The 56945-nt window shown below is 67.0% G+C and carries 57 protein-coding genes and 1 other RNA gene (2 of these 58 running past the window's edge); 21 read left to right on the forward strand and 37 right to left on the reverse strand.

What is annotated here, in order from left to right; genetic code table 11:
- Both mbtM and AU072_RS03920 read left to right on the forward strand, forming a co-directional pair.
- Positions 1–606, forward strand: the final stretch of a protein-coding gene (mbtM, locus tag AU072_RS03915; protein ID WP_064412562.1) for a long-chain-fatty acid--ACP ligase MbtM. It extends 915 nt beyond the left edge of the window; the window shows 606 of its 1521 coding nt (coding positions 916–1521); its start codon lies beyond the left edge, outside the window; its stop codon occupies positions 604–606.
- A gap of 30 nt (positions 607–636) precedes the next feature.
- Positions 637–1389 carry an alpha/beta hydrolase family protein gene (locus AU072_RS03920; RefSeq protein WP_064412668.1) on the forward strand — a complete coding sequence of 251 codons (753 nt, stop codon included), beginning with the start codon at positions 637–639 and terminating at the stop codon, positions 1387–1389.
- A gap of 11 nt (positions 1390–1400) precedes the next feature.
- On the opposite strand, the gene AU072_RS03925 is transcribed toward AU072_RS03920, so the two are convergent.
- Complete coding sequence (locus AU072_RS03925) at positions 1401–2372, reverse strand: NADPH:quinone oxidoreductase family protein (protein ID WP_064412563.1); 972 nt, start codon at positions 2370–2372, stop codon at positions 1401–1403.
- A 146-nt stretch (positions 2373–2518) separates the two neighbouring features.
- On the opposite strand from AU072_RS03925, the gene AU072_RS03930 reads away from it, so the two are divergent.
- A complete protein-coding gene (locus AU072_RS03930; RefSeq protein WP_064412564.1) occupies positions 2519–3487 on the forward strand; it encodes an alpha/beta fold hydrolase in 969 nt (322 codons plus the stop codon).
- On the opposite strand, the gene AU072_RS03935 is transcribed toward AU072_RS03930, so the two are convergent.
- Positions 3484–4842, reverse strand: a complete 1359-nt coding sequence (locus AU072_RS03935) for a flavin monoamine oxidase family protein (protein ID WP_064412565.1) — start codon at positions 4840–4842, stop codon at positions 3484–3486. The genes AU072_RS03930 and AU072_RS03935 overlap by 4 nt on opposite strands.
- 19 nt (positions 4843–4861) lie before the next feature.
- Here AU072_RS03935 and AU072_RS03940 point away from each other — a divergent pair, with 19 nt between their 5' ends.
- Positions 4862–5851: a TIGR03617 family F420-dependent LLM class oxidoreductase gene (locus AU072_RS03940; protein WP_064412566.1), complete on the forward strand. Its 990-nt coding sequence runs from the start codon at positions 4862–4864 to the stop codon at positions 5849–5851.
- Between the two features lie 40 nt (positions 5852–5891).
- Positions 5892–7373 (forward strand): flavin-containing monooxygenase, encoded by a 1482-nt coding sequence (locus tag AU072_RS03945; protein ID WP_064412567.1) that lies wholly within the window; start codon positions 5892–5894, stop codon positions 7371–7373.
- A gap of 24 nt (positions 7374–7397) precedes the next feature.
- Here the strand turns inward: AU072_RS03945 and AU072_RS03950 are convergent, their stop codons facing one another.
- Both AU072_RS03950 and AU072_RS03955 read right to left on the reverse strand, forming a co-directional pair.
- A complete protein-coding gene (locus AU072_RS03950) occupies positions 7398–8510 on the reverse strand; it encodes an Rv3169 family protein (protein WP_064412568.1) in 1113 nt (370 codons plus the stop codon).
- The gene (locus AU072_RS03955; protein WP_064412569.1) at positions 8510–9643 is read right to left on the reverse strand and encodes a phosphotransferase family protein; all 1134 of its coding nucleotides are present in this window, start codon (positions 9641–9643) and stop codon (positions 8510–8512) included. The genes AU072_RS03950 and AU072_RS03955 overlap by 1 nt, the downstream gene beginning before the upstream one ends.
- Before the next feature lie 43 nt (positions 9644–9686).
- Here AU072_RS03955 and AU072_RS03960 point away from each other — a divergent pair, with 43 nt between their 5' ends.
- A complete protein-coding gene (locus AU072_RS03960; RefSeq protein WP_064412570.1) occupies positions 9687–10289 on the forward strand; it encodes a TetR/AcrR family transcriptional regulator in 603 nt (200 codons plus the stop codon).
- A 5-nt stretch (positions 10290–10294) separates the two neighbouring features.
- Entirely contained in the window at positions 10295–10972 is a 678-nt protein-coding gene (locus tag AU072_RS03965; protein ID WP_064412571.1) for a PIG-L deacetylase family protein, read from the forward strand.
- A gap of 201 nt (positions 10973–11173) precedes the next feature.
- On the opposite strand, the gene AU072_RS03970 is transcribed toward AU072_RS03965, so the two are convergent.
- Complete coding sequence (locus AU072_RS03970) at positions 11174–11947, reverse strand: enoyl-CoA hydratase (protein ID WP_064412572.1); 774 nt, start codon at positions 11945–11947, stop codon at positions 11174–11176.
- A gap of 77 nt (positions 11948–12024) precedes the next feature.
- On the opposite strand from AU072_RS03970, the gene AU072_RS03975 reads away from it, so the two are divergent.
- Both AU072_RS03975 and AU072_RS03980 read left to right on the forward strand, forming a co-directional pair.
- Positions 12025–13476 carry an FAD-dependent monooxygenase gene (locus AU072_RS03975; RefSeq protein WP_064412669.1) on the forward strand — a complete coding sequence of 484 codons (1452 nt, stop codon included), beginning with the start codon at positions 12025–12027 and terminating at the stop codon, positions 13474–13476.
- Positions 13473–14078 carry a TetR/AcrR family transcriptional regulator gene (locus tag AU072_RS03980; protein WP_064412573.1) on the forward strand — a complete coding sequence of 202 codons (606 nt, stop codon included), beginning with the start codon at positions 13473–13475 and terminating at the stop codon, positions 14076–14078. The genes AU072_RS03975 and AU072_RS03980 overlap by 4 nt, the downstream gene beginning before the upstream one ends.
- Here the strand turns inward: AU072_RS03980 and nuoN are convergent.
- The 17 genes from nuoN to AU072_RS04065 form a co-directional block, all read right to left on the reverse strand.
- The gene (gene nuoN, locus AU072_RS03985) at positions 14075–15649 is read right to left on the reverse strand and encodes an NADH-quinone oxidoreductase subunit NuoN (RefSeq protein WP_064412574.1); all 1575 of its coding nucleotides are present in this window, start codon (positions 15647–15649) and stop codon (positions 14075–14077) included. The two genes, AU072_RS03980 and nuoN, sit on opposite strands and share 4 nt — an antisense overlap.
- Positions 15646–17214 carry an NADH-quinone oxidoreductase subunit M gene (locus tag AU072_RS03990; RefSeq protein WP_064412670.1) on the reverse strand — a complete coding sequence of 523 codons (1569 nt, stop codon included), beginning with the start codon at positions 17212–17214 and terminating at the stop codon, positions 15646–15648. The genes nuoN and AU072_RS03990 overlap by 4 nt, the downstream gene beginning before the upstream one ends.
- Positions 17208–19088 (reverse strand): NADH-quinone oxidoreductase subunit L, encoded by a 1881-nt coding sequence (nuoL, locus tag AU072_RS03995; protein WP_064412575.1) that lies wholly within the window; start codon positions 19086–19088, stop codon positions 17208–17210. Before nuoL ends, AU072_RS03990 begins: the two co-directional genes overlap by 7 nt.
- 7 nt (positions 19089–19095) lie before the next feature.
- The gene (gene nuoK, locus AU072_RS04000; protein WP_064402954.1) at positions 19096–19395 is read right to left on the reverse strand and encodes an NADH-quinone oxidoreductase subunit NuoK; all 300 of its coding nucleotides are present in this window, start codon (positions 19393–19395) and stop codon (positions 19096–19098) included.
- Positions 19392–20162 (reverse strand): NADH-quinone oxidoreductase subunit J, encoded by a 771-nt coding sequence (locus AU072_RS04005; RefSeq protein WP_064412576.1) that lies wholly within the window; start codon positions 20160–20162, stop codon positions 19392–19394. Before AU072_RS04005 ends, nuoK begins: the two co-directional genes overlap by 4 nt.
- Complete coding sequence (nuoI, locus tag AU072_RS04010; RefSeq protein WP_064412577.1) at positions 20159–20704, reverse strand: NADH-quinone oxidoreductase subunit NuoI; 546 nt, start codon at positions 20702–20704, stop codon at positions 20159–20161. Before nuoI ends, AU072_RS04005 begins: the two co-directional genes overlap by 4 nt.
- Positions 20697–21941 (reverse strand): NADH-quinone oxidoreductase subunit NuoH, encoded by a 1245-nt coding sequence (nuoH, locus tag AU072_RS04015; RefSeq protein WP_064412578.1) that lies wholly within the window; start codon positions 21939–21941, stop codon positions 20697–20699. The genes nuoI and nuoH overlap by 8 nt, the downstream gene beginning before the upstream one ends.
- On the reverse strand, positions 21938–24328 hold the full coding sequence (locus tag AU072_RS04020) for an NADH-quinone oxidoreductase subunit G (protein ID WP_064412579.1): 2391 nt from the start codon (positions 24326–24328) through the stop codon (positions 21938–21940). Before AU072_RS04020 ends, nuoH begins: the two co-directional genes overlap by 4 nt.
- Before the next feature lie 28 nt (positions 24329–24356).
- Positions 24357–25673 (reverse strand): NADH-quinone oxidoreductase subunit NuoF, encoded by a 1317-nt coding sequence (gene nuoF, locus AU072_RS04025; protein WP_064412580.1) that lies wholly within the window; start codon positions 25671–25673, stop codon positions 24357–24359.
- Positions 25670–26533: an NADH-quinone oxidoreductase subunit NuoE gene (nuoE, locus tag AU072_RS04030; RefSeq protein WP_064412581.1), complete on the reverse strand. Its 864-nt coding sequence runs from the start codon at positions 26531–26533 to the stop codon at positions 25670–25672. The genes nuoF and nuoE overlap by 4 nt, the downstream gene beginning before the upstream one ends.
- 28 nt (positions 26534–26561) lie before the next feature.
- Positions 26562–27920 carry an NADH dehydrogenase (quinone) subunit D gene (gene nuoD, locus AU072_RS04035; RefSeq protein WP_064412582.1) on the reverse strand — a complete coding sequence of 453 codons (1359 nt, stop codon included), beginning with the start codon at positions 27918–27920 and terminating at the stop codon, positions 26562–26564.
- Positions 27920–28612 (reverse strand): NADH-quinone oxidoreductase subunit C, encoded by a 693-nt coding sequence (locus AU072_RS04040; protein ID WP_064412671.1) that lies wholly within the window; start codon positions 28610–28612, stop codon positions 27920–27922. Before AU072_RS04040 ends, nuoD begins: the two co-directional genes overlap by 1 nt.
- A gap of 29 nt (positions 28613–28641) precedes the next feature.
- Entirely contained in the window at positions 28642–29196 is a 555-nt protein-coding gene (locus tag AU072_RS04045; protein WP_015305533.1) for a NuoB/complex I 20 kDa subunit family protein, read from the reverse strand.
- Positions 29187–29561, reverse strand: coding sequence for an NADH-quinone oxidoreductase subunit A (locus AU072_RS04050; RefSeq protein ID WP_064402946.1), 375 nt, complete (start codon positions 29559–29561; stop codon positions 29187–29189). Before AU072_RS04050 ends, AU072_RS04045 begins: the two co-directional genes overlap by 10 nt.
- Before the next feature lie 166 nt (positions 29562–29727).
- Positions 29728–30129, reverse strand: a complete 402-nt coding sequence (locus AU072_RS04055) for an Rv3143 family two-component system response regulator (RefSeq protein WP_064412583.1) — start codon at positions 30127–30129, stop codon at positions 29728–29730.
- Positions 30130–30144: 15 nt separating this feature from the next.
- Positions 30145–30678: a YceI family protein gene (locus AU072_RS04060; protein WP_064412584.1), complete on the reverse strand. Its 534-nt coding sequence runs from the start codon at positions 30676–30678 to the stop codon at positions 30145–30147.
- Between the two features lie 40 nt (positions 30679–30718).
- Positions 30719–31078, reverse strand: coding sequence for a nuclear transport factor 2 family protein (locus AU072_RS04065; protein WP_064412672.1), 360 nt, complete (start codon positions 31076–31078; stop codon positions 30719–30721).
- 77 nt (positions 31079–31155) lie between these two features.
- Here AU072_RS04065 and AU072_RS04070 point away from each other — a divergent pair, with 77 nt between their 5' ends.
- Positions 31156–31788: a class I SAM-dependent methyltransferase gene (locus AU072_RS04070; protein WP_064412585.1), complete on the forward strand. Its 633-nt coding sequence runs from the start codon at positions 31156–31158 to the stop codon at positions 31786–31788.
- 54 nt (positions 31789–31842) lie between these two features.
- Here AU072_RS04070 and AU072_RS04075 read toward each other — a convergent pair whose 3' ends face one another.
- The 11 genes from AU072_RS04075 to AU072_RS04125 form a co-directional block, all read right to left on the reverse strand.
- Complete coding sequence (locus tag AU072_RS04075) at positions 31843–32184, reverse strand: DUF6285 domain-containing protein (protein WP_064412586.1); 342 nt, start codon at positions 32182–32184, stop codon at positions 31843–31845.
- Positions 32181–33152 (reverse strand): phosphotransferase family protein, encoded by a 972-nt coding sequence (locus AU072_RS04080; RefSeq protein ID WP_064412587.1) that lies wholly within the window; start codon positions 33150–33152, stop codon positions 32181–32183. The genes AU072_RS04075 and AU072_RS04080 overlap by 4 nt, the downstream gene beginning before the upstream one ends.
- Complete coding sequence (locus AU072_RS04085; protein WP_064412588.1) at positions 33149–34387, reverse strand: acyl-CoA dehydrogenase family protein; 1239 nt, start codon at positions 34385–34387, stop codon at positions 33149–33151. The genes AU072_RS04080 and AU072_RS04085 overlap by 4 nt, the downstream gene beginning before the upstream one ends.
- Positions 34388–34407: 20 nt before the next feature.
- Entirely contained in the window at positions 34408–35028 is a 621-nt protein-coding gene (locus AU072_RS04090; RefSeq protein ID WP_064412589.1) for a TetR/AcrR family transcriptional regulator, read from the reverse strand.
- A gap of 6 nt (positions 35029–35034) precedes the next feature.
- Complete coding sequence (locus AU072_RS04095) at positions 35035–35949, reverse strand: hydroxymethylglutaryl-CoA lyase (protein ID WP_064412590.1); 915 nt, start codon at positions 35947–35949, stop codon at positions 35035–35037.
- Positions 35946–37151: a CaiB/BaiF CoA transferase family protein gene (locus AU072_RS04100; protein WP_064412591.1), complete on the reverse strand. Its 1206-nt coding sequence runs from the start codon at positions 37149–37151 to the stop codon at positions 35946–35948. The genes AU072_RS04095 and AU072_RS04100 overlap by 4 nt, the downstream gene beginning before the upstream one ends.
- The gene (locus tag AU072_RS04105) at positions 37148–38317 is read right to left on the reverse strand and encodes an alpha/beta hydrolase family protein (protein ID WP_174523831.1); all 1170 of its coding nucleotides are present in this window, start codon (positions 38315–38317) and stop codon (positions 37148–37150) included. Before AU072_RS04105 ends, AU072_RS04100 begins: the two co-directional genes overlap by 4 nt.
- Before the next feature lie 8 nt (positions 38318–38325).
- The gene (locus AU072_RS04110) at positions 38326–39420 is read right to left on the reverse strand and encodes a homogentisate 1,2-dioxygenase (RefSeq protein ID WP_064412673.1); all 1095 of its coding nucleotides are present in this window, start codon (positions 39418–39420) and stop codon (positions 38326–38328) included.
- 87 nt (positions 39421–39507) lie between these two features.
- Positions 39508–39897 (reverse strand): nitroreductase/quinone reductase family protein, encoded by a 390-nt coding sequence (locus AU072_RS04115; RefSeq protein ID WP_064345935.1) that lies wholly within the window; start codon positions 39895–39897, stop codon positions 39508–39510.
- 15 nt (positions 39898–39912) lie between these two features.
- On the reverse strand, positions 39913–41076 hold the full coding sequence (locus tag AU072_RS04120) for an acyl-CoA dehydrogenase family protein (RefSeq protein ID WP_064412593.1): 1164 nt from the start codon (positions 41074–41076) through the stop codon (positions 39913–39915).
- Between the two features lie 139 nt (positions 41077–41215).
- Positions 41216–41773 carry a TetR/AcrR family transcriptional regulator gene (locus AU072_RS04125; protein WP_064412594.1) on the reverse strand — a complete coding sequence of 186 codons (558 nt, stop codon included), beginning with the start codon at positions 41771–41773 and terminating at the stop codon, positions 41216–41218.
- Between the two features lie 311 nt (positions 41774–42084).
- On the opposite strand from AU072_RS04125, the gene AU072_RS04130 reads away from it, so the two are divergent.
- On the forward strand, positions 42085–43062 hold the full coding sequence (locus tag AU072_RS04130; RefSeq protein ID WP_064412595.1) for an esterase family protein: 978 nt from the start codon (positions 42085–42087) through the stop codon (positions 43060–43062).
- 307 nt (positions 43063–43369) lie between these two features.
- Here AU072_RS04130 and AU072_RS04135 read toward each other — a convergent pair whose 3' ends face one another.
- From AU072_RS04135 to hisN, 3 genes are all read right to left on the reverse strand, one after another.
- Entirely contained in the window at positions 43370–44584 is a 1215-nt protein-coding gene (locus AU072_RS04135; protein ID WP_064412596.1) for an acyl-CoA dehydrogenase family protein, read from the reverse strand.
- Between the two features lie 14 nt (positions 44585–44598).
- The gene (locus AU072_RS04140) at positions 44599–46002 is read right to left on the reverse strand and encodes an acyl-CoA dehydrogenase family protein (RefSeq protein ID WP_064412597.1); all 1404 of its coding nucleotides are present in this window, start codon (positions 46000–46002) and stop codon (positions 44599–44601) included.
- A gap of 96 nt (positions 46003–46098) precedes the next feature.
- Positions 46099–46893, reverse strand: a complete 795-nt coding sequence (gene hisN / locus AU072_RS04145) for a histidinol-phosphatase (RefSeq protein ID WP_064412598.1) — start codon at positions 46891–46893, stop codon at positions 46099–46101.
- A 23-nt stretch (positions 46894–46916) separates the two neighbouring features.
- Between hisN and AU072_RS04150 the strand changes: the two genes are divergently transcribed.
- Positions 46917–47285: a hypothetical protein gene (locus AU072_RS04150; protein ID WP_064412599.1), complete on the forward strand. Its 369-nt coding sequence runs from the start codon at positions 46917–46919 to the stop codon at positions 47283–47285.
- Between the two features lie 64 nt (positions 47286–47349).
- On the opposite strand, the gene AU072_RS04155 is transcribed toward AU072_RS04150, so the two are convergent.
- Entirely contained in the window at positions 47350–48726 is a 1377-nt protein-coding gene (locus tag AU072_RS04155; protein ID WP_064412600.1) for an FAD-dependent oxidoreductase, read from the reverse strand.
- A gap of 163 nt (positions 48727–48889) precedes the next feature.
- Between AU072_RS04155 and prfB the strand changes: the two genes are divergently transcribed.
- The 9 genes from prfB to ssrA form a co-directional block, all read left to right on the forward strand.
- Complete coding sequence (gene prfB / locus AU072_RS04160; RefSeq protein ID WP_064412601.1) at positions 48890–49996, forward strand: peptide chain release factor 2; 1107 nt, start codon at positions 48890–48892, stop codon at positions 49994–49996.
- Positions 49989–50957 carry a mechanosensitive ion channel family protein gene (locus tag AU072_RS04165; protein ID WP_407937584.1) on the forward strand — a complete coding sequence of 323 codons (969 nt, stop codon included), beginning with the start codon at positions 49989–49991 and terminating at the stop codon, positions 50955–50957. Before prfB ends, AU072_RS04165 begins: the two co-directional genes overlap by 8 nt.
- Positions 50954–51403, forward strand: a complete 450-nt coding sequence (locus tag AU072_RS04170; protein ID WP_064412603.1) for an Rv3103c family proline-rich protein — start codon at positions 50954–50956, stop codon at positions 51401–51403. Before AU072_RS04165 ends, AU072_RS04170 begins: the two co-directional genes overlap by 4 nt.
- 36 nt (positions 51404–51439) lie before the next feature.
- Positions 51440–52129 carry a cell division ATP-binding protein FtsE gene (gene ftsE, locus AU072_RS04175; RefSeq protein WP_064346044.1) on the forward strand — a complete coding sequence of 230 codons (690 nt, stop codon included), beginning with the start codon at positions 51440–51442 and terminating at the stop codon, positions 52127–52129.
- On the forward strand, positions 52129–53025 hold the full coding sequence (ftsX, locus tag AU072_RS04180; protein ID WP_064394402.1) for a permease-like cell division protein FtsX: 897 nt from the start codon (positions 52129–52131) through the stop codon (positions 53023–53025). The genes ftsE and ftsX overlap by 1 nt, the downstream gene beginning before the upstream one ends.
- Before the next feature lie 2 nt (positions 53026–53027).
- The gene (gene smpB, locus AU072_RS04185; RefSeq protein ID WP_064345948.1) at positions 53028–53534 is read left to right on the forward strand and encodes an SsrA-binding protein SmpB; all 507 of its coding nucleotides are present in this window, start codon (positions 53028–53030) and stop codon (positions 53532–53534) included.
- A gap of 133 nt (positions 53535–53667) precedes the next feature.
- On the forward strand, positions 53668–55920 hold the full coding sequence (locus tag AU072_RS04190; protein WP_235629975.1) for a putative bifunctional diguanylate cyclase/phosphodiesterase: 2253 nt from the start codon (positions 53668–53670) through the stop codon (positions 55918–55920).
- 50 nt (positions 55921–55970) lie between these two features.
- The gene (locus AU072_RS04195) at positions 55971–56810 is read left to right on the forward strand and encodes a maleylpyruvate isomerase family mycothiol-dependent enzyme (protein WP_064412605.1); all 840 of its coding nucleotides are present in this window, start codon (positions 55971–55973) and stop codon (positions 56808–56810) included.
- Positions 56811–56922: 112 nt separating this feature from the next.
- Positions 56923–56945, forward strand: a transfer-messenger RNA (tmRNA) gene (ssrA, locus tag AU072_RS27470) (it continues 346 nt past the right edge of the window).

Consider the following 56945-nt stretch of genomic DNA (forward strand, 5'->3'; position numbering starts at 1 on the left):
TCTTACGGCTTGGCCGAATCCACTTGTGCGGTAACGGTTCCCGAGCCAGGACGAGGCCTGATCGTCGACGACGACGGCCAAGCACTGCTCGGCGAACCCATACCCGGAATGTCGGTGCGCATAGAACCGCGCGACGACGACGAGGTCGGCGAGATACACATCCGCGGGACCTCGATGATGTCGGGATACCGCGGCGACGCACCGTTGAATCCCGACGATTGGTTCGCCACAGGCGATCTCGGCTACTTCGTCGACGGCAGCCTCGTGGTGTGCGGTCGCGCCAAGGAACTGATCACCGTCGCCGGCCGCAACATTTTTCCCGCGGAGGTCGAGCGGGTGGCCGCGGGCGCAGCCGGTGTGCGCGAAGGCGCCGTGGTGGCCGTCGGCGTGGGGGAGCGGTCGATCCGTCCGGGTGTCGCGATCGTCGCCGAGTTCCGCGGCCCCGACGAGGCGCGGTCCCGCGCCGACCTCATCGAGCGCGTCGCATCCGAATGCGGTGTGGTACCCAGCGAGGTGGTCTTCGTCCGGCCGGGCGCGTTGCCGCGTACCTCGTCGGGCAAGCTGCGCAGGCTCGAGGTGAAACGCGACCTGCTGCAACAGCAGTGAGCCCGTCGGCCGCGTGACAGGATGACGCGCGTGGGTGAACGCGTCAGATTCCCGAGCACCAGTGGACCCGCGCTCGCGGGCGTGATCGACCTTCCCGACGGCGACGTGCGCGGTTGGGGTGTGTTCGCACACGGGTTCACGCTCGGCAAGGACTCGCCGGCGGCCAGCCGGATCTGCAAGCAACTCGCCGCCGAGGGCATCGGCATGCTGCGGTTCGACAACCTCGGGCTTGGCGACTCGGAGGGCGACTGGAGTGACGGGTCGTTCTCGCACAAGGTCGCCGATACCGTGCGCGCCGTGGAGTTCATGAACTCCGAAGGCCGCGAGGTGTGCCTGCTGGTCGGGCATTCCTTCGGCGGCTCGGCCGTCATCGCCGCCGCCCACGACTGCCCGACCGTGAAGGCGGTCGCGACCGTCGCGGCCCCCTACGAGCCCGCGCACGTGGAGCGGATCTACGACGCGGTCGTCGAGCGCATCGAGGAAGAGGGGGAGGCGCAGTTTCGCATCGGCGGCAAGGCGCTGACGCTCAAGCGACACTTCCTCGAAGACGTCCGCGACGCGGACCTGCGCGAGCGCATCCACACCCTGCGCCGCGCGCTGCTGGTGATGCATTCGCCGACCGACAACACCGTCGGCATCGCCAACGCCAGCGAGATCTTCCAGGCCGCGCGTCACCCGCGCAGCTTCGTCTCACTCGAAGGCGCCGATCACCTGCTGACCGAAAAAGACCAGGCGGCGCGGGCGGCGCGCATCGTCAGCGCCTGGGCCGACCCGTACCTCTAGTCGGCGAGGGCCTACCGTACAGCGACGACGACCTTGCCCTTCGCCGAGCGATCCTCCAGCGCGGCAATCGCGTCCGCGGCCCGCTCGAACGCAAACACCTGCGGTTGCGGCGCGGACACCTTGCCCGAGGCCAGCAGCGGCTCGAGTTCGGCCCACTGCTCGGCGAGGTAATTGGGATGAACGAAAGTCCAAGCGCCCCAACCCACTCCGACCGCGTCGACATTGTTGAGCAGCAGCCGGTTCACCTTCACAGTGGGAATCTCGCCGCCGGTGAACCCGACCACGAGCAGCCGTCCCCCCGGCGCCAGCGAACGCAGCGAGTCGGTGAACCGATCCCCGCCGACCGGGTCGACGACGATGTCCACACCGCGTCCCTCGGTCAACTCCTTCACCTTGTCCTTGAACCCGTCGACCGGTACGACGTCCGTCGCGCCCGCTGCCCTGGCCACCGCGGCCTTCTCCTCGGTGCTCACCACCGCGATCACCCGGGAGGCGCCCCATGCCGGGGCCAACCGCAGCGTCGACGTTCCGATGCCGCCCGCCGCCCCGTGCACCAGCACCGTCTCACCCTCGGCCAGCCGCCCCCGGGTGCGCAGCGCGTGGTGCATCGTGAGGTCGTTGAAGAGCAGCCCGGCACCGGCCTCGAAGGAGACGTTGTCGGGCAGCTTGAAGACGCGTTCGGCTGGCAGGGCGACGACCTCGGCCATCGCGCCGCACAACATCGTCAGCGCCGCGACGCGATCGCCCGCCTGCACATGTGCGCCGTCGGGCGCACTGCGCACCACACCGGCGACCTCACCGCCGGGCGTATAGGGCATCTCGGGCTTGTACTGATAGAGCCCGCGCGACTGCAACACATCGGGAAACGCGACCCCGGCCGCGTGCACATCGATGACGACGGCGCCGTCGCCGTCGGGCTCGTCGACCTCGACGATCTTGGCGGCTTGCGGTCCGTCGAGGCTGGCAATCTGAATCGCGCGCATTCCGCCATTTAACTCGACTCGAACGCCGGAGCCTCCGCCGCTGCACCGATACTCACCAAAACCCGGCGGGGGTGCCGCCAAAAGCGCACCCTGTTAGATAAGCTCACTTATCCGGCAACGCCGCCGAGTCCGAACGGAGCGCACTCATGGCCAGTGGTCCCCGGAGCCGATCGAGGGTTTCGGCCTTCGCTCCGGCTCAGTCCCTCCCGTCGGGACGCGCCGTCGAGGTGCGCTCGAGGGACGGCATTCGCCTGCACGCCGAGGTCTTCGGCCGCGAGGACGGTTATCCGATCGTGCTGGCACACGGCATCACGTGCGCGCTGCGGGTGTGGGCGCATCAGATCGCCGACCTGTCGCGGGACTACCGCGTGATCGCATTCGACCACCGCGGCCACGGCCGCAGCGCGGTCCCGGCCCGCCGCGGCGCCTACAGCCTCGATCATCTGGCCGCCGACCTCGACTCCGTGCTGGAAACGACGTTGGCACCCGGTGAACGGGCGGTCATCGCCGGCCATTCGATGGGTGGCATCGCGATCACCTCCTGGGCCGAGCGCTACTCCGAGCGGGTGACCGAACGCGCCGACGGCGTCGCGCTCATCAACACCACCACCGGCGACCTGTTGCGCAACGTCAAGTTGCTACCCGTGCCCGCGCCGTTGGCCAATGTCCGCGTCCGCACCGCGGGGACCTTTCTGAAGACGTTCGGCGCGGCGCCCCTGCCGCGCGCCATCCACGGCCCGAATCAGCGCTTCGTGTCGATGCTGGCGGTGGGCCGCGACGCCGATCCGGCGATCGCCTCGTTCGTGCACGAACTGTTCGCCGCGACCTCGCCGGTTGGTCGCGGCGGCTGGGCCCGTACGCTCGTCGACCATCTCGGTCCCCGGCACATCGAGCTGCACAACCTGGTCGTGCCGACGCTGGTGATCGGCAGCCAGAAGGACCGGCTGCTGCCGTTGACGTCGTCTCGCCGGATCGCCGAGGCGGCGCCCAACCTGCGCGATTTCGTGGAATTGGCCGGCGGTCACTGCGCCATCCTGGAACGCCCCGACGAGGTGAACAGGCACCTGCGTGGGCTGATCGAGTCGGTGACCGCCGAGCGCCGCATCAGCTCCTAGTCACCCGCGAGCGCGCGGTGCACCTCGTCGGCCGCGCGCCGACCGGACCGGACCGCGCCGTCGAGGAAACCCGTCCACGCGTCAGCGGTTTCGGTTCCCGCCCAATAGATGCCGTCGATCGGCTTGCGCAGCCACGGACCATACGTCGTCCACGAGCCGGGTGGCACGGCCGCCGTCGGCCCTCCCGGCGCGAAATCCTCTGCGCCCCAGCAATGGTCGAGATAGTCGATCGGGCTGAGTGCGGCGTCGCCGAACAGCCCCGCGAACCCCGAAAGCGCCCGCTCCCGGCGCTGCGCTGCCGGTAGCGCGTCGAACGAGCGGGCGTCGACAAAGCCGAGCAGGATGCCGGGGCCGGCCGAGTCCGACGGGCTGACGTCGAACGTGATGAACACCGGGCCCTCGTCGGAAAGCGCCTCTCCGGAAAGCCCTTTGGCGCGCCAGAACGGCTTGTCGTAGGCGGCGTAAGCCTTGCTCAGGTTGCCTTGGGGCCAGTGCTGCGCGAGCTTGCCGTACTCGGCGGGCAGCTCGGGTGAGAAATCGATCGCCTGGCGGTGTTCGGGAGGGATGGCGACGACGACGGCCTTGGCGCGCACCGCACCTCGATCGGATGTCACGGTGAGCGTGCCGTCGCTGTGGCGTTCGATGCTGCGCACCGCGGCGTCGAGCACGACGCGCGAACCCAGCGCCTCGGCCATCCGGATCGCGATCTGCTGGGTGCCGCCCGGGAATCGGCTCTGCTGTGCACCGCCTTCGACGTCGAGCATGCGGTCCAGCCCGCCTGCGGCCCGCACATAGCGCACGGCGTGCAGCATCGACACCGCGTCGGGCTCACAACCCCAGGTCACCCGCGACATGATCGCCATCAGGTCCCGTGTGCCGGCGCTGGCGTGCACCGACTTCAACCAGCCGTCGAGCGACAGGGAGTCCAGGGCGTGGGCGTGCGGGGCGGTCCAGGGCGCTTCGACGGCGACCCGCCGACACGCCCGCTCGAAGCGCCACTGGATGCGCGACACGTCGAGCAGTTCGATGATCGACAACCGGGGAATCGTGCTGCGGTACGAGCGGACCCGGCCCCGCCACCGGATCAGGTTCTTACCGCCGCTGAACGTGGGCACTGTCGCACAGTCCAATTCGGCTGCCAGTTCCTCGACGGCGTCCTGCGTCGGTCCGATGAAGGTGCCGCCGAGGTCGACGGGGACACCGGCGATCGTCGCCGTCGACGACCGTCCGCCGACCCGGTGGCGACCTTCGAGGACGACGACGTCATAACCGAGCCGATCCAACTCGCGCGCCGCCGCCAACCCGGCGAACCCGGCGCCCACCACCACCGCGTCGGCACTGCCTTGCAACCCCACGCGATTAGGCTCTCACGCCGTGAAGGTCATGACAGCGTTGTTCGGCCCAACCGATGCGATCGAGCGGGCGCGACTGCTGCGCGACGCGGGCGCCAGCGGGGTGTTCACCTTCGAAGGACCGCACGATGTGTTCGCGCCGCTGACGCTGGCGTCGACGGTGGGCGGTCTGGACCTGATGACCAACGTCGCCATTGCGTTTCCGCGCAACCCTGTTCAGCTTGCCCACCAGGCCTATGACCATCAGGTGCTCGCCGAGGGCCGCTTCACCCTCGGACTGGGAACGCAGGTGCGCGCGCAGGTCGAGAAGCGATACGGCGCGGCGTTCGACCGTCCCGTCGCCCGCATGACGGAGATGGTCGCGGCGTTGCGGGCGGTGTTCACCGCGTGGGAGACCGGCGAACGTCTCGACTTCCGCGGCGAGTACTTCCGCCACACGCTGATGACCCCGACGTTCAACCCCGGCCCCAACCCGTTCGGCCCACCGCCGATCTATCTCGGCGCGCTCGGCCCGAGGCTGACGCGTGCGACCGCAGCCGTCGCCGACGGCCTGCTGGTCATGCCGTTCGGCTCGAAGCGATTTCTGCACGAGGCGACGATGCCGCAGGTGCGCGCCGGCCTGTCGGAGTCGGGGCGGTCCCTCGACGACTTCGCCCTGGTGCCCGAGATCATCGTGTCGGTCGGTACGCGCGACGCGGCCCACGACGCCACCCGCCGGCTGCTGGCGTTCTACGGCTCCACCCCGGCCTACCGCCCGGTGCTCGACGTGCACGGCTGGGGCGAGCTGCAGCCAGAACTCAACGCACTGTCCAAACAGGGCCGCTGGCAGGAGATGGGCACCCTGATCGACGACGAGGTTCTGCACACCATCGCCGCGTGCGGCACTCCGGCCGAGATCGCCGCCCACATCCGCGACCGCGTGGCCGGGGTGTCCGACCGCGTCTGCCTTTACCAGCCCGGACCCATCGCCATCGACGCGTTGGCCGAGATCGTCGACGCACTGGCAGCTTGACTCCTATGGTGGTACTCAGCGGGACCAAGGGAGGTTGCGGATGAGTGGCAATGAGCAGTACGGCGACTACACCGATGTGCTGATCATCGGGGCGGGGATCTCGGGGATCGGCGCGGCATACCGACTGCAGGAGAAGAATCCGCACACGTCCTACACGCTGCTCGAGCGGCGGGCCCGCATCGGCGGCACCTGGGATCTGCACCGCTATCCGGGCATCCGCTCCGACAGCGACATCTTCACGCTGAGCTACCCGTTCGAGCCCTGGACGCGGCCGGAGAACGTGGCCGACGGCCCCGACATCCGCGACTACCTGGTTCAGACCGCCCGCAAGCACGACATCGACGAACACATCCGGTTCAACACCCGCGTGCTCTCGGCCGACTGGGACTCGTCCACCGACACGTGGACGGTGCACACCGAACAGGACGGGGCACCCAAGACGTACCGCAGTCGCTTCCTGTTCTTCGGGACCGGCTATTACAACTACGACGAGCCCTACCGTCCGGAATTCCCCGGCCTCGACGAGTTCAGCGGCGAGGTCGTACACCCGCAGCATTGGCCGGAGTCCCTGGACTACACCGGCAAACGCATGGTGGTCATCGGCAGCGGCGCGACGGCGGTGAGCATGATCCCGTCGCTGACCGAGAAGGCCGGCCACGTGACGATGCTGCAGCGCTCGCCCACGTACATGCTGTCGGGGCCGCGGATCAATCCCATCGTGCAGGCGCTGCGCAAGGTGCTGCCCGGCCGGGCCGGTTACTGGGGTGCACGCATCTACAACACCATCTTCACGGTGTTCATCTACGCGTTCGCCAAGGCGGCGCCCAAACTCAGCAGGCGCTACATCCGCAATTACGCCAAACGCAATCTGCCCAAGGGCTATCCGGTCGACGTGCACTTCAAGCCGCGTTACGACCCGTGGGACCAACGGTTGTGCGCGATGCTCGACAACGACTTCTACGACGCGATCAACACGGGCCGCCTCGACGTGGTGACCGACCGGATCGACCACATCGATGCGTCCGGTGTGGTGCTGCAGTCCGGTCAGCGCATCGACGCCGACGTGATCATCACCGCGACGGGCATCCAATTGCAGGCACTGGGCGGGGTTTTGATCAGCATCGACGGCGAGGAGGTCAAACCGCAGGACCGGTTCGTCTACAAGGAGCACATGCTCGAGGACGTGCCCAACCTCGCCTGGTGCGTCGGCTACATCAACGCGTCGTGGACGTTGCGCGCCGATCTGACCGCTCGGGCGTTCGCAAAGCTGATCTCCTACATGGACTCTCACGGCTATACGCACGCATATCCGCACCTCGGGGACAAGCCGATGGCGGAGAAGCCGGCGTGGAACATCAACGCCGGCTACGTACAACGCGCGGGGCATGTGCTGCCGAAGTCGGGCACGCACCGGCCGTGGAACGTCCGGCACAACTATGTGCTCGACGCGATCGACCACCGCCTCGACCGGATCGAGGAGTCGATGGTGTTCGGGCGGGCACCGGTGCGGGTGACCGCCTGACGGCGCGTAATCCGCTCAGCCGCCTCAATCGGCGACGGTCAACCAGTCCTTGAAGCCCGACGGGTCATGGCGGCCGAGCGCACCGTGTTCGAACAGGCCCCAACCCTCGCTGGTCTTGCCGCCTTCCTTGCATTCGGCGCGGCCGACGTGGTCGATGACACCGAACATGGCGCGGCCGTTGACCGCAGGATCGGTCATGTCGTAACTGAGGCGTTCGCTGAACTTGTCGCCCTTCCACACGCCGTGCAGCCAGTCCGAGTCGCCGCCGTATCCGCCGCCGATGTGGATCGGCACGCCCAGCTTCGACTCGACCTCGAACACCACCGGTGAGCCGTCCGGGGTGGTGGCTTCGATGGTGGCGCCGTAGGGAATTCGGGTGCCCGAGGTGTAGTGGATCTTCACGCGCGGCCAGCCCAGTTGTTCGACGCGGCCGTCGCGCCAGATCCGGGTGCAGTCGTTGAGGCTGCGGAACCCGGTCGGATCCTCCTGGATGATCAGGCAGATCCCGAAGTCGTCGAACGCCATCGGCACGTACAGCCACCACATGCCCTCGAACGGGGGATCGGCGGGTCGGCCGGCGGGCTCGGCCTCGCCGATCGGGCGAATGCCCCACGACCGGTCGCGGCTGCCGATCCACACGTCCGGGTCCACCGTGATCTCTTCACCGTCGATCGCGATCGTGCCGCTCCAGGACCCGACCTGCGCAAACCGCTGGGCGTCCAGCGTGATTCGGGTGCCGGTGCGTAGTACGTGGCGCTGCTCCTGGATGGGGTCGAACAGGCCGTTCCAGGTCAGGTCGACGGCGATGCCCTCGGTCTCCTCGAGCACGATGCGCAGCTTGTGCAGCGGTTCGGTGACCTCGACGCGGTAGCCGAGCACGTGCTGGTTGAGCCGGTCGGAGTCGATGCCGTCGGACAGATGCACCGCGGTCTGGGTGTCGCCCCTCCTGACCAACACGAACGCGTCCTTCACGCCCAGGTTCGGGTAGTAGCCGATCCCGGTGATCACGAAGATGTCGCCGGTGCGGTCGTGGGCGTTGAAGTAGGACCGGTCGTAGAAGTTGCGGTCGGACGATCCCGGCCACGCGGTCGGTTGGGGGATCTGGTGAATCGGGAATTCATCTGTGGGACCGAGCATCAGGAGTCATCTCCAATGAGTCGTTTCAGCAGTGCACCGTGATAGAACAGCGATTCGACGTCCTCGGGCTGTTCGATCTCACCGAAGCGCACCCGCCGCGCGCTGGTGCGCATGAACACACACGCCCAGATCACGCCGGAATAGACGTAGAACCAGTGCAGGTCACCGAGTTCGACCCCGGTCAGCGCCGCATAGGTGGTCTTGACGTCCTCCTCGCGCATGAAGTCGGGCAGCCCCGGCAATCCCGCGAGGCCGGCCAACTCCTGGAAGACATTGTGCGCGAAGATCATCCACGCCGCATCCATCTCGCGCGGCCCGAGTGTGGCCATCTCCCAATCCAACACGGCCACCGGCTGGTAGCCGGAGTACAGCACGTTGCCGACGCGTGAGTCCCCCCAGATCAGGACGGGGTCATTGCCCGCGGCGTCGGCGGGCCAGTTGGCCTCCAGCCAGTCGAGTGCACGTTCGACCAGCGACGACCGCCCGATGTCGGGGACGGCGAACTGATACCAGTCCTGTAGCCAATTGAGGTTGCGCCGCAACGCATTGCGATCGGATCCGTCGTCGAGAAATCCGAACACCTTCTCGGGTTCGGGAATCGAATGCAGCTTGGCGATCACGCCGACGGTGGCATCCTGCAGTTCGCGCCGCTGTTCGGCGGGGGAGTCGGCGAACCAGTTCCCGCCGAACGTGTACGGCATGACATCGGGCGGCACCCGGCCTTCGACGTAGTCCATCAGGAAGAACGGCGTACCGAGCACGTCGCCGCTGTTCTCCAGCCACCGCACCTGCGGCACCGGCACGTCGGTCTTCTCCTGCACCAACCGGATCACGTCGAACTGGTGGTCCATGCGGTAGGACGAGAAGACCGGAACGTCCTCGGTGGTGGGCGCCACCCGGGCCACCCACTTCTGGGCCTGCGGCTGCCCGTCGGCGGACCATCGTCCCGTCAGAATGATCGTCTCCGAGGACATCCCGTTGGCGTCGACGCCACTTTCCACGGTGATCTCCGGCGCCGCCGCGCCCGGCAGGACGGTCGACAGCCACCGAGACATGACACCGGGGAGGGTGGACAGGTCGCGACTTGAATGTTCGAGGCGGCTGACGTCTTCGACAGCCGGTTCGTTGGCCACAGTCTCTTCTTTCGCCGATAATTACGATACGGTGGGTAGCGTTATGAAACCAGACGCGTCATCGGTTGACAAGACCCCGGGCGCCGGGCGGCCCCGGGATCCACGCATCGACGCTGCCATATTGCGCGCGACGGCGGATCTCCTTGCAGAGATCGGATATTCGAATCTGACGATCGCCGCGGTGGCCGAGCGAGCGGGCACCACCAAGACCGCGCTCTACCGCCGGTGGTCGAGTAAGGCCGAACTGGTCCACGAGGCGGCGTTCCCCGCCGCCCCGACCGCTATCGCCACCCCACCGGGGGATATCGCCGCCGATATCCGCGCCATGCTCACCGCCAGCCGAGACGTGTTCGCCTCTGCAGTCGTGCGGGCGGCGTTGCCCGGTCTGATCGCCGACATGGTCGCCGACGACGAGCTCAACGTCCGCGTCATGGACCGGTTCACCGGTGTGTTCGCGGCGGTGCGCAACCGGGTGGCCGACGCGGTTCGGCGGGGCGAGGTCTATCCCGATGTCGACCCGGACCGGCTGGTGGAGGTGATCGGCGGTGCCACCCTGCTGCGGATGCTGCTGTCGCCGGGCGAGCCGCTCGGGGACGACTGGGTTGAGCAGACCACCGCCATCGTGGTGCACGGTGTGGTGGCATAGAGGGCGTGTTTGACACGTTCCCCTCCGACTGGCGTTCAGCGCTCGTATTGGTGCCGCATCCCGACGACCCCGAATACGGGTGCGCCGCGGCGGTGGCGAAATGGACGTCTCAGGGCAGGAGGGTCCATTACGCGCTGGCCAGTCGGGGTGAAGCCGGCATCGCGGGTATGGCGCTCGAACAGGCCGGCCCGCTGCGGGAGCACGAGCAGTTGCGGTCGGCCGCCGTCGTCGGCGTGGCCGGCGTGCGGTTCTGGGAGTTTCCGGACGGCGAGATCCGCAACAGCCCGGAACTGCGGGCCAGGATCGTCGAGACGATCAGCGAACTGGAGCCCGATGTGGTGATTAGCATCTACGGCGGCCGCGAATGGTCGCCCGGCGCACCCAACCAGCGCGACCACATGGAGTTCGCCGCGGCCGTCGTCGAGGCCTACGACAGCCTGCCCCATCCGCCGCGCTGGCTGTTTCAGAACGGGCCGGAGGCAACACACGTCGAGGTGATCGACGACGGCAGCTTCGAGCGCGCGGTCACGTCACTGGCCGAGCACCGGGTTTATCTGTCGGTGCTCGATCCGCACACCCCCATCACGGTGCATGCGCGCAAGCAGGTGGAGATGACGACGACCCCGCGGCCCGAGTTCGGCGGAAGTCGCACAGTCGAATTCATTCTGCTGCGCCAGCGCTAGCACTTTCGTCCGCCAGCGCTAGCCCTTTCGTCCGCCAGCGCTATCCCTTGCTGCGCCAGCGTGCGTGTCTGCACACGACACGCCGCGAAAAGTCGACACTTTGCGCACGGTCGACGCCCGCGAGCGTGCGCACACCGCCGCAGAACGCCCGCGTGTCGTCAGCAGACGCGCACCGTCGCGGCATAGGGGGAGGCCGGCCCGTCAGCTGTCGATCTGGCGCTTGTTGCGCGCCGAGACCGCCTGGAACCGGTCGTCGAGGCCGGCGAAATCGCGGTGTTGGGCGAACGCGATCTTCTCCTCGGCGGCCAGCGCGGGATCGATCACCGCGGCCGCGCCCGTCGTGTAGATCTCCTTCAGGCCGAGCATGACCGACGCAGGCACCTCGGCGATCTGCGCGGCCAGCTCGACGGCGCGCTCGACCAGCCGGTCGTGGGCGACGACCTCGGTGACCAGGCCAATGCGCTCGGCGCGCGCCGCGTCGACGACCTCACCGGTCATCGACAGCCGCCGGGCCATGGCCAGCCCGACCACCTGTGGGAGGCGGGCGGTCATACCGCCTCCCGGCAGGATGCCGACCCGGGCGTGCGTGTCGGCGAACACGGCACGTTCGGAGGCAATCAGGAAATCGCAGCCGAGCGCCATCTCCAGCCCACCAGTGAAGGTCGCGCCGTTGATGGCGCCGACGATCGGGGTGCGCATGTTGCCCGTCGCGGCGATGCAACTCTGCGACCGGAACTCCTCGAAATAGCTCAGTCCGTCGCGTTGCGCCTCCTTGAGGTCGACCCCCGCGCAGAACGCGGGGTCTGTTCCGGTCAGCACGACGGCGTTGACGGACTCGTCGGCGTCGGCCGCGGTGAGCGCGCTGTAGGTGGCCTTGATCAGTCCGCGACTCAAGGCGTTTCGCGCCTCGGGCCGGTTGAGGGTGAGCACCCGCACGGGACCACGGTCGTCGACGAGCACCAGCGGTTCGGTCATGACAACTGAATCTAGCCTGTGGCCGGCTTACCGCCTACAGTATTTACGAAACGGTGCCGTAACGGAAAGAGGTGGCGATGAATACCGACGTTCTCGTGGTTGGGGCGGGGCCGACGGGTTTGGCGGCCGCCTGCGGCCTGTTGATGCAGGGTATCCCCGTCCGGGTCATCGACGCGGCGGCCGCGCCGGCCACCACGTCGCGCGCCAATTTTCTGCATGCCCGCGGCTCCGAGGTGCTCGACCGTCTCGGTGCGCTCGGTGACCTTCCCGACCGATCGGTGCGGGCGATGAGCATCCTGACCTACCTGGGCGGCAAGCCGATCATGCGCATCCGCTTCGGCGACCCCGGTATGGACACCGCCGCGCCGCCGATGGTGATCTCCCAAGCGGCGGTCGAGGGGGCACTTCGAGACCGGCTCACCGAACTCGGTGGTGAGATCAGTTGGGGCGCGAAACTTACCGATGTCCACCAGGACGGCGGGACGGTCAGCGCCGTCCTCGCCGGTGGGGACGACCTCACCGCCGGCTGGCTGATCGGTTGCGACGGGGCCGGTAGCGCCACCCGCCGCGCCACAGGCATCGACTTCCCCGGGGTTCGGCTCACCGAGCGCTTCCTGCTCGCCGACCTCCGCATCGACTGGGATCTCGACCGCTCCGGCACAACCGGCTGGCTACATCAGGACGGCATGCTCGGGGCGATGCCGATGCCCGACGGTCTGTGGCGCATCATCGCCTACGATCCGCATTCGGGGCCACAAAAGCCCACGGACGAAGAGATTCTCGCGCGATTGAATCGGATCATTCCGCAGCGAACGGGCCGTTCGGCACCGATCGAGCACGCGGAGTGGCTGTCGTTGTTCAGCGTGCACCGCCGATTGGCGACGACATACCGGCGTGGCCGGGTGCTTATCGCAGGCGATGCGGCGCACACCCACGCGCCGTTCGGCGGGCAGGGAATGCTGACCGGCCTCGGGGACGCCGAGAACCTGGCCTGGAAGCTGGCACTGGTCACAGCAGGCATCGCCGACGAGAGACTGCTCGACACATACGAGGCTGAACGACGACCGCTGGCCACCGAGGTCCTGCGCAACACGAGCGCAGTCACCAAAGTCAATGTGGCGCAGAGCAGAATCGGTCGCTTCGTACGCGACCGCGTCGTCGTCCCGGTGATGAACCTGCCCGCGGTGCAGCGGTGGGTGACCTACCGGACATCGCAGTTGTGGGTGTCGTACCGCCGGGGTCCGCTGGCGGATCGATCGTTGCGGTTGTCGGGGCTGCGTCCGGGGGATCGGGTGCCCGGGTTGTCGGGCCATGAACTGCGCGGGCGGTGGGGACTTCTCGGCGCGGACGAACTGGCGACAATCGCGGCCGAGCATCTCGGCGACGGCCGGATCGCCCTCATCGATGGGCGCATCGATGGCGATGCGATGCTGGTGCGCCCGGACGGCCACCTCGCCTGGCGCGGACGACAGCCGGAAGCGTTGCGCCGGTGGTTGAGTCGTGCGCTGACCACCGGCAGCGTGCGATGACCGCACCGAGTCGAGGCCGGCCACGCAGCAAGGACCTCGACACTGCCATCTTGCAGGCGGCGCTCGACGTGTTCATCGAACGCGGGATCGTCGGTATGAGCATCGAGCAGGTGGCCAAGAGAGCCGGCGTCGGCAAGCCTACGATCTACCGCCGGTGGCCGGGAAAGGAGCAGCTCGTCGCGGATGCAATCGAGGCCCACGTGAGCACCGACATACGGTGGCCCACCCGCGAGGAGATCGCCACCAGCGACACCCATGATCTGGTGCGGCACAACATAGCCGGAGCTGCTCGCACGGCGACCGATCCCCGCTTCCGCGCATTGATCGCGCAGATCTACGGGTCTGCCGTCACGCATCCGGAGCTGATGCGCATGTACTGGGATCGCTACATCCAGCCCCGCCGCGACCTGGCGTTCGCCATGCTCGAGCGTGCGCAGCGCGAGGGCGCGGTGGACGAGGGCGCCGACCTCGACGTGCTCGTCGACATGCTGGCCGGTGCTGTGACGTACCGAGTGTTGCAACCCAATCCGCCGACCAGCCGGCAGATGCGTGGCTACCTCGAAGCCGCCTACCGTCAGGTGGGCCTGCTGCCCCGCGACTAACGCAGGAACTGGTCGGCGTTGTTGGCCAGATCCAGAAGCGGTTGCGGCAGCGCGCCCAGTGCGAACGTCACCGCCGCGGTCACCGTCACGACCGTGGTGCTGAGCACGCTCGGCACCACCACCGTCGGCGCGTTCTCGGGCGGATCGGTGAAGAACATCAACACGATCACCCGCACATAGAAATACGCGGCGATCGCGCTTGCGAGGACGCCGACCACCACCAACGGCATTGCCCCGCCCTCGCCGGCGGCCTTGAAGACCGCGAACTTCGCCACGAAGCCGCTGGTCAGCGGGATTCCGGCGAATGCGAGGAGAAACAGCGAAAACACCACGCCCACAATGGGGTAACGCCGCCCGAGCCCGGCCCACCGGGCCATCGCGGTGTCCTCCTCGCCGGCCCCGTCACGCACGAGGCCGACCACGGCGAACGCACCCACGCTGCTGAAGCCGTACGCGAACAGATAGAACAGCGTCGAGGAGAGTCCCGCCTCATTCGCGGCGATCACGCCGGTGAGGATGAAACCGGTGTGCGACACCGCCGAATACGCCAACATCCGCTTGACGTCGGCCTGGGTCACCGCCGCCACGGTGCCCACGACCATCGTCAGGATCGCGATCGCCCAGAGCACCGGGCGCCAGTCGTCGCGCAGTTCGGGCAGGGCCACATAGAACACGCGCAGCAGCGCGCCGAAGGCGGCGATCTTCGTCGCCGCCGACATGAACGCCGTGACCGGGGTCGGCGCACCTTGATACACGTCAGGAACCCAGCTGTGGAACGGCACGGCACCGACTTTGAACAGCACGCCCACCAGCACCAGCCCGGTACCGATCAGCGCCAGCGATGTCTTACCCGACCCGGCGGCGATGGCCTCGGCGATACCGACCAGATCCAGCGTCCCGGCGTATCCGTACAGCATGGCCACGCCGTAGAGGAAGAACGCCGACGAGAATGCGCCCAGCAGAAAGTATTTCAGCGCGGCCTCTTGGGACAGCAGGCGACGCCTGCGAGCCAGACCGCACAACAGGTACAGCGGCAGCGACAGGATCTCCAGCGCGATGAACATGGTCAGCAGGTCGTCGGATGCCGGGAACAGCAGCATCCCACCGATGGCGAACATCGTCAGCGGGAAGACCTCGGTCTGGATCACCCCGGCCTTGGTGGCCAGTTGTTCGTCGACGCTGCCGGGCACGGCCGACGCCTGCGGGGTGAATCCGTCCAGGCCTCGGCGGGCACCGACGGCGACCTCGGCACCGACCTGCCGCTCGGCGATCAGCAGGACGCCGAGCACACCGACGAGCAAGATGGTGCCCTGCAGGAACAGTGCGGGGGTGTCGATGACGACCGCACCCATCACGGCCGACCGCCCGATGGTGCCGTGCAGGTCGCGTACGAGCACCACCACGGCGACCAGAGCGGCCGCCAGGCCACCGAAGCAGAGCACCAGCTGGCTCGCGTACCGGTGCTGCCGCGGCAGGAAAGCCTCCACGAGGAGCCCTGCGATGGCGACCCCGAACACGATCAGCATCGGGCAGACCAGACCGTATTCGACGGTCGGCGGGGTGAGGGTCATGGTCTCGGCCCTTCCGCGACTCTGGGTACGGGATCAGGTTGGTCGATGGTCGTCAGGGTGTGGTCGACCGCGGGATTGATGACATCGAGTGCGGGTTTCGGATACACCCCGAGCACGACCAGAAGCGCGATCAACGGTGCGACGACGACGAGTTCGCGCGGCACCAGGTCGCGCACGCCCTCGTTGCCCTCGGTGACGGCTCCGGTCATCATTCGCTGGTACATCCACAGGATGTAGATCGCCGACAGCACCAGCGCGGTGGCCGCGAACACCGCCAGCACCGGGTAACGCGTGAATGTGCCGATGAGTACCAGGAATTCGCTGATGAACGGCGCCAGACCCGGCAGTGACAGCGTTGCCAGCCCGGCGACCAGGAACGTGCCCGCCATGACCGGCGCCACCTTCTGCACGCCTCCGAACGCCCGGATCAGCCGGGTGCCCCTGCGCGACACCAGGAATCCGGCGATCAGGAACAGGGCGGCCGTCGACAGTCCGTGGTTGATCATGTACAGCGTCGAGCCGGACTGGCCCTGGCTGGTCATCACGAAGATGCCCAGGATGATGAACCCGAAGTGCGAGATCGAGGTATAGGCGATCAACCGCATCACGTCGGTCTGGCCGATGGCCAGGATCGCGCCGTAGACGATGCCGATCACCGCCAGCGTGACCACCAGCGGCTGGAAATACGTTGACGCGTCGGGGAACAACTGCAGGCAGTACCGCAGCATCCCGAAGGTTCCGACCTTGTCCATGACCGCCATCATCAGCACCGCACTGGCCGGGGTGGCCTCGACGGCAGCATCGGGCAGCCACCGGTGGAACGGCCAAAGCGGCGCCTTGACGGCGAACGCGAACATGAATCCGAGGAACAGCAGGTTCATCACGGCGGGGTCGACGGCGAACTCGCCGCTGGACACCGCGTTGACGATCTCGCGGAAGTCGAACGTGCCCGCGGCGAAAGCGTCGCTCGTGGCGGTCACCACGTACAGTCCGATCACCGCGGCCAGCATGATCAGCCCGCCGAACAGGTTGTACAGCAGGAACTTCACCGCCGCCTTGCCGCGGTTTTTTCCGCCGAAGCCGCCGATGAGGAAGTACATCGGGATCAGCATCGCTTCGAAGAACACGTAGAACAGCAGGATGTCCAGCGACATCAGCGACATGAGGACCATGCCCTCGACGGCCAGCGTCAGTGCGAAGTAGGTCTGCACCGACCGTCCGCGCAGGCCGGTCTGGGCGTCGGCGTCATTCCAGCCCGCGATGATCAGCAGCGGCACCAGAACCGCGGTGAGGACGATGATCGCCAGCGCGATGCCGTCGACGCCGAGGATGTAACCGGTGCCGAATGACGGGATCCACCGGTGGGATTCGACGAACTGGTACCGCTCGCCACCGGGTTGGAAGCCGACCGCCACAACGGCGGTGATCGCCAGGACCGCGATCGAGACGGCCAACGCGAACCACTTGGCCAGCACCCGCTGGGCGGCAGGCAGAAGGATCGTCAGCGCGGCGCCGACGGTCGGCGTCGCCCACAGCACCGTGAGCCAGGGGAAGTTGTTCACCAGAGTTGCACCGCCAGGATCGCCGCGACCACCAGAACCGCACCGGAGAGCATCGAAAGGGCATACGAGCGGGCGTATCCCGTCTGCAGCCGCCGCAGACCCGTCGACATGCGGCTGACCAGTCCGGCCAACCCGCTGGCCGCGCCGTCGACCGCCTCCTCGTCGATCTCGACCAGACCGCGCGTCAGCAGTTGGCCGGGCCGCATCAGCGCCGCCTCGTTGAACGCGTCGCCGTACAGATCCCTGCGCGCCGCGACGGTGAGCGCCGAACCGTGCGGGACTTCCGCCGGCACCGGCTTGGTTCCGTACATGCGGTAGGCGATGAGGATGCCGACCGCGACGACGGCCAGGATCACCGTTGTCACCACCCAGACGGGTGCGACGTGGTGCACCTCGTGCGTACCGACGACCGGTTCGAGCCAGTGCTCCAGTGTGCCGCCGATCGCGAACGCCGCCCCGGAGCCCACAGAGCCGATGGCCAGAAGGATCATCGGCCAGGTCATCACCGCGGGAGCCTCGTGCGGGTGCGCCTGTGGAGCCCAACGCTTCTCGCCGAAGAACGTCATCAACATCACCCTGGTCATGTAGAACGCGGTGATACCGGCGCCCAGGATCGTCACGCCGCCCAGGATCAGACCTTTGACGCCGCCGGCGCCGAGCGCGGCTTCGATGATCCCGTCCTTGGAGAAGAACCCGGCCAGCGGCGGCACCCCGATGATCGCGAGGTAGCCGAGACCGAAGGTGACGAATGTGATCGGCAGCGCTTTACGCAGGCCGCCGTACCGCCGCATGTTCACTTCGTCGTCCATCGCGTGCATCACCGAACCGGCCCCCAGGAACAGGCCGGCTTTGAAGAATCCGTGGGTGAGCAGGTGCATGATCGCGAACGCGTATCCGACCGGGCCGAGCCCCGCCGCCAGCACCATGTAGCCGATCTGCGACATCGTCGACGCCGCAAGCGCTTTCTTGATGTCGTCCTTCGCGCAGCCGATGATCGCGCCGAACAACAGCGTGACGGCGCCGACGATGACGACGCCCAGTTGTGCGGTGGGCGCGAGGTCGAACACCGGTCCGGAGCGCACGATCAGGTACACCCCGGCGGTCACCATGGTGGCGGCGTGGATCAACGCCGACACCGGTGTCGGACCCTCCATCGCGTCGCCCAGCCAGGACTGCAGCGGCACCTGCGCCGACTTACCGCAGGCGGCCAGCAGCAACAGGAGCCCGATCGCGGTCAGCACGCCCTCGCCGGCGGCCGGCGCGGCGGCGAAGACGCCCGCATAGGAGATGGACCCGATGTAGGCGAACATCACCATCATCGCGATGGCCAGGCCCATGTCGCCGACGCGGTTGACGACGAACGCCTTCTTGGCCGCCGTCGCGGCCGACGGTTTGTGAGCCCAGAAACCGATCAGCAGGTAGGACGCCAGACCGACACCCTCCCAGCCGACGTAGAGGCCGAGGTAGTTGTCGGCGAGCACGAGCAGCAGCATCGCCGACAGGAACAGGTTCAGGTACGCGAAAAACCGCCGCCGCCCGGGGTCTTCGGCCATGTAGCCGATCGAGTATATGTGGATCAGCGAACCGACCCCGGTGATCAGCAACACGAAGCACATCGAAAGCTGGTCGAGTTGCATTCCGAAGTCCACCTGCAGCCCGCCGACCGGAACCCAGGAGAACAACGCCTCGTGGATCGCGCGGTGTTCGGCGTCGCGGCCCAGCATGTCGACGAAGAGCACGACCCCGACGACGAACGACGCGATGGCCGCCGCGCAGCCCAACAGGTGACCCCAGGCGTCGGTCCGTCGGCCCCCGAGGAGCAGGATCGCCGCGCTGGCCAGCGGCAGCGCGATGGTCAACCAGACAGGAATCGTCATCGCGCCTCTAGTTCTTCAGAAGGCTTGCGTCGTCGACCGAAGCCGACTGGCGGGCACGGAAGATGCTCATGATGATCGCCAGGCCGACCACCACCTCGCAGGCGGCGACCACCATGGTGAAGAACGCCACCACTTGGCCGTTGAGGTGGCCGTGCATGCGGGAGAACGAGACGAACGCGAGGTTGGCCGCGTTCAACATCAGCTCGACGCACATGAACACCACGATCGCGTTGCGGCGCAACAGCACCCCTGCCGCGCCGATCGTGAACAACAGCGCCGACAGATAGAGATAGTTGTCGGGGTTCACTCCCCGCCTCCTCTGCCGTTTGTCACGGTGACGGTCCGCTTCTGCAGGATGGGGCTGACGGACAGGTCCGACCCGGAACCGTCGGGGAGCCGGGCGGCGATGTCGACGGCGTTGTTGCGCGCGAAGACACCGGGATTGGGCAACGTCGTCGGATAGCCGCCCGGTTTGAACCGTTCCTCGGCGAGTTCGCGTTGGGTTTTGCGGCGTCCGAAGCGTTCCCGGTGCGCCAACACCATCGCGCCGAGCGCGGCGGTGATCAGCAACGCGCTGGTCAACTCGAACGCCCATAGGTAGCGCACGAAGATCAGCGCCGCCAACCCCTCGACGTTGCCGCCCGCATTTGCCTGGGCCAGGCCGGTGAAACCGCCCACCGAGACGTTCCCGATGCCCGCGATGAGCAGCAGGCCGAAGCCGACACCGACGACGACAGCCGCAACCCGTTGTCCGCGAATCGTTTCCACCAGCGAGTCCGACGAGTCGACCCCGATGAGCATCAGCACGAACAGGAAGATCATCATGACGGCGCCGGTGTAGACCACCACCTGGACGACCCCGAGGAACAGTGCGCCCTGGGCGATGTAGAACACGGCCAGCACGATCATCGTCGTGGCCAGAAACATCGCCGAGTACACCGCTTTCGGTGCGGCGATCACCCCGAGCGCGCCGAGTACCGCCACGATCCCCAACACCCAGAACAGCACGGCCTCGGTGGTCGTGGTCTGCCCGGGGTTGTCGGCAGCCACCGCCGCGAGCAGGTCGAGCCTCATCGCACGTCCCCGGTGACCTTCTGGGTCTCGTGCTCGACGGGCCCGATGTTGCCCAGGTAGTAGTCGTCATCGGTGGTGCCCGGCGCCATGGGATGCGGCGGCGGCAGCATGCCGGACCGCAAGGGCGCCAACAGTTTGTCCTTACCCCAGATCAGGTCGGCGCGGTTGTCGTCGGCCATCTCGTATTCGTTGGTCATCGTCAACGCCCGGGTGGGGCAGGCCTCGATGCACAGACCGCAACCGATGCAGCGCAGATAGTTGATCTGGTAGACACGCCCGTATCGCTCACCGGGGGAATACCGTTCGTCCTCGGTGTTGTCGGCGCCCTCGACATAAATGGCGTCGGCGGGGCAGGCCCAAGCGCACAGTTCGCAGCCGATGCACTTCTCCAGGCCGTCCGGGTAGCGGTTCAGTTGGTGTCGGCCGTGGTAACGCTTGGCGACGGGCCCCGGCTTCTCCGGATACTCCTCGGTGATCGGCTTTTTGAACATGGTGCCGAAGGTGACCCCGAAACCCTTCAGCGCGTCGAGGAACTTAGGCATCGGCTGGCTCCTTGGTTGCGGTCTGGCCCGTGCTGCTCGGCAGGGGCGGGGTGGGGAAGATCTCCGGATCCAGCTTCTGCCGCGGGATCGCGCGAACGTTTCGGCGGCGCACCGCCCGCCACAGCGCCACGGCGACCAGCAGTGTCGCGATGGCGCCGAGCGAGGCCAGCGTCGTCGTCACCTGGCTGAAACCCTCGTTGCGGAGCGCGCGCGCCGTCGCGACGATCATGATCCACGCCAACGAGAACGGGATGAGCACCTTCCATCCCAGCGCCATGAACTGGTCGTAGCGCATGCGCGGCAGTGTGGCGCGCAGCCAGAAGAACAGGAACATGAAGCCCCACACCTTGGCCACGAACCACAGCAGGGGCCACCAGCCGGTGTTGGCGCCATCCCACATGTTGATGGGCCACGGTGCATGCCAGCCGCCCAGGAACATCGTGGTGGCCAGCGCGGAGACGGTGGTCATGTTGACGTACTCGGCGAGCATGAACATCGCGAACTTGATCGATGAGTACTCGGTGTGGAACCCGCCGACGAGCTCACCCTCGGCCTCGGGCAGATCGAAAGGCGCGCGGTTGGTTTCGCCCACCATCGAGATGACGTAGACGAGGAACGACGGCAGCAGCAGGAAGATGAACCACGTGCCGTACTGGGCGGCGACGATGCCGGAGGTCGACATCGAGCCCGCGTAGATGAACACCGCCACGAACGACAGCGCCATCGCGATCTCATACGAAATCACCTGCGCGCTCGACCGAATCCCGCCCAGCAGCGGATAGGTCGACCCCGAAGCCCATCCCGCCAGCACGATCCCGTACACACCGATGGAGGTTGCCGCCAGGATGTACAGCACCGCGACGGGCATGTCCGTCAGCTGCAACGCGGTGCGGTGCCCGAAGATCGAAACCTCGCCGCCCATCGGGATGACGGCGAACGCGATGAAGGCGGGCACCGCGGAGATCACCGGTGCCGCAAGGTAGACGAACTTGTCGACCCCGGTGGGAACCAGACCCTCCTTGAGCGCCAGCTTGACACCGTCCACCAGCGACTGCAGAAGTCCCTTGGGGCCGACGCGGTTGGGCCCGAACCGCATCTGCATGCGGCCCAGCAGCTTGCGCTCGATCAGGATCGCCGACAGGACCGAGAGCATCAGGAACGCGAATATCGCGAGCGACTTGGCCAGGATCAGCCACCACGGGTCGTGGCCGAACAGGGTGGGATCGGGATGGATCACGCTTCGGCCCGTCCGATCGACACGACATCCCCGGTGGACACCCCGAGATTTCGGTGCACCGCCGAACCCGGCGAATTCAGGGGAAGCCAGATCACGCGGTCGTCCATGTCGGTGATGGCCAACGGCAGCGTGATCGTCCCGCGCGGTGTCCTCGCGGCGATCAGATCGCCTTCAGCAGCGCCGATTTCGGCCGCGGTGGCGGCGGAGAGCCGCGCCAGCGGCGCCCGGGCGGTGCCGGCCAGATGCGGTTCGCCGTCTTGTAGGCGGCCCTCGTCGAGCAGCATCCGCCACCCCGCGAGCACCGCTTGTCCCTCGGCCGGCGGGGTCCGCTTCGGCGCAGGAACGTTCGGCGCCTCGGGTCGGCGACCCGCCCACATACCCAAGCGCGACATGTCTTCCCCGGCGGCCGCCGCGGTCGGCAGGTTCAATGCGACGCCGATTTCGTCGGCCAGGAAGTTCAAGACCCGCAGATCGGGGATGGCGTTGGTCTTCAGCGACGGCTCGAAGGGACGAAGTCGGCCTTCCCAGTTCAGGAACGAGCCGGCTTTCTCCACCACGGGCGCGATGGGGAAGACGACGTCGGCGACAGCGGTGATCGCGCTCTCCCGCAGCTCGAGGCTGACGACGAACGGCGTGGACTCGATCGCGGCCAGTGCCGCTTCGGGATCAGGGAGGTCGTCGACCTCGACGCCGCCGATGAGCAGGGCGCCCAGTTCGCCGCTGCGCGCCGCCTCCAGAATCGCGGTGGTGTCGCGACCCGGCACGGTGGGCAGCGCGCTGACGTGCCAGGCCGCCGCGGTCTGCTCGACGGCCGCGCTGTCGGCGATCGGCCGGCCACCGGGCAGCAGGTTCGGCAAGGCACCGGCCTCAGCCGCGCCTCGGTCGCCTGCGCGTCTCGGCACCCAGGCCAGCCGGGCGCCCGTCGCTTCGGCCAATCTGCTTGCCGCAGAGAGGGCTCCGGGCGATGTGGCCAGGCGTTCACCGACCATGATGATCGCACCCGGCAGCAGCAGCTGCGGGTCGTCCGCCAGCTCGTCGAGGGCCGCGGCCTCGTCTCCCGGGGCCGCGGTGACCAGGCGGCCGCGCAGCTTGGTCAGGGCGCGGCTGGCGAAGGGGGCGACGGAGATGACCTGCAACCCCTTCTTGCGCACCGCCTTGCGCAGCCGCAGGAACACGATCGGTGATTCCTCTTCCGGCTCGAACCCGGCCAGCAGGACCGCCGGCGCATTCTCCAGATCGGCGTAGGTCACCGTCATCGGCTGCCCCGCGACATGGGCGGCGAGGAAGTCGGCCTCCTCGGCGCTGTGCGACCGGGCCCGGAAGTCGATGTCGTTGGTGTTGAGCACGATCCGGGCGAACTTTGAATAGGCGTAGGCGTCCTCGACGGTCATCCGGCCGCCCACCAGCACGCCCGCGCTTCCGGCCGCGGCCGCCAGCCCGTTGCCTGCCACCACGAGGGCCTCCGACCATGAGGCGGGCCGCAACTTGCCGTCCTCGTCGCGAATCAGCGGGGTGGTGATGCGGTCGCCCTGCGTGGTGTAGGTGAACGCCCAGCGACCCTTGTCGCAGTTCCACTCCTCGTTGACTTGAGGTTCGTCACCGGCCAAGCGGCGCATGACCTTTCCGCGCCGATGGTCGGTGCGCTGGGCGCATCCCGATGCGCAGTGCTCGCATACGCTCGGACTCGACACCAGGTCGAACGGCCGGGCCCGGAAGCGGTAGGCCGCCCCCGTCAGCGCGCCGACCGGGCAGATCTGAACGGTGTTTCCCGAGAAATACGACTCGAACGGTTCACCGGTCGCGATGCCGACCTGTTGCAGCGCACCGCGCTCGAGCAGATCGATGAACGGATCGCCGGCGATCTGCTCGGAGAACCGGGTGCAGCGCGCGCACAGCACACAGCGCTCGCGGTCCAGCAGCACTTGCGAGGAGATGTTGATCGGCTTCGGGAAGGTGCGTTTGACGTCTTCGAAGCGAGTTTCGGCGCGGCCGTTGGACATCGCCTGGTTCTGCAGCGGGCACTCGCCGCCCTTGTCGCACACCGGGCAGTCCAGCGGATGGTTGATCAGCAGGAACTCCATGATGCCCTGCTGCGCCTTGTCCGCCTCCGCCGAGGTGTACTGCGTGCGCACCACCATGTCCGGGGTGCAGGTCGTCGTGCACGACGCCATCGGCTTGCGCTGACCCTCGACCTCGACCAGGCACTGTCGGCAGGCCCCGACCGGGTCGAGCAGCGGATGGTCGCAGAACCGCGGGATCTGGATGCCGATCAGTTCGGCGGCCCGAATCACCAACGTGCCCTTCGGAACACTGACGTCGACGCCGTCGATCGACAACTGGACCATCTCCACGCCGGTGTCCGCCCCGGTGTCGGCCGTCTGCGTCATCGGATCACCCCCCTAGCTCGCCACCCCATCACACGCCCACCTCTTCCGTCGCCATCAGCGTGGACGCGTGCGGATCGAACGGGCACCCGCCGTCGAGGTGGGCGATGTACTCGTCGCGGAAGAACTTGATCGACGACATGATGGGGGCGGCCGCACCGTCACCCAACGCGCAGAACGCCTTTCCGAAGATGTTGTCGGAGATGTCGAGCAGCTTGTCGATGTCGGCCTCCGTGCCCGCGCCCGTCTCGAGACGTTCGTAGATCTGCGCCAGCCAGTAGGTGCCCTCGCGGCACGGTGTGCACTTGCCGCACGACTCGTGGGCGTAGAAGTCGGTCCAGCGGCGCACCGCGCGCACCACACACGTGGTCTCGTCGAAAATCTGCAGCGCCTTGGTGCCGAGCATGGTGCCCACACCGGCCATCCCCTCGTAATCCAGTGGCACGTCGAGGTGTTCGTCGGTCAGCAGGGGAGTGGAGGACCCGCCTGGTGTCCAGAACTTCAACTGATGCCCGGCACGGACTCCACCCGCGTAGTCCAGCAACTCGCGCAGCGTGATGCCCAGCGGGGCCTCGTACTGTCCGGGGTTGGTGACGTGACCCGACAGCGAATACAGCGTGAAGCCCGGTGACTTCTCCGAGCCCATCGACCGGAACCAGTCGATGCCGTTGAGCAGGATGGGCGGGACGCTGGCGATCGACTCGACGTTGTTGACCACCGTCGGGCAGGCGTACAGCCCCGCGACGGCGGGAAACGGCGGCCGCAACCTCGGTTGTCCGCGACGGCCTTCGAGCGAGTCCAGCAGCGCGGTTTCCTCACCGCAGATGTAGGCGCCCGCCCCCGCGTGCACGATCAGTTCCAGGTCGAAGCCCGACCCGCCGATGTCGTTGCCGAGGAAACCGGCCTCGTGCGCTTCGGCGACCGCGGCGTGCAGCCTGCGCAGCACCGGCACCACTTCGCCGCGCAGGTAGATGAAGGCGTGATGCGCCCGGATCGCGTAGGCCGCGATGATCGCCCCTTCGATGAGGAAGTGCGGGGTCGTCAACATCAGCGGAATGTCTTTGCACGTACCGGGTTCCGACTCGTCGGCGTTGACCACCAGGTAGTGCGGCTTGGCTCCGGCGCCGGTGTCGCTCTGCGGGATGAACGACCACTTCGTGCCGGTGGGGAAGCCCGCGCCGCCGCGGCCCCGCAGACCGGACTCCTTCACCAGGTTGATGACCTCGTCGGGGTCCATCGCCAGGGCCTTCTCGAGGGCGCGGTAGCCGCCGTGACGACGGTAGGTGTCCATCGACCATGGCTCGGGCTCGTCCCAGAACCGGCTGAACACGGGTGTCAGATCTGTCATGCGCGTGAATCCGTTGTGTCTGGATCGGTTTCGACGGTGTTGGACTTCGGCGGGACGGTTGCAGACGGGCCAGGGGCGGACGCGTTCTTGGTGGCCTCGATACCCGCCGTTTCGTCGTCGAGCGTCTCGGTGGAAGCGGCCGGGGCGTCGGCGTCGGGCGCGTGCATACCGCGTTCGCGCGCCACCCGCAGTCCCGCCAGCGTGGCCTCGCCGACCTTGTTGCCCCCCGAGCGCGGGTCGGGCAGACCCGCGAGTGTGCGCGCGGTCTCACGGAATGTGCACAGCGGCGTTCCCCGTGTCGGTTCGGGAGGGTCGCCGTCGCGTAGCGCGTCGACGAGGTCGCGCGCCGAAGACGTCGTTTGGTTGTCGAAGAACTCCCAGTTGACCATCACGACCGGCGCGTAATCACACGCGGCGTTGCACTCGACGTGTTCGAGGGTGATGCGTCCGTCCGGCGTCGTCTCGCCGGCGTGCAGACCCAGATGTTCCTGCAGCGCTTCGAGAATCGCGTCGCCGCCCATCACCGCGCACAACGTGTTGGTGCACACCCCGACGAGGTACTCGCCGGTCGGGGTCCGCCGGTACATCGAGTAGAACGTCGCCACCGCGGTGACCTCGGCGTCGGTCAACCCCAACTGCTTGGCGCAGAACGTGATTCCGGCGGGGGTCAGGCATCCGTCCTCGGACTGCACGAGGTGCAGCAACGGCAGCAGCGCCGAACGCGACTGCGGGTAGCGCGAGATGATCCGCTCGGCGTCGGCGCTGAGCCGCGCCACGACGTCGTCCGGATATGACGCCGGCCCGTTGATCGGCGGGCCGGGTTCCTCGGGTCGCTGACCGAGCTCGAGGAATACGCTCATCGGTGTCCTCGCCTCTTCGCGCAAGCGCTCATCGGTCCACGCCTCCCATCACCGGGTCGATCGACGCCACCGCGGTGATCAGATCGGCGACCATGCCGCCTTCACACATCGCGGCGACGGCCTGCAGGTTGTTGAACGACGGGTCCCGGTAGTGCACCCGGTAGGGGCGGGTGCCGCCGTCGGAGACCATGTGCACGCCGAGTTCGCCTCGGGGGGACTCGATCGCGACGTAGACCTGCCCGGCGGGCACCCGGATTCCCTCCGTGACGAGTTTGAAGTGGTGGATCAGCCCCTCCATGGAGTGGCCCATGATCTTGGCGATGTGCTCGGGGGAGTTGCCGAGCCCGTCCGGGCCGACCTTCAGATCGGCCGGCCAACCCAGTTTCTTGTCCTCGATCATCACGGGTCCGGGCCGAAGGCGATCCAAGCACTGCTCGACGATTTTCAGCGATTCGTGCATCTCCTTGACCCGGATCAGATACCGGCCGTAGGAGTCGCAGCCCTCATCGGTGATGACGTCGAAGTCGTATGTCTCATAGCCGCAATACGGTTGGGCTTTGCGCAAGTCGTGTGGCAGCCCGGTGGACCGCAGGCAGGGCCCGGTGATCCCGAGCGCCATGCACCCCGTCAGATCGAGATAACCGACACCGACCGTGCGGGCCTTCCAGATGTAGTTCTCGTTGAGCAGGTCCTCGAGGTCCTTGAGCCGCTTGGGCATCAGTTCGAGCACGTCACGGATCTGCGGAATGGCTTCGTCGGGCAGGTCCATCGCCACCCCGCCCGGGCGGACGTAGGCGCTGTTCATCCGCAGGCCCGTCACCGTCTCGAAGACCGACAGAATCTGTTCGCGCTCACGGAATCCGTAGAACATCGCGCTCATCGCGCCCAGTTCCATCCCGCCGGTCGCCAGCGCGACAAGATGCGAGGAGATCCGGTTCAGTTCCATCATCATCACGCGAATGACGCTGGCGCGCTCGGGGATCGCGTCGGTGACACCCAGTAGCTTCTCGACACCCAGGCAGTAGGCCGTCTCGTTGAAGAACGGAGACAGATAGTCCATCCGCGTGACGAACGTGACGCCCTGGGTCCAGTTGCGGAACTCGAGGTTCTTCTCGATCCCGGTGTGCAGGTAGCCGATTCCGCAGCGGGCGGAGATGACCGTCTCACCCTCGATCTCGAGGATCAGCCGAAGCACACCGTGGGTGGAGGGGTGCTGTGGACCCATGTTCACGACGATGCGTTCGCCCGCGTGTGCGGCGGCCGCGTCCTTGGCGGCCTGGACCACTTGATCCCAATCCTGGCCGCCGACAACGACTACCGTCTCGTTGTCCGACGCGCCCGAGGACGAAGCGCCGCCCGGTGTGGGCGGGACGTGCGAAATGCTCATCAGCTGTAGGCCCTCCGTTGATCGGGCGGAGGAATCTCGGCGCCGTGGTATTCCACCGGGATGCCGCCCAACGGGTAGTCCTTGCGCTGCGGGTGCCCGACCCAGTCGTCGGGCATCTCGATGCGGGTCAGGGCGGGATGCCCGTCGAAGATGATGCCGAAGAAGTCGTAGGTCTCGCGTTCGTGCCAGTCGGTGGTGGGATAGACCTCGAACAGCGACGGGATGTGCGGGTCGGCGTCCGGTGCGGCGACCTCGATCAGCATCCGCCGGTTGTGGGTGATGGACATCAGCGGATACACCGCGTGCAGTTCTCGCCCGACTTTGTCGGGGTAGTGCACCCCACTCACCCCGAGACACAACTCGAAACGCAACTGCGGATCGTCGCGTAGCGCGCGGGCAACGACGGGCAGCTGGTCACGCTGCACCTCGAGGGTCAGCTCGTCGCGGTAGACCACGACGCGCTCGATGGATGCCGCATAACCGTCCTCGCCGAGCACCTCGGCGAGGCGATCGACGACCTCGTCGAAATAGCGGCCGTAGGGACGCGGCGAGCTGCCGGGCAGCGCGACGGGTCGCACCAGGCGCCCGTAGCCGGAGGTGTCGCCCGTCCCCTTGGCCCCGAACATTCCCCGGCGCACGCCGATGATCTTCGGTGCGTCCGCGCCGGTGCCGGTGCCGTTCGTCGCGCTCATCTTCGACTGCTCGTCACCCGGGCCGCTGGTCATCGCAGCAGCCCTTTGAGCTCGATGGTCGGGGTGACGGCCAGCGCGGCCTGCTCGGCCTCGCGGATCGCCTCTTCGCGGTGAACGCCGAGCGGCATCTCCTGAATCTTGTCGTGCAGCTTCAGGATCGCGTGCAGCAGCATCTCCGGGCGCGGTGGGCAACCGGGCAGGTAGATGTCCACCGGGACGACGTGGTCGACCCCCTGGACGATCGCGTAGTTGTTGAACATGCCGCCCGAGGATGCGCACACCCCCATCGCCAGAACCCACTTGGGTTCGGCCATCTGGTCGTAGATCTGGCGCAGCACCGGCGCCATCTTCTGGCTGACCCGCCCCGCCACGATCATCAGGTCGGCCTGGCGGGGAGTGGCCGAGAACCGCTCCATGCCGAACCGGGAGATGTCGAATCGCGGGCCGGCCGTGGCCATCATCTCGATCGCGCAGCAGGCCAACCCGAACGTCGCAGGCCACAGCGAGCCCTTGCGGATGTACCCCGCCACTTTCTCGACGGTCGACAGTAGGATCCCGCCCGGCAGCTTCTCTTCTAGTCCCATGCCAGACCTCCCCGTCGCCACACGTAGGCGTAGGCCACGAACACCGTGGCCATGAACAGCAGCATCTCTACCAGGGCAAACAGCCCCAGATTGTCGAACGCGACGGCCCACGGGTACAGGAAGACGATCTCGATGTCGAAGATGATGAACAACATCGCGGTCAGGTAGTACTTGATCGGAAACCGCTGGCCGGTCGGCTGACCGGACGCACCCCCGTGCGGCACCGGCTCGATGCCGCATTCGTAGGCCTCGAGCTTGGCCCGGTTGTAGCGACGCGGGCCGACCAGCAGGGCAATGGCAACCGAGCCGACCGCGAACGCAGCCGCAATAGCGCCAAGCACCAGGATTGGCGTGTACAAATCCATACCGAGCAAACGCTCCCTCGTGGGCTGTTCGATGTGAGCTTACCCACACCCTAGCGCCCTTTGGGATGCGCGCCACACCTTTTGGTTAGTATCGCTATTGGCAACGCGTGGCTATGTCGTCATGCCTCCAATAGGCAAGTGCGACAGGTGTTTACGTGTTTTCCGGCTATTGCACCAGGGTGCGCATCAGCGATGCCACGGCGTCGCCGAGCCGGATCGGATCGATCGGGTGGGGAACCGCGGCTTCCGCACGAGACCAGCGGGCCAGCCACGCGTCATCGGGCCGGCCGGTGAGCACCAGGATCGGCGGGCAGTCGGCGATCTCGTCCTTGAGCTGCTTGGCGATTCCCATCCCGCCGACGGGGGTGGCCTCGCCATCGAGGATCACCAGATCGAACCCGCCCTCATCCATCTTGCGAATGACCATCGGGCCCGTCGCCACCTCGACGTAGGTCAGCTCCGGCAACTCCGGATGCACCCGCTTACCGAGCGCGAGTTGCACCTCTTCGCGGGTCCTGGGGTTGTCGCTGTAGACGAGGACCCGCAACGGGCGCGATGAGTCGGCCATGCCGTGATCGTACGGCTAGCGCGCGTGCCGGAACACCAAGTCGCCGGAGATCGTGGACTTGTCGCCGATCATGCCCACCAGGTTTCCGTCGACTCCGAAGTCCCGCCGGCTGATGGTGGCCTGGGTGGACAGCCGCATCCCGCCGTCACCGACCGGTGTGACCTTGGTCCGCAGTGTCAGGGGTCGGGTCGTGCCCTTGATCGTCAGTTCGGCTCGTAGGTCGATGGTGTCGCCGTCGATCGCGCCGGCCCCGGTGATGAGCACGCTGATCTCCGGATGGCTCTCTGCTCCAAAGAAATCGGCGGAGTGCAGGTGTTCATCGCGCTTGCGGATGCCGGTACGCAGCGACGCGGCCTTTATCTCGACGTGCCCGGAAACCGTTTGCGGCGCGGATAATTGGCCGTCACCGCTGAATTCGGTGAACCGGCCCTTGACGGGCACCAGGCCCCACATCGACTTGCTGCGCACCGTGATTGTGGACTGGGCCTGGTCCAGCGTCCATGTCCCCGTCGAGGCGGGATCGCTGAAAAGCTCGCTCAGACTTACCATGTCGTCTCCTGGTTGAATGTTCGGCTTCGCCGCCGGATCGTTACGCGGGCTCGAGCAACGGAGCGATCTCCGCCGGATCGAAGTACTCGTCGATCCGGCTGATCCGCCCGTCAGCGCCCAGCTTGATGATGATGCCGACGCGCATCGCGATGACGCCACCGTTGTGTCCGGTGGCGTGCAGGATGTGCTGCTGGACCAACCCCCCGTCGAACAGCTGTCGATCGATGACCTCGTATCGGCGTTGTGAGGTGGCGTCGATGAACCAGTGGAGGACTCGCAGGGCGCGGTCCTTGTCGCGGTCGCGGTCGGCCACCTTCCAGACCACGATGTCGTCGTGCCACAGCCGCGAAATCGCGTCGCGGTCGCCGGACTCGATCGCCGCGAACAAGCGATCCGCCATGTCGGTGACGGTGTCGTGGGCAACGGTCACGTGATCCTCCTTGACCTCAACGCCGATTGAGGTTGAACACTGGCGGCATGGATGTGACACCTACTCTCTCGCTATTCGACGACGCCTACAAGAGCGGAACCGCACCATGGGTGATCGGCGAGCCGCAGCCGGCGATCGTCAACCTGGAACGCTCCGGCCTGATCCGTGGCACGGTGCTCGACGTCGGCTGCGGCGCCGGTGAGCACACGATCCTGCTCACCGGACTCGGTTACGACGTGCTCGGCGTCGACTACGCGCCGTCGGCGGTCGATCATGCGCGCAGAAACGCCGAGGCAAAGGGCGTCGACGCGCGGTTCGAGGTCGCCGATGCCATGGATCTCGGGAAGGCCACCTACGACACCATCGTCGACAGCGCGCTGTTCCACATCTTCGATGAGACCGACCGCGCCAGATACGTAGCCAGTCTGCGCGCGGCGTGCCGGCCGGGCGGCGTGGTCCACGTGCTCGCGCTCTCCGACCGCGGCCGCGGATTCGGCCCGCAGGTCAGCGAATCCGACATCCGCGACGCGTTCGGCGACGGTTGGGTGCTGGAGTCGCTGGGGGAGACCACCTACCGCGGCGTCGTTCAGCCCGCCCAGGCCGACGCCATCGGCTTGCCGGCCGGAACGCTGGTCGACGAACCGGCGTGGCTCGCCCGAATCCGCCGCCGCCCCTCCTGAGCGATTTGTGCGTGATTCCGTTCGCTCAGCGATCGTTTTCACTCACAAATCGCGTCAGTAGCCGGGGTGGTTGACGTCGAGGCGGTGCCGCACGATCGTCCGCAGCACCGGCAGCACGTCAGCGGCGCGGTCGTCGAGCTCGCCCGAGCGGATCGCCGCGGCCAGTTCCGGTTCGTCGCGGTAACCGATTCCGCGCAGGGCTTCGGTGACCTCGCCGGAAGCCGTGTCGAGTAGTTCGCGTTCGACGATGCGCAACACATTGGCCGCGACGCGGGCGTGGAAGTTGACCTGGCCCGCATCGGCGGATCCGGTGGCGTTGCGGACGTCCTTCTCGAGGAAGCCGGCGACGGCGGCGACGAGTTCAGCCGCCGTCGGTCGGCCGTACAGCCAGCTCATCGCGGTCCCCCTCCTTCGAGCAGATCCAACACGTCCCACTCGGTTTCGCTGACGCGCCGTCCGATCGCGGCCAGCTCCACCGACTCCGTCTGCCCCGACAGGTGACGTTCGGCCTGATACCTGCAGATGACGCCCCACCGCAGGGTGGCCACGGTCAACCACCACCGGAACGCCTCCCGGTCCAGCGTCACGCCCGCGGCGGATTCATAGGCGACCAGGAAGTCCTCGACGCTGCCCAAACCGCCGGCACCGCGATCCTCCGGCGCGCCGAAACGCCATGCCCGGATGCAGAACCAGGCCAGATCCTCATAGACCTCCCCGATGTGCACGAGCTCCCAGTCCAGCACCGCCGCCAGCCCGGTGTCGTCGACGATCAGGTTGCCCATCCGGAAGTCACCGTGCACCAGCACGTGCTGCGAAGGAGGCGGGCGATTGCCTTCGAGCCAGCGGAACGCCCACTCGAACGTCGCTGTGGTATCGCCCATTTCGTCGAGCCGAGCCCGCCATTCGGACAGCTGGTCCGACGGCGGCACGTCGATGCCCTGATAGTCGGCGCGGTGGATGGCGGCAAGCGCCTGGGCGCACTGCACCAGCAACCGTTCGCGGCCGGGATCGTCGAGTGAGCGATAGATCCTGCGCACGATCGTCTCACCGCCGATGGCGTCACAGATCAGATACGGATTGCCCAGTGCGGCAGGGGAGTTGTCGGCGGTGAGGATGTGGGGCACCGGAGCCCCCGCGGCGGCCGCCCGTTGCTGAACGGCGGCTTCCAGTTCCATGCTCGCGTGGACGTCGTCGGGCGGGCCCGTGCGCAGAATCAGGGCGCGACGCGTGTCGGTGACCGCGTCGAACGCCCACGTCGTGCGGCTCGCCCCGCCGGTCAGCGCGTGCAGATTCTCGACGGCGACGCCCTCGCCGAGCACCGGGGCGAGGACGCCGGTGAGAGCGTCGGCGAGTTCGCGGCTCAACGCTTGCCGAACCCGAACAGCCGCTGTGCCACCCGCCGGATCTGAATCTCCTCGGCTCCCTCGGTGATCCGGTACCGCCGGTGATGGCGGTAGATGTGTTCGAACGGTTCATGCCTGCTGTAGCCGACGCCGCCGAACACCTGCATCGCGCGGTCGGCGGCATCACAGACCAGCCGGTTGGCACGGTAGTTGGCCATCGACACCTTGTCCGAGACCTCCATGTGGTGGTTGCGGTCCAACTCCGTTGCCGCGTAATACACGAGCAGCCGCACCATCTGCGCTTCGGTCTGCAGCTCCACCAGCGGCCACTGCACGGCCTGGTTCACCGCCAGCGGCTTGCCGAAGACCTTGCGGTCTCCCGCGTACTGCACGGCGCGGTCGATGCAGTACTGCGCGGCGCCAAGACTGCTGGCCGCCTGCCGAATCCTGTTCTCGTGCAGGAACGTCTGGCCCACCTCCAGGCCGCGGTCGATCTCACCGAGCACCGCATCTTCGGGCACCCGGACGTCCTTCAACTCGACCTCGCCGTGGTCGGTCGGCATGTTGAACGACCACCAGTAGTAGGGCACGGTGAATCCGGGGGCATCGGTGGGCACCAGGAACGCGGTGATGCCGCGGGCCTGCCCGGCTTCTCCGGAAGTGCGGGCAAACACCAGATCGTGGGTGGCGCGGTGCACTCCGGTGTTGAACCTCTTGGCGCCGTTGATGACCCACTCGTCGCCGTCGCGCACCGCGGTGGTCTCCATCCAGGTGGCGTCCGACCCGTGTGCGGGCTCGGTGAGGCCGAAGGCCATCGACCGTTTCCCGGTGATCAACGCCTCGGTCCACTCGGCTTTCTGCGCGTCGGTGCCGAACCGGTCCATCATGATGACCTGCGGGAAGTTGCCGACGATCGACGACTCGTTCTGCAGGTCGTTGTGCAGCCCAAGGCCTTTGTGCGCGAGATGTTCGCGGATGACGGCCATGTCGATGTTGCTTCCGTCGCGGCCACCGAACCGCGACGGCAGCCCGTAGCGCAGCCAGCCCGCCGCGTCCGCGCGCCTGCGCATCTCGTCGAGCAAATCCTCCCATTCCCGGCGGGGGATTCCGTCGTTGTCCCAGTCCGTGCGGGCATGTTCGCGACGCTTGTCGAAGTACTGGATGTTCTCGCGTTCCAGCGGCTTGATCTCGGCCTCGATGAAGGCGTCCATGTCGGCGAGGAGTTGGGGCAGATGGTCGGGCAGAGCGAAATCCACGTTGATTTCCTTTCCGGGGTTCAGAAACCGTACAGCGTCTTCTTCCAGATCCTCGACAGCGTCGCGATCGCATCCTCGTCGGTCAGCTCGATGCCGAGGCCCGATGTTCCGACGAAGACGGTGGTGAAGTTCTCGAACAGCAGCGCGATGGCCGCTGCGGTGTGCTCGGGATTGAGTTCGGCGCCGTAGCCCTGCTCCTGTGCCCGGCGCACCGACGCGGCGACGACGTCCATTCCCAGCCGGCGAAACTCGTTCTGCACCGCGGCGAACCGGGGTTGGGTCGCGGCCAGTTGCGCCATCGCGATCATGATCCCGATGTTCTGTTTGAACATGTTCCAGTAGCCGGTGACCACGCTGCGGAAGAACGCGTCGTCCTCCGGTGATTCCGGTAGGTCGAGCGCCCCGCCGGACGGTGCCACCACCTCGCGCAGAAACGACTGCGCGAGCACCGCCAACAGGTCTTCCTTGTCGGTGAAGTAGCGGTAGAAGGAAGCGGGGGACTTACCGGCCGCCGATGTGATGTCACCGAGCGTCGTACCGTGAAAACCCCGTTCGGCGAACAGTTTCCGCGCGGCCTTCTCGATGGCCTCGCGGGTCTGGCGGCCCTTGGCGCTCAGTGTTGCCGACGGTCCGGTGGGCACGTGTGCTCAGTTCAGAATGCGGTCGCCGGCGCGCAGCAGCGAACTCGGGAGATCGTGTCCGACCAGGCGTTGCGCCACACCCGCCGCTTCGATCGCGGCGTCCAGGTCCACGTCGACACCGATTCCGCTGTCGCGCAACAGATACACCAGATCCTCGGTGGCGATGTTGCCGCTCGCGCCGGGTGCGAACGGGCAACCGCCGAGCCCGCCCACCGACGCGTCCAGCCGGGTGATGCCCGCCGTGACCGCCGCATAGGCGCTGGCCAGCCCGGCGCCGCGGGTGTTGTGAAAGTGTGCGCCGAGCGGGATCTCGCCGACCATCGGGCGCAACGCCTCGATCGTCTCGGTCACCCGCCGCGGGGTGGCGGTGCCGATGGTGTCGGCGATCGCCAACCGGTCAACCTCGCTCGACAACGCCGTCGTCATCACGTCGACGACCCGCTGATGCGGGGTGGGCCCGTCGAACGGACAGTCCCACGTGGTCGCCACGATGACCTCGACGCTGGCCCCGCTGTCGTGAGCGATCGCGATGATCTCCGGAATCAACGCTGTCGACTCTGCCGACGTGCGGCCCACGTTGGCGCGGCTGTGGCCGTCGGCGGCCGACACCACGTATTCGATCGACGACAACCCCGCCGCGATTGCGCGTTTGGCGCCGTTCGGGCTGGCCACCAGCGCGGAGAATTCGATGCCGTGCGAATTGCGGTACTCCTGCAGATGCGCGGCGAGATCAGCGGCGTCGGCCAGGGCGGGCACCTTCGACGGCGAGACGAACGCCGTCGCCTCCATCTCGCGTACCCCGGTGGCGGCGACGGCGGCCAGCAATTCGAGCTTGGCCGACAACGGAATCGGGTCCTCGATCTGCAGGCCGTCACGCAGCGAAACGTCCCGTATCTGCACGTGTTCGGGTAGTTCGTTCACAGCACTCCCTCCGCCCTGAGCGCGTCGAGTTCGGCGGGACTCTTGCCGAGCAGGCCGCAGTAGATCTCGTCGTTGTGTTGGCCGGGTTCGGCGGGCCCGGCGTAGCGCACGGTCCCGGGCGTCTCCGAGAGCACCGGCACGACACCGGGACCCAGCACGGACCGTCCGACCCGCTCGTCCCAGTGCTCGACCAGCATTCCGCGAGACCGCAGCTGCGGATCCTCGACGACCTCGGCGACGGTGTTGATCGGTCCGGCGATTACGCCTGCGGCACTGAGGGTTTCGATGATGTCGGCGGGTTGGCGTTCTGCGGCCCAGTCGCCGATGATCTTGTCCAGTTCGTCCTGATTGCGTCCGCGGGCCACATGGTTGGCGAACCGGTCGTCGGTGGCCAGTTCGGGGCGGCCCATCGCGTCACACAGTCGACGGAAGACGGTGTCCTGGTTGGCCGCGATCACCACCCAGCTGCCGTCGGCGCTGCGGTAGATGTTCGACGGGGCGATGCCCTCCAGCCGGGTACCCGACGGACCGCGCACCACGCCACCGACGTCGTAGTCGGGGATGGTGGATTCCTGGACCGCCAGGCAGGCCTCGGTGAGCGCCGCGTCGACGACCTGACCGTCCCCGGTCACCGCGCGGCGATACAGCGCGGCCAACGCGCCCTGTGCGGCGAACATGCCCGCGAGGCTGTCGCCCAGCGACAGCGCCAGTCGGGGCGGCGGGCCGCCGGGGAAGCCGTTCATGTGCCGCAGGCCGCTGGCGGCCTCGGCGACCGAGGCATAGCCCGCCTTGTGCGCCTCGGGCCCGGTCTGCCCGTAACCGGAGACGCGCACGAGGATGATCCCGCGATTGCGTTCGCGCAGCACGTCGTAGCCCAGGTTCCACTTTTCCAGCGTGCCCGGCCGGAAGTTCTCGACGATGATGTCGGAGCGCTCGACGAGGTCGAGGAACAGGGCGCGGCCACCGTCGGTCCGCAGGTTCAGCGTGACTGCCTTCTTGTTGCGCGCGTGCACGGTCCAGAAGAAGTGGTGGCCCTCGAGCTCGGCCTGACCCCACGTGCGCAGGGGATCCGGGGCGCCCGGCGGCTCGATCTTGATCACCTCGGCACCCATGTCGCCGAGCAGGCGTCCGGCGAACGGCCCCGAGATCAGCGTGCCGACCTCGATGACGCGGATGCCGTCCAGCGGACCGGTGACGCTCATCGCGAGAAGCCGTGCCTGTGCAGCCAGTCGGTGACGACGCCGACCGCTTCGCGCAGCTTGTCGCGCTGGTCGGCGCCCGCGTAATAGTGGTTCGCGCCCGGGATCTCGTGCATCTCCTTGTCATGATGCCCGATCGCCTCGTAGAGCCTGCGGGTGTGGCTCGGTGTGCATGCGTCGTCGGCGAGGTTGCCGATCACCAGGGTCGGCACCGCGATGTCTGCACCGCACGCCACCGCGTCGCCGTTGGCGTCGTCGTAGCTCCATTGCGACAGCCAGCTGCGCAGTGTGCAGAACCGCGCGAGTCCGACCGGGCTGTTGTTCACCACCTGGGGGTCACCCAGGTAACACGTTCCCGGGGTGCGTTCGTTGGGGTCGACGGCGGGGTCCAGCCAGCGGGGGTCGGCCATGGTGCCGTGCACGACGAACGCGAACTCGTCATCCGGCCGGCCCGCGGCTTTGAGTTCGGCGAGTTTGTCCTTGACCCACTTGGTGATTCGCCGGTTGCGGTCGATCTGCGCTTTCCGGTAGCGGTCGAGGAACTCCTGTGAGTAAGGCGGCTGGTTGGGGTTGTCCGGGTTGTACAGATCCAGTTCCGGATCGCGCTTGGTCGGATCGGCCTCGTCGAGGATCGACGCGTCGAGCCACTCGGTCAGGGTGCCGTGGCGGCTGATGTGGGCGGCCAGCAGCATCAACCCGTCGGCGGGAATGAGGCCGAGCTTGGTCAGGTCCGGCCCGTCGCCCGACGGGCTTGCGGTGATCGTGGGGTGCTGGGCCTGCTGCTGGTAGAACACCGACAGCGAGCCGCCGCCGCTCCACCCGGCCAGCACCACCTTCGAATAGCCCAAGCGGCTCTTGGCGTCCTTGATGCATTCGCCGAGGTCCTCGACGACCTTCTCCATCAACAGCGCCGAGTCGGTGCCGCGGAATCGGCTGTTGCAGTAGATGACGTGGTGTCCTGCCCGGGCCAGCCCGTTCATCATCGGCAGGTAGGCACCGCCGCCGATCGGGTGCATGAACACCAGCACGGTATCGGAGGGTTTGTCCTTGGGCCGCAGCAGGTGGCTCTCGAGCACCACCAGCTCGGCCACCCCGCCGTACACATCGCGCACACCCGAAGTGTTCTGGTAGGCAACGAGATACGGAATACGGTCGTACTCGTGTTTCACGGCCGTCGTCACGCGTGCTGCCCCAGATCGTTGGCCAGCACCTCGGCCGACGGGGTCAGCCGCCGGGTGGTGTCCACGGAGATGACGTACCAACCGACGCGGTCCTGTTCGTCGAACTTGCGCCGCGCGCGCTCGCGGGCCTTCTCCGGTGCGCCGTGGTGCACCCCCTGGGGGGCGTGGCTGACCAAGCCAGGCGGCATCGGGATACCGAACAGGTCGCCGCCGTGGAAGAAGGAGACCTCGTCGTAGTCGACGTTGCGGTGGTACCACGGCGGACGCTCGGTACCGGGGACGCTCTCGGCGGGCCGGGGCAGGAAGTTCATCACCGCCACACCCGTCGCCTGCATGAACAGGTGCACGGTCGGCGGCAGGTGCACGCTCTCGCTGGCGATGACGTTGTAGTCGGCGATGTTGAAGGTGAACGGGAAGTTGTCGCCGCGCCATCCTTCGACGTCGATCGGATTATGTTGATAGAACAGCGATGTCGGGCCGCCGTCGTGGACCAGGCGGACTTCGTATTCGGTTCTGCCGTCATCGTCGATGGGCTGCGGTTCGGGCACGGTGACCTGCGACGGGTCGAACGGGAAGTGCCTGCCGAGCGGCCCCGGCGGCGGCACGCGGAACTCGGCGGTGGCCTCGATCATCAGCAGCGTGGTCTCGTCGTCGGGAATCTGACGCCACGTTGTCGCCTTCGGCACGTAGACCCAGTCGCCCTCCCGGTAACGCAGCGGTCCGAACTCCGTCTCGAGCCGACCAGAACCCCGGTGCACGAACGACAGCAGGTCCCCGTCGACGTGCCGCACGTAGAACGGCATCTCCTCGCTGCGCCGGCTCAGCGAGATCCGGCAGTCCGGGTTGCTGAACAACAGCAGCGGCGTGCCCGCGGCATCGGTGGCGTCGCTGGGCTTGAGCTCGCTGGTCATCACGTCGACTGGCCGCAGCGGTCCCGACGCCCGGTAGGCGGTGGGGTCGTGGCGGCGATAGATGTTGGCGGTGCGGCCGACGAATCCGCCGCGGCCGAGTTCATCGTCCTTGAGGCCGTCGAGGTCGGCGTGCAAGCGCTTGGGGGTACGGCCTTTGCGCAGGTGGACAAACGATTCCATGATTCGCTCCATCGACGATGACGGCGGGGGCCGCGGAACACCACGACCCAGAACTAAAACTGACTTTAGTTTTACTTACGACGCGAGTCAATCCTCGAGATCGACCCGAATCGTGAGCAGGTTCGTGCCGAAGGTCCGCACGCCGAAGCTGTTGAACTGTGGCAGCTTGCGCAACCGCTCGCGCGCGTCGTCGTCGGCGACGATGTGCGCGGTTCCCTTGTGCCACTTACCGTTCAATCGAACACGGACCGCGGGGTCGGCCTGGATGTTCTTCACGTACTGCGAGTTCTCGCCGAACTCGGAGACGAACCAGAACTCGTTGCCCACGCGCCGCCCGCCCAGCGGAGTGCGGCGGGGTTGGCCGCTCTTGCGCCCCGTCGTCTCCAGCAATGTCTGGAACGGCAGGAGCCGCATCATCGGGTTCATGACGTTCTTCTGAAACATCTTGGTGACCTGATCGCGCAAGTCTTCGGCCATGGTTCCCCCTTCGTTTCACACCATCGCGGTTCGCGACACCTTCATACCCAGTCTCAGCGCTCCGGCGAGTTCGCGACTGGTGTCGTAGTCGAAGACAACATGTCCGGCCACGACGTCGACGTCGCGCTTGATCCGTTGCAGCGGATTGTCGACGAAATGGGCGCTGGCGCCCGACGCTTCGAGCAACAGCCCGATCACGTGGCGCGACTCGTGGACGATGTGCGCCGCGGCCATCCGGGCCGCTCCGCGCACCGGTCTCGGCACGGGATCGCCGGCGGCGACGATGGTCTCGATCTCGCCGACGGTGTCGGCCAACAGACTGCGCAACGCCCGCAGGCGCACCTCGGCCTCTCCGAGGCGGGCCTGCGCGATCGGCTTGTCCTTCTGCATGACGCCCTCGTAGGCCAGCACCCGTTCCGACAGGCGCTCGGCGTAGATCTCGGCGACACGTTCGGCGCCGCCCAGCGCCGGCATCGCCGCCAACAGCGCCAGGGCGGGCACCATCGGCCAGCGGTAGGTGTCGGCGTCGTGTAGCGCCGCGCCGGGCGCGGTACCGGTGTAGATGTCGACGACGCGGACCAAGCGATGTTCCGGGACGAACGCATCGCTGATCACGACATCATTGGAGCCGGTGGCGCGCATACCGTCGGTGTGCCACACATCCTCGATCGCGACGTCCTCGATGGGCAGCAGCGCGAGCGCCGGGAAGATCGCGTCGTCGGGGCCGCAGAGCGCGCCGACCATGATCCAGTTCCCGTGCATCACCCCGGTGGCCCACGACCAGCGGCCGCTCAGCCGTATCCCGCCGTCCACGGGCAGCCCTCGACCCGTCGGAGCCAGGGGAGCGGGGGCGAGAAACGGGCGCGTCGCGAATGCCTCTTCCTGGGCCCGCTCGTCGAACAACGCCAGGATCCAGTTGTGCAGGACGTAGAAGCCGATGGTCCATGCGCTCGACGGGCAGCCGTGTGCCATCCGCCGGACCGGATCCAAGATCGCCGGCAGCGGTGCCTGCATGCCGCCGTACCGCGCGGGCACCAACAGGTCGGTGAGGCCCGACGCGGTCAGTTCATCGACCGTCGCCTCCGGCAACCGGCGCAACCGCTCGGCCTCCGGTGCCCGTTCGGCGAGCCGACCGACGAAATCGGCGTCGACAAGGGGGAGAGCCGGAGCGGCCGTCATGGTCCGAACGCTACCATACTTTTTTGTATGGTAGCTCTCGTCGGCCGGACCGTTGAACGCCGAGCGACCGTGTTTGTACCCGACTCGCCGCCGGATTCCGACCCCAAGCGGACGCTCGTCCGCGCCGAGAAGCCGCGAACTACCGCGCGAGCATGATGTCGAGGAACCGCTCCCGCCGCGCCGCGGCCTTCGAGCTGGCTTTCGCGCCCGACAGATGTAAGAAGCCGATCCCGGCTGCGAAGGTGGCGTTCGCACGCAGATCGGCCTCCTCGGGATCGAAGCCGTCCTCGATGAACGCCTGGCGCACGGCCTCGAGGACCCGCCGGTCCGACGCCCGCACCCCCGCGGCGACCTCCTCGTCGGTGCGCGCCCACTCCCGCATCGCCCGCTCCAGCGTGCGGTGCCGGGCGTCCACCAGCGCACCCATCATCCGCGAGAGCCGCTCCCGGGGCGGTAGGTCGCTCAGCGCCGCGAAATGCCGCCGATCGTCGTCGCGCACCTCACCCCACGCCCGAACCAGCGCGGATCGATAACCGGCCATATCGGAGAAGTGCCAGTAAAAGCTGCCCTTCGTGGCGCCCACACGCTCGCACAGGGCGTCCAGCTTGAGCGCCTTGATGCCCTGCTCAGCGAGAATTTCGTATCCGGCCTGAATCCAGTCGTCGACCGACAGTCGCGGCGTACGGGCCGGTGCCATGACCGCAGCCTACGGGTGCCGCAATCAGCACACCGATGCCCGGTCGAGGGCTTTTTCGACGGTCCCGTCAATGGTGATTTGCTTGGAAAATCCGGCGCGCGACACGGCCCTGGGTTTCTCCTGCGCTGATCATCGTGTTTTACTGCACACGCGACAACTGAAATTTTCTCGGTCCGCTCGACGGGCCCCGGGCTCAGTCGAGCGGGCATGACAGCGCAGTGCACACCTTGCTGCGGTGTCGATGGCGATCGCTCGATCGCAGACGGAACGGCCTCCAAAGTGGCAAACCGGAAGATGGATGGACTTGCAGTATGAGCTTGATTGACAAGATTCGCGGCCCATGGGCGCGGCGCTTCGCGGTGGCGGCCATCGCGGCGGCCCTGCTACCGGGATTCGTGAGCCTGGCCGGCCAGTCAGCCACCGCTGGGGCGTTCTCCCGGCCCGGCCTGCCGGTCGAGTACCTGATGGTGCCGTCCCCGTCGATGGGACGCGACATCAAGGTGCAGTTCCAGAAGGGCACCGGCTCCAAGGCGGTGTACCTGCTCGACGGACTGCGTGCTCGCGACGACTACAACGGGTGGGACCTGGAGACCCAGGCGTTCGAGTGGTTCTTCGAAACCCCGCTCTCGCTGGTCCTGCCGGTCGGCGGTCAGTCCAGCTTCTACACGGACTGGTATGCGCCCGCGTGCGGTAAGGCGGGTTGCCAGACCTACAAGTGGGAGACGTTCCTGACCAGCGAGCTGCCGCAATGGCTCTCCGCCAACAGGGGCGTGTCGACCACGGGCAACGCCGCGGTCGGCCTGTCGATGTCCGGCAACTCCGCGCTGATCCTGTCGGTGTTCCACCCCGACCAGTTCATCTACGCCGGAGCACTGTCGGCGTTCCTCAACCCGTCCGAGGGCCAGTGGCCGTTCCTGATCAACATGGCCATGGGTGACGCGGGCGGTTTCGACGCCAACGACATGTGGGGCAGGACCGAGGACCCGAACAGCGCGTGGAAGCGCAACGACCCGATGGTGCAGATCCCGCAGATCGTCGCCAACGGCACCCGGATCTGGATCTACTGCGGTAACGGCACGCCCAACGAGCTCGGTGGCGCGAACCTGCCCGCCGAGTTCCTCGAGGGCCTGACGATCCGCACGAACATCACGTTCCGCGACAACTACATCGCTGCCGGCGGCACGAACGGCGTGTTCAACTTCCCGCCGTACGGCACGCACAGCTGGGAGTACTGGGGTGCGCAGTTGCAGGAGATGAAGCCTGACCTGATCTCGCATCTCGGTTCGTAAGGCACGTCAGGAGTCCCCGGACGCGACACGCGTCCGGGGACTCTTGTGTTCCCGGATCGCGCCTGGGCCCCGATGAACAAGGGGCGACATGAGCGCAGTCAACGCCTTGGTCGCACATCGCCAAGAACGTCACGGTGATCGAGGCGCCGCACACCTTGCGCACGATCATCGGCGGCGGCGTCACCGGCCGCACCCGGGTGGGTGGTGCACGACGGCTTCTAGATCCGCCGATTGTGCACTCAGCGACGCTTTCCTGCGTGCGATTTTCGTCGTCAGATTCACAAACGGCACCGAACGCGGCCCGGTGTTACTTGAGCTCGGCCGAGGACAAGCCGAGCAGGCGGCGCGCCACCACCAGCAGCTGGATCTGTTGGGTGCCCTCGAAGATGTCGAGGATCTTGCTGTCGCGCGCCCACTTCTCCAGCAGCGTGACCTCCGAGTATCCGACGGTGCCGGCCAGTTCGACCGCCTTCAGGGTGATGTCGCTGGCCACCCGACCGGCCTTCGCCTTGCCCATCGACGCTTCCTTGGAGTTCGGAATGTCGTTGTCGGCCTGCCACGCCGAGCGGACCATCAGCAGATAGGCCGCCTCCCAATCGGATTCCATTCGCAGGAACTCCGCCGCGGGCGCGCTCTGCGCGTGCGAGGGTTTGTCGTAGGAGATCTCGATGCCGGCCTCGGTGAGGATCTTGCGTACCTCCTCGAGGGCGGCGCGGGCGATGCCGACGGCCATCGCGGCGACGACGGGCCGGGTGTTGTCGAAGGTCTCCATGACCCCGGCAAAACCCTTCTCCACGTGAATCTCCGGGCTGCCCAACAGGTTGTCTTTGGGGATGCGGGCATTGTCGAACCGGATCACCGCGGTGTCGGAGGCCTTGATGCCGAGCTTGTCCTCGAGTCGCTCGACCGTCACACCGGGATGCTCACGCGGAACGATGAACGACTTGATGGCCGCGCGGCCCAGCGACTTGTCCAGCGTCGCCCACACCACGATGTGGGTGGCCCGAGAGCCGGCCGTGACGAAGATCTTCTCGCCGTTGATCACGTACTCGTCGCCGTCAAGCCTGGCCGTCGTCGACACCGCCGCCGAATCCGAGCCGAAGCCGGGCTCGGTGATCGCCATCGCGGCCCACACGTCCTTGCCGAGTCGCTCGAGTTGTTCGGGGGTGGCCACGCTGGAGATCGCCGCGTTGCCGAGCCCCTGGCGCGGCACCGACAGCATCAAAGCCACGTCACCCCAACTGATCTCCATCACGTTAAGCACCGCTGACATGTTGGCGCCGTTGTGGTTCGCGTCCCTGGGCTCGTCACCGCCCGCGAACGCCTCGGCGCCTGCGAACGCAAAAGCCTTCGCGTCCTGGATGCCCTCGAAGAGGGTGGCCAGGGTGTCCAGCTCCACCGGGTATTCGTGCTCGCGCAGATCCCACTTGCGCGAGACCGGGCGCAACATCTCCGCTGCCCCCTGATGAGCCTTCTCGATGACCGCTTCGAGCTTGCGCGGCAGCTCCAGATTGATTGCCATGATTGCTCTTTCGCTCAGATGACGACGACGCCCTCGGCGACGCCGATGGCGCGCAGATCGCGGTACCAGCGCTCGACGGGGTGTTCCTTGGTGTAGCCGTGGCCGCCGAGCAGCTGCACGCCGTCCAGGCCGATCTGCATGCCCTTGTCGGTTCCCAACCGTTTGGCGAGCGCCGCCTCGCGGGCGAACGGCAGGCCCTGGTCGGCCCGTGACGCGCCGCGCCACGTGATCAAGCGCAGACCGTCGAACTCGATCGCCATGTTGGCGCACATGAACGCGACGGCCTGACGGTGTGCGATGGGTTCGCCGAATGCGTGCCGCTCCTTGACATATGGGACGACGTAGTCGAGTACCGCGTGGGCGGTGCCAACAGCCAGCGCCGCCCAGCCGAGCCGCGACAGCGCGAGTGCCTCCGAGTAGATCCGGTCTGTCTCTATCGGTGGCGCCTCCTCCTCGCCGAGGCGTGCCGACAGCGGCACCGAGACCCCGTCGAGCTCGACCTGCCCGATCGCCGCTCCGCGGATGCCCATCCCCGGGTCGGGCGTGATGGTCAGGCCCTTCGACGACGATTCGACGATGAAAAGCGCCGGCTTGCCGTTGAGTTGCGCCCCGACGATGAACAGTTCGGCGTTGGCGGCGGCGGGCACAAGCGACTTGACCCCGTCGAGGCGGTAACCGCTCGGAGTCCGGACCGCGGTGGTCTTCAACGCGGTGGGATCGAACAGTGCCCGCGGTTCGGCGATCGCCACGCAGGACTGCGGAACATTCTCGCCCGCAAACTCTTTCAGATAGGTGGCCTGCTGATCGGCGCTGCCCCAGTGCGTCAGCGCCGACGCGACCCCGGCAGGGGCCAGGATCGGCAGCGCCAGCCCCATGTCGCCGTACGCCAGTGCCTCGGCGACCAACACATTGGTGACGGCTGCGCGGTGCGCGGCGATGCCCTCGAAATCCTCGGGCACGTTGATCGCGGTGATGCCGAGTTCGGATGCCTTCGCGACGAGGTCGACCGGGTAGTCGGCGGACTCGTCGGCCTCGCGTGCGGCGGGACGGATGACCTCCTCGGCGAACTCGCAGACCGTCTCGACGATCATCTGCTGCTCGTCGTCGGGGGTGAGGTCGAAGTAATCCGAACCGCTCTTCTTCAGCCGCGTCGGTCCGCTCTGGCTGCCCGATACCCGCTTGAACTGTCGGCTGGCCGCACCGGCGAACGAGAAGACTTGCTTGACGCCGTACTTCAATCCGCGGTTGAGCGGGTCGCGCAGGTTGTAGCGGTCGAGGAACTCCTGGCCGACCAGGGGAGTGACCAGCGCCAGCCCGAGATCGGTCGCGGAGCGCTTGTGCTTCTTCAGGCCGACCGCGCTTTCCTTGTCGCTGCGCTTGGGCTTGGATCCGTTTTTCGACGGCAGGGCTTTACTCATTTCGACTGCCTCGCTTTGATTTGTGACGTCCGAACTCGTCGAACTGACTCCAGAGTAAGGTATTCGAACTGACTCACAAGTAAGTTGTAGTCGAACTCACAGCTCGGGCGGCGACAACCGACGCAGCACCGCGTCGTGCAGCAGTCCGTTCGTGGCGACCGCGCTGCCGCCGTGCGGTCCGGCCTCGCCTGACAGGTTGGTGAATCGGCCGCCGGCCTCGCGCACCAGGACGTCGAGCGGCGCCAGGTCCCACGTCGAGACTTCCGGCTCCATCGCGATGTCGACGGCGCCCTCTGCGACCAGGCAGTAGTTGTAGAAGTCGCCGTAACCGCGCACCCGCCACACCGCGTCGGTCAGCGCGATGAACCGGTCGCGGATGCCGCGGTCGGCCCACCCCGAGAGGCTGGAGAACGCCAGGCTCGCCGAGCCGAGGTCGTCGACCTTCGACACGCTCAGCCGTCGCTCCGACTGCCCGGACACTTGCGCGTACGCACCCCGTCCGGTCACCGCCCACCACCGTCGGTGCAGCGCGGGCGCGCTCACGACGCCGAGCACCGGTATGCCGTCGTGCAACAGCGCGATCAGCGTCGCCCACACCGGCACGCCGCGGACGAAGTTCTTGGTGCCGTCGATCGGGTCGACGACCCACTGCCTGCCCACGAACTCCTTCGTGCCGCCGAACTCCTCGCCGAACACCGAGTCGTCGGGTCGTTCCCGGTCGAGTCGGTCGCGGATCATCGATTCGACCTCGAGGTCGGCGTCCGTGGCGGGGGTGAGATCGGGTTTGGTCTCGACGACAAGGTCGACCGCTCCGAAGCGGGCCATGGTCCGAACATCGGCTTCGTCGGCAAGGGCCAGCGCCAGTGTCAGATCGTCAGCCTCGGTATCCATGCCTGTCGTCCTACCATGTCGGGATGTGGGAATTCGCGGTGATACTGCTGCTGGTCGGTGCGCTGGTGCTGCTGGCCCGACCGATGCTGATGCGCCGTCGCGGTACACCGACTGACTGGCCGTCGGGTCAACTGCTGGTCACCGGCGTCAGCCCGCGCCCGACCGACGTCACCGGACCGCAGTACGTCACGATCACGGGCGTCATCAACGGGCCCACGGTCAACGAGCATGTCGTGTACCAGCGGCTCGAGGTCGACGTCGACGACTGGCCGTCGATGGGCCAACTGTTTCCCGTCGTCTACTCGCCGAAGAACCCGGACAACTGGCGATTCGCGCCGCAGGCCCCGCCACCGGGCGCCGCGCCGCCGCCGACGCCGCCGCCCTACTCCTGAACTTTGCACGCAGGGTCGTCAATCCGCGCCGACCACAACCGTCCGCGGCAAAACGAGCCGACGCTCAGCCGTGCCCGATCCTCAGCATCTCGGCCACGGTGGTCAGCTTCACGCGCGGTCGCCCGTGCGGTTCCCCCGCTGACCGCTCGTATTCGTCGATCAGCCGCCAGTGGTCATCGGTGACGACCTTCGGCTGCCGCTCGACCAGCCATTCGGCCAACCGCCGCGAATGGTTCTCATCGAACTCGGACAACTGCGCGCCGGCCAGGTCGGCGATCAGTGTGTCCACGGTCTCCTGCGAATCGCTCTTGTTGCTGCCGATGACGCCCGTGGGCCCGCGCTTGATCCAGCCGACGACGTACTCGTTGCGGCTGCCTTCGACGCGTCCGTGGGTGTGTGGGATCGTGCCGCTGCGCTCGTCGAACGGCAGGCCGGGCGTCGGCACACCGCGATAGCCGACGGCGCGCACCACGAGCTGGGCCGGCACTTCCTCGCGTTCCCCGGTGTCCTTGGCGACGATGCGGCCGTTCTCCTCGACCAGCTCGTTGCGGCCCAGCACGATCGATTCGACGCGACCGTCTCCCTTGATCTCTATCGGGGAGGTGCGGAAGCGAAAGACGATGCGCCGCTTGGCATTCTTCGGCGTCTGTTCGGCATAGCCGCGCAACACCTTGATGTTGTTGCGCACCGTCTTGCCCGCCGCCTCGAGGTCGTCCTCGGTGATGTCGGCGAAGTCGGCGGGGTCGATGATGACGTCGACGTCACCGAGCCCCTCGAGGTGCCCGAGCTCGCGCAACTCCAGTGTGGTGAACGGTGCCTGCAACGGCCCCCGCCTCCCGACGACGAGGACCTCCTCCACCCCGCGGTCGTGCAGCGATTTCAACGCGTGGTCGGCGATGTCCGTCGCGCCCAGTACATCGGGATCGGTGACCAGGATCCGCGCCACGTCCAGAGCGACGTTGCCGTTGCCGATCACGACGGCGCGACCGCTGGAGATGTCCGGTGCGATCTCCTCGAAATGCGGGTGGGCGTTGTACCAGCCGACGAAATCGACGGCGGCGACGCTGCCGGGCAGGTCTTCACCGGGAATCCCCAGCGCCCGATCCGATTGTGCGCCGACGGCGTAGATCACCGCGTCGTAGTGTTCGGCCAACTCGGCTGGCTGCACATGCTGGCCGACCGCGACGTTGCCGAAGAAGCGGAATCGCGGATCCAGCGCCGTCTTCTCGAACTGGGCGCTGATCGACTTGATCTTCGGATGGTCGGGCGCCACACCCGAGCGCACCAGCCCCCAGGGGGTGGGCAACATCTCGAGCATGTCGACGCGCACGTCTCTTTTCTGGCTGGCGTCGTCTTGGGAATCGGCGAACTTGAGTAACGACGCCGCGGCAAAGTAACCCGAAGGTCCCGAGCCGACGATCGCCACGTGGTAGGGGCGCATGGACACCTTTTGTCGAAGCTTCCTTGTCGCTGCCCGGCCTCGCGCAAGGGGCTGTCGCGTCGGGGCCGGCTGGTTACGCATCCGATGCTAGAACGCGGACGGGCCTCGTTGCCGCCAGTCGCGAGAACCGGCGTGGCTCGGCTCACGGGTAACCTGAACTCCCGTGGATCCTGACCGTCAAGCCGACCTCGCTGCCCTCGACTCCACCCTCACGACGGTGGAGCGGGTGCTCGACGTCGAAGGCCTCCGCGGTCGCATCGAGAAGCTCGAGCACGAGGCCTCCGACCCGAACCTGTGGGACGACCAGGTGCGCGCGCAGAAGGTCACCAGCGAGCTGTCGCACACCCAGGGCGAGCTGCGGCGCGTCGAGGAACTCCGGCAGCGCCTCGACGACCTGCCGGTGATGTACGAGCTGGCCGCCGAGGACGGCAGCGAGGAGGAACTGGCAGAAGCCGACGCCGAGCGGAGCAAGCTGCGCGAGGACATCGAGGCGATGGAGGTCCGCACGCTGCTGTCCGGCGAGTACGACGAGCGCGAGGCCGTCGTCACGATCCGCTCGGGCGCCGGCGGGGTGGACGCGGCGGACTGGGCCGAGATGTTGATGCGCATGTACATCCGCTGGGCCGAACAGCACGACTATCCCGTCGAGGTGTTCGACATCTCCTACGCCGAAGAGGCGGGGATCAAGAGCGCGACGTTCGCGGTGCACGCGCCGTTCGCCTACGGCACCCTGTCGGTCGAGCAGGGCACCCATCGCCTCGTACGGATCAGCCCGTTCGACAACCAGAGCCGCAGGCAGACATCGTTCGCCGACGTCGAAGTCCTGCCGGTGGTGGAGACCACCGACCACATCGACATCCCGGAAAGCGATGTGCGCGTTGACGTCTACCGGTCCAGCGGTCCCGGCGGCCAGTCGGTCAACACCACCGACTCGGCGGTCCGGCTGACCCACATCCCGACGGGTATCGTGGTGACCTGCCAGAACGAGAAGTCGCAGTTGCAGAACAAGGTTTCGGCGATGCGGGTTCTGCAGGCAAAGTTGTTGGAACGTAAGCGGTTAGAGGAGCGCGCCGAGATGGACGCCCTCAAGGGCGACGGCGGCAGCTCGTGGGGCAATCAGATGCGCTCGTACGTGCTGCACCCCTACCAGATGGTCAAGGATCTGCGCACCGAGTACGAGGTCGGCAACCCGGCGGCGGTGCTGGACGGCGACCTCGATGGATTCCTCGAGGCGGGTATCCGTTGGCGCAAGAGTCAAGATGATGGATGACGATTTGATCGCATTGTCCCTGGGGGAGGGCTTCTGGCAGGGCAACATCGGCAACTGGATTCTCGACCGCGGTGTGACGATCGCGCTGTTGTTGATCGGCGGACTGCTGGCTGCGCGGTTCATCAACTGGGCGGCGCAGCGGATCGTGAGCCGCATCGACGCCGAGTACCTGGAAAGCGATCAGCTGGTTCGTTCGGAGAGCACCAAGCATCGTCAGGCCGTCGCGTCGGTGATCTCGTGGGTGACGGTCGCCCTGTTGTTCATCATCGTGGCAGTGCAGATCACCGCCACGCTCGCGATCCCGATCGGGTCGCTGGTCGCGCCCGCGGCGGTGTTGGGCGCCGCGCTGGGCTTCGGTGCGCAGAAAGTGGTCCAGGACCTGCTGGCCGGTTTCTTCATCATCACCGAAAGGCAGTACGGCTTCGGTGATCTGGTGCAGCTCAGCATGGTCGGTGCGCCCGAGGAGTCGCTGGGGACGGTCGAAGAGGTGACCTTGCGGGTGACCAAACTGCGCACCGCCGAAGGTGAGATGTACACCATCCCCAACGGCAACATCGTTCGATCGCTGAACCTGTCGAAGGATTGGGCGCGCGCCGTCATCGACATTCCGGTGCCGACGGGGTCGGACCTCAACGAGGTCAACGAACTCCTGCACACCGTCGCGCAGAACGCAACCGAGGATCCCGAGCTCAGCGCACTGATGCTCGACGCGCCACAGCTGATGGGGGTCGAGAGCATCGGGCTCGAGACGGTGAATCTGCGGATGGTCGCGCGCACACTGCCGGGTAAGCAGTTCGAGGTCGGCCGTCGCATCCGCGTGTTGGTCATCGCCGCGCTGCGCCGCGCCGGGATCGTGTCGCCGACCGACGGTGCCACGCCGATGGTGGGCGCCATCGTCCACCCGGCGACAACCGACGGAGCCGAACACCAGACACAGGGCTCGGCGGAGCAGAAGAAGTGAGGAACTGGCTGACGGCACGTTTCGGCCGGATGCGGATGTCGACGGTGATACTCATCGCGGCGTTCGTTGCGCTGTTCTGGGTGAACCAGACGTTCGAGCCCAAGCCCCCCGAACCGCCACCCCCAGCGCCGGCGGTGGTTCCGCCCGGGTTCGTGCCGGACCCGAACTACACCTGGGTGCCGCGCACCAACGTGCGCCGGACCACCGAACCGACGACGACCACCACCACGACCACGACGACGACACCGCCGACGACAACCACCACCAGCCCGACCGAGACCCCGACCACGCCGACCACGACGGTGACCGACCCGGACGGCCCGGGTCCGCGGCAACCGATCACCCAGACCATCGGCCCCGAGGGGGCGCCGCCGACGACCGACACGCCGCTGGTGCCCCCGGTGCCGCAACTGCTGCCACCACCGGCGACGACTCCGCCCAGCTAGGGCGGCACCCTTTCACCGCTACACTGGCGACCCGTGATGATCACCCTCAACAACGTGACCAAGCAGTACAAGTCGTCGGCGCGACCCGCACTCGACAACGTCTCGGTCAAGATCGACAAGGGTGAGTTCGTCTTCCTCATCGGGCCGTCGGGTTCGGGCAAGTCGACGTTCATGCGGTTGCTGCTGGCCGAGGAGACGCCGACCCACGGCGACATCCAGGTGTCGAAGTTCCACGTCAACAAGCTGCCCGGACGCCACATCCCCAGCCTGCGCCAGGTGATCGGCTGCGTGTTCCAGGACTTCCGGCTGCTGCAGCAGAAGACCGTCTTCGAAAACGTCGCATTCGCCCTCGAGGTGATCGGAAAGCGCGCGGAGACCATCAACCGGGTGGTGCCCGACGTGCTGGAGATGGTCGGTTTGTCGGGTAAGGCCAACCGGCTGCCCGCCGAACTGTCCGGTGGCGAACAGCAGCGCGTCGCGATCGCCCGCGCGTTCGTCAACCGGCCGCTGGTGCTGCTCGCCGACGAGCCCACCGGCAACCTGGACCCGGAGACCAGCAAGGACATCATGGATCTGCTCGAGCGGATCAACCGCACCGGGACCACGGTGTTGATGGCCACCCACGACCACCACATCGTCGACTCGATGCGTCAGCGGGTCGTCGAACTCGAACTCGGCCGGCTGATTCGTGACGAACAGCGCGGCGTCTACGGAATGGATCGCTAGTGCGCTTCGGCTTCCTGATCAACGAGGTCCTCACCGGATTTCGTCGCAACGTCACCATGACCGTGGCGATGATCCTGACGACCGCCATCTCGATCGGCCTGTTCGGCGGCGGCCTGCTCGTCGTCCGGCTGGCCGACCAGTCCCGCAACATCTACCTGGACCGCGTCGAGAGCCAGGTCTTCTTGACCAACGACGTCTCGGCCAACGACCCCTCGTGCGACGCCGACCCGTGCAAGGCGCTGCGTCAGCAGATCGAGGACCGCGACGACGTGCGCTCGGTGCGGTTCCTCAACCGCGACGAGGCCTACGAGGACGCGATCACCAAGTTCCCGCAGTACAAGGACGTCGCGGGGCGCGACGCGTTCCCGGCGTCGTTCATCGTCAAGCTCGACGACCCCGAGCAGCACAAGGAATTCGACGAGGCGATGGTCGGCCAGCCCGGTGTGCTCAACGTGCTCAACCAGAAGGAGCTGATCGACCGGCTGTTCGCGGTCCTCGACGGCATCAGCAACGCCGCGTTCGCGGTGGCGTTGGTTCAGGCGGTCGGCGCGGTGCTGTTGATAGCCAACATGGTCCAAGTCGCGGCGTACACCAGACGCACCGAGATCGGCATCATGCGTCTGGTCGGAGCCAGCCGCTGGTACACGCAGTTGCCGTTCCTGGTGGAGGCGATGCTTGCGGCCTTGATCGGTGTGGTCATCGCGATCATCGGGCTGATAGTGGTGCGGGCGCTGTTCTTGGAGAATGCGCTGAACCAGTTCTATCAAGCGAATCTGATCGCCAAGGTCGACTATGCCGACGTGCTGTATTTCAGCGCCCCGCTGATGCTCTTCCTGGGGCTGGCGATGTCGGGGATCACGGCCTACGTCACACTGCGGCTTTACATACGAAGGTAGCCATGCCAAAACAGGGCGCCAAGAAAGCCGACCCGTCCCGGTCCAGCAACAACAAGGTCGTCGCGACCAATCGCAAAGCGCGCCACAACTATTCGATTCTGGAGACGTTCGAGGCGGGTATCCAGCTGGTCGGCACGGAGGTCAAGAGCCTGCGCGACGGGCAGGCGTCGCTGGCCGACGCCTTCGCCACCGTCGACGACGGCGAGGTGTGGCTGCGCAACCTGCACATCCCCGAATATCACCACGGCAGCTGGACCAACCACGTGCCGCGGCGCAACCGAAAACTGTTGTTGCACCGCAGGCAGATCGACCAGCTGATCGGCCGCATCCGCGACGGCAACCTCACGCTCGTGCCGCTGTCGCTGTACTTCACCGACGGGAAGGTGAAGGTGGAGCTCGCGCTGGCGCGCGGTAAAGAGGCCCGCGACAAGCGCCAGGACCTGGCGCGTCGTGACGCGCAGCGCGAGATCACCCGCGAGTTGGGGCGCCGCGCCAAGGGCATGGCCTGATCGCCGCCGGCTGATCAACTCGAGAATTTGCGCCGAGCCGCCATGAGCGCTTCGTTGCGTTTGGCATCATGACGAACGGAAAGGCGGGGAAGGCGTGTCGGTCAGGGGTCATCGTTGGCGCTACGGCGTCTTGGTGGCCCTGCTTTTGCTGGTCGTGGTGAACGCGCTGGCCCCGTGGGGATACGACCGCGCCGAGGCGGGAATGATCGCGGTGCAGGCGGTCCTGGGCGCCGTGATCGTTGTCCGCGGCTTCGTGGTTGCCCGCAAGGTCGACGGCCCGTCTCGATGGTGGCGAGTCCTCATCGCGGCTTCGTGCCTGAGCTGGCTCGTCGGTGAGCTGCTGTGGTGGACGGGGGGCGGCTCTGACCCCGGTCGCGTGGCGGGTGCGCGGGAGATCGTGGCGTATCTGCTCCCCGCGGTGCTCATCGTCGCGGCCGTGATCGTGCTCGGACGCGTCGGTGTCGGGCGCACCGGCACCCCCGAGGTTCCGGTGCATCACTATTCGCTCGTCGCCTTCGTGCTGGACGGGATCGTGGCGGCGATCTCGTTCTCGCTGCTGTCCTACCTGGCCGGCTATGGCGGACTGGCCGCAGCGGCGTTCCCCCGGTCGGACAACCCCACCATTCTGGTGATCTACTCGCTGCTGCAGTTGTGCACGGTGGTGGCGGGCGTGTTTTTCGCCAGCCTCTACCGGCCCGGCCGGCCCTACCGCGCGAACTGCCTCCTGCTGAGCGGCGGTGTCATGTTGCTCGCGGCCGCGGACCGGATGGTGGCCTACTTCCGAACCGTCGACGTGCAGAACGGTGACCTGTGGGGCGGTGGCGCATTCATCCTCGGGCTGATGCTGGTGATCTACTCACTCGCCGCACCGAGCCCGCAGTCGGAGGCCGGCGCGCACGCCGACGATCGGGTGATGGACTGGGTGCAGTTGATCCTGCCGTACGCCGGATTCGCCGGAATCGCAATACTTTACGGCTATCACGTGATGATCGGCCGAGAACTCGACGGGGTGCTCGTCGTCGGAGCGGTGGTGATGGTTGTGCTCGTCGCCACGCGCCAGGCCTTCGCGATGCGCGCGCAGCACAGGCTGACGGTGCGGCTGTTCGACGCTCAGCGCCGGCTCGCGCACCAGGTGCATCACGACGCGTTGACCGGGCTGCCGAACCGGTTGTTCTTCGGCAAGCAGCTCGAAACCGCCGCGTCCAGAGGCGGTTTCGTGTTGATCTTCGTCGACCTCGATGACTTCAAAGACGTCAACGACCGGTTCGGGCACGCGGGCGGTGACGAACTGCTGCGCGCCGTAGGCGAACGGCTCCGTCGATGCGTGCGGGATACCGACACCCTGGCGCGCATCGGCGGGGACGAGTTCGCGATCCTGATCAACAGCGACGCGGCGGCACCCGAAGTCGTTGCCGACCGCGTCCGGGCGGCGCTTCGAGAGCCGTTCGCCGTGCACGGCTCCAGTGTGCGGATCCGTGCGAGCATGGGCTTGGTTCGGCTGGAAGCCGACGAAGACAGCCAGACCCCGGACGATCTGCTGCGCAAGGCCGACCACTCGATGTATGAGGGTAAGCGCCTGGGCAAAGACATCGCCGTCGTCTACCCGTCGATGACCGGCCGGGCGGTGGACTTCCCCACCGCGTTACGTCATGCCGACGGCGGTGCGCCGGCTGGGTTCAGACTGGTCTATCAGCCCATCGTCCGGCTGCCCGAGGAGACTCCGATCGCCGTCGAGGCGTTGGCGAGGTGGACGGCGCCCGACGGCACGCAGATACCGCCCGAGACGTTCGTGGCCGCCGCCGAGGCCGCGGGACTCGGCGAAGCCTTCGACGCGATGGTGCTGGACCGGAGTTGCCGGGAAGTCTCATCGGCAGGCGTGCGTCTCGATCTGCAGGTCAACATCGGGGCGGCACGCTTGCGCGACGGCGGTTTCCGTGACGTGGTGGCAGCGACACTGGCGCGTTACGACATGGAGCCCAGCCGGCTGACGCTGGAGATCACCGAAACCGTGCCGATCGTCGATGTCGACGAGGCGGCCGCACAGATCCGGCGGCTCAAGGCTATTGGGGTCAACGTGGCCCTGGACGATTTCGGTGCCGGCTACAACTCGCTGACCTATCTGCACGCCTTACCCATTCAAATCGTCAAGCTCGACCGCAGCTTGTTGGCCGGGCCTGAACGCGGCCAGGCCGCCACGCTGTACCGGTCGGTGATCGCGGTGTGCGCTCCGCTGGGCCTGGAAGTGATCGCCGAGGGCATCGAGACCGCCGAGCAGGCCGAGATGGTGTTTCTCGCCGGCTGCTCGTTGGCTCAGGGGTATTTGTTCGGGTTGCCCGCGGCGATCGCCGATATTGCCGCCGCACCTCTGGCCGCTGACACACCGTAGCGCTGTGGGTTCTGTCCACGGCGGTCCGTGACGAGCGGTACGGTCGGGCGGTGAGCAGCCCCTCGCGTCCGGTGACGAAGCTCGACAAATCCGCGGTCCTCGATGCGCTGTTCGCGCAGTGGCGCACGATCGACGGATTGTTGGCGGGTCTGTCCGACTCCGACTGGGAGGCGGCGACGTCGCTGCCCGGCTGGACGGTGCACGACGTGACGGCCCACATGGTCGGCACCGAATCGATGTTGGCGGGTATGGACACCCCGGAGTCCGATGTGGACGTGTCGTTGTTCGAGCACGTGCGCAACGACATCGGTGTGCTCAACGAACGTTGGGTGCTTGCGCTGCGGACGATCAGCGGTGCGGAGCTGCTGGACCGCTTTCGGGCGATCACCGCCGAGCGTCGTGCGGCGCTGACCGCGCTGAGCGACGACGAGTGGAACCAGGTGACGGCGACGCCGGCCGGCCCGGACAGCTACGGCCGGTTCATGCGGGTGCGGATCTTCGATTGCTGGATGCACGAGCACGACATCCGCGATGCGCTCGGGCGGCCCGCATCCGACCCGACGGGCACGCCCGCGATGTTCGCGCTCGACGAGATGGCGGCCAGTATGGGCTTTGTGGTCGGCAAACTGGGCGGGGCGCCCGACGGTTCTCGGGTGTCGATCGTGCTGACGGGGCCTCTGGGCAGGACGATCAACGTCGCGGTCGAGGGGCGGGCCAAGTTGGTCGAGGACTTCGCCGGCGCCGAGCCGACGGCGACGATCACGCTCGATGCGCTGCTGTTCGCGCGGCTGGCCGGTGGGCGAGTCGCGTTGGATCACGACGCGATCGCTTACGGAGGGGATGAGGAGGTCGGCAGGCGTGTCGTCGATCACCTCAACTACGTGATCTGACCAGCGGTTTTGATCCGGCGCGGGCATAAATACGTGGTGTGCGGTGTTGTAGGTCGCGTAGGATGAAATGTCCTGCCGTACTTCGGCGGGCGCGTTGTTAGACAACTACACAGGGGCTGAACGGTTTCGACTTCG

It is taken from the genome of Mycolicibacterium novocastrense, from assembly GCF_001499835.1.
Lineage (GTDB): Bacteria > Actinomycetota > Actinomycetes > Mycobacteriales > Mycobacteriaceae > Mycobacterium > Mycobacterium novocastrense.

Excerpts from the sequence above, each read along its gene's own strand:
- nuoE (WP_064412581.1), bottom strand. The coding sequence starts at position 26,533 with ATGAGCGTATTCCTCGAGCTCGGTCAGCGACCCGAGGAACCCGGCCCG.
- AU072_RS04020 (WP_064412579.1), bottom strand. The coding sequence starts at position 24,328 with ATGACGCAGACGGCCGACACCGGGGCGGACACCGGCGTGGAGATGGTC.
- AU072_RS04005 (WP_064412576.1), bottom strand. The coding sequence starts at position 20,162 with ATGAGGCTCGACCTGCTCGCGGCGGTGGCTGCCGACAACCCCGGGCAG.
- nuoL (WP_064412575.1), bottom strand. The coding sequence starts at position 19,088 with ATGACGATTCCTGTCTGGTTGACCATCGCGCTGCCGCTGGCCAGCGCG.
- AU072_RS04065 (WP_064412672.1), bottom strand. The coding sequence starts at position 31,078 with ATGGCGGATCGCTTGTTCGCGGCGATCGAGTCCGGCGACCGCGACGCG.
- AU072_RS03925 (WP_064412563.1), bottom strand. The coding sequence starts at position 2,372 with ATGCGCGCGATTCAGATTGCCAGCCTCGACGGACCGCAAGCCGCCAAG.
- AU072_RS03930 (WP_064412564.1), top strand. The coding sequence starts at position 2,519 with ATGGCCAGTGGTCCCCGGAGCCGATCGAGGGTTTCGGCCTTCGCTCCG.
- AU072_RS04140 (WP_064412597.1), bottom strand. The coding sequence starts at position 46,002 with ATGAGTAAAGCCCTGCCGTCGAAAAACGGATCCAAGCCCAAGCGCAGC.
- nuoI (WP_064412577.1), bottom strand. The coding sequence starts at position 20,704 with ATGCCTAAGTTCCTCGACGCGCTGAAGGGTTTCGGGGTCACCTTCGGC.
- AU072_RS03945 (WP_064412567.1), top strand. The coding sequence starts at position 5,892 with ATGAGTGGCAATGAGCAGTACGGCGACTACACCGATGTGCTGATCATC.
- nuoD (WP_064412582.1), bottom strand. The coding sequence starts at position 27,920 with ATGAGCATTTCGCACGTCCCGCCCACACCGGGCGGCGCTTCGTCCTCG.
- AU072_RS04135 (WP_064412596.1), bottom strand. The coding sequence starts at position 44,584 with ATGGCAATCAATCTGGAGCTGCCGCGCAAGCTCGAAGCGGTCATCGAG.
- AU072_RS03970 (WP_064412572.1), bottom strand. The coding sequence starts at position 11,947 with ATGACCGAACCGCTGGTGCTCGTCGACGACCGTGGTCCCGTGCGGGTG.
- AU072_RS04070 (WP_064412585.1), top strand. The coding sequence starts at position 31,156 with ATGGATGTGACACCTACTCTCTCGCTATTCGACGACGCCTACAAGAGC.
- AU072_RS04130 (WP_064412595.1), top strand. The coding sequence starts at position 42,085 with ATGAGCTTGATTGACAAGATTCGCGGCCCATGGGCGCGGCGCTTCGCG.
- AU072_RS04075 (WP_064412586.1), bottom strand. The coding sequence starts at position 32,184 with ATGAGCTGGCTGTACGGCCGACCGACGGCGGCTGAACTCGTCGCCGCC.
- AU072_RS04125 (WP_064412594.1), bottom strand. The coding sequence starts at position 41,773 with ATGGCACCGGCCCGTACGCCGCGACTGTCGGTCGACGACTGGATTCAG.
- AU072_RS04115 (WP_064345935.1), bottom strand. The coding sequence starts at position 39,897 with ATGGCCGAAGACTTGCGCGATCAGGTCACCAAGATGTTTCAGAAGAAC.
- hisN (WP_064412598.1), bottom strand. The coding sequence starts at position 46,893 with ATGGATACCGAGGCTGACGATCTGACACTGGCGCTGGCCCTTGCCGAC.
- AU072_RS04055 (WP_064412583.1), bottom strand. The coding sequence starts at position 30,129 with ATGGCCGACTCATCGCGCCCGTTGCGGGTCCTCGTCTACAGCGACAAC.
- AU072_RS03980 (WP_064412573.1), top strand. The coding sequence starts at position 13,473 with ATGACCGCACCGAGTCGAGGCCGGCCACGCAGCAAGGACCTCGACACT.
- AU072_RS04165 (WP_407937584.1), top strand. The coding sequence starts at position 49,989 with ATGGATGACGATTTGATCGCATTGTCCCTGGGGGAGGGCTTCTGGCAG.
- AU072_RS04110 (WP_064412673.1), bottom strand. The coding sequence starts at position 39,420 with ATGGAATCGTTTGTCCACCTGCGCAAAGGCCGTACCCCCAAGCGCTTG.
- AU072_RS04100 (WP_064412591.1), bottom strand. The coding sequence starts at position 37,151 with ATGAGCGTCACCGGTCCGCTGGACGGCATCCGCGTCATCGAGGTCGGC.
- AU072_RS04040 (WP_064412671.1), bottom strand. The coding sequence starts at position 28,612 with ATGAGCGCGACGAACGGCACCGGCACCGGCGCGGACGCACCGAAGATC.
- AU072_RS04050 (WP_064402946.1), bottom strand. The coding sequence starts at position 29,561 with ATGGATTTGTACACGCCAATCCTGGTGCTTGGCGCTATTGCGGCTGCG.
- AU072_RS03975 (WP_064412669.1), top strand. The coding sequence starts at position 12,025 with ATGAATACCGACGTTCTCGTGGTTGGGGCGGGGCCGACGGGTTTGGCG.
- AU072_RS04155 (WP_064412600.1), bottom strand. The coding sequence starts at position 48,726 with ATGCGCCCCTACCACGTGGCGATCGTCGGCTCGGGACCTTCGGGTTAC.
- nuoN (WP_064412574.1), bottom strand. The coding sequence starts at position 15,649 with ATGACCCTCACCCCGCCGACCGTCGAATACGGTCTGGTCTGCCCGATG.
- AU072_RS04120 (WP_064412593.1), bottom strand. The coding sequence starts at position 41,076 with ATGACGGCCGCTCCGGCTCTCCCCCTTGTCGACGCCGATTTCGTCGGT.
- ftsE (WP_064346044.1), top strand. The coding sequence starts at position 51,440 with ATGATCACCCTCAACAACGTGACCAAGCAGTACAAGTCGTCGGCGCGA.
- AU072_RS04045 (WP_015305533.1), bottom strand. The coding sequence starts at position 29,196 with ATGGGACTAGAAGAGAAGCTGCCGGGCGGGATCCTACTGTCGACCGTC.
- AU072_RS03950 (WP_064412568.1), bottom strand. The coding sequence starts at position 8,510 with ATGCTCGGTCCCACAGATGAATTCCCGATTCACCAGATCCCCCAACCG.
- nuoF (WP_064412580.1), bottom strand. The coding sequence starts at position 25,673 with ATGACAGATCTGACACCCGTGTTCAGCCGGTTCTGGGACGAGCCCGAG.
- AU072_RS03960 (WP_064412570.1), top strand. The coding sequence starts at position 9,687 with ATGAAACCAGACGCGTCATCGGTTGACAAGACCCCGGGCGCCGGGCGG.
- AU072_RS04150 (WP_064412599.1), top strand. The coding sequence starts at position 46,917 with ATGTGGGAATTCGCGGTGATACTGCTGCTGGTCGGTGCGCTGGTGCTG.
- smpB (WP_064345948.1), top strand. The coding sequence starts at position 53,028 with ATGCCAAAACAGGGCGCCAAGAAAGCCGACCCGTCCCGGTCCAGCAAC.
- AU072_RS04060 (WP_064412584.1), bottom strand. The coding sequence starts at position 30,678 with ATGGTAAGTCTGAGCGAGCTTTTCAGCGATCCCGCCTCGACGGGGACA.